Annotated in this window: 45 protein-coding genes (2 of these 45 only partly in view); 28 read left to right on the forward strand and 17 right to left on the reverse strand. The window is 62.3% G+C overall.

The genetic code is table 11. From position 1 onward, the window contains the following. Positions 1 to 628 carry the start of an aldehyde dehydrogenase gene (locus HELO_RS02380; RefSeq protein ID WP_109637296.1) on the reverse strand. 899 nt of this gene lie to the left of the window's left edge, so 628 of the gene's 1527 nt are visible here — the first part of the coding sequence; the start codon lies at positions 626 to 628; its stop codon lies beyond the left edge, outside the window. A gap of 179 nt (positions 629 to 807) precedes the next feature. Here HELO_RS02380 and HELO_RS02385 point away from each other — a divergent pair, with 179 nt between their 5' ends. Continuing rightward, positions 808 to 1704: a LysR substrate-binding domain-containing protein gene (locus HELO_RS02385; RefSeq protein ID WP_013331209.1), complete on the forward strand. Its 897-nt coding sequence runs from the start codon at positions 808 to 810 to the stop codon at positions 1702 to 1704. Between the two features lie 29 nt (positions 1705 to 1733). Here the strand turns inward: HELO_RS02385 and HELO_RS02390 are convergent, their stop codons facing one another. After that, entirely contained in the window at positions 1734 to 2636 is a 903-nt protein-coding gene (locus tag HELO_RS02390; protein WP_041601860.1) for a LysR substrate-binding domain-containing protein, read from the reverse strand. Between the two features lie 82 nt (positions 2637 to 2718). Here HELO_RS02390 and HELO_RS02395 point away from each other — a divergent pair, with 82 nt between their 5' ends. From HELO_RS02395 to HELO_RS02420, 5 genes are all read left to right on the forward strand, one after another. Then, the gene (locus HELO_RS02395; protein WP_013331211.1) at positions 2719 to 3612 is read left to right on the forward strand and encodes a HalD/BesD family halogenase; all 894 of its coding nucleotides are present in this window, start codon (positions 2719 to 2721) and stop codon (positions 3610 to 3612) included. Between the two features lie 52 nt (positions 3613 to 3664). After that, on the forward strand, positions 3665 to 4912 hold the full coding sequence (locus tag HELO_RS02400; RefSeq protein ID WP_013331212.1) for a M24 family metallopeptidase: 1248 nt from the start codon (positions 3665 to 3667) through the stop codon (positions 4910 to 4912). Positions 4913 to 5047: 135 nt separating this feature from the next. Then, on the forward strand, positions 5048 to 5917 hold the full coding sequence (locus HELO_RS02405; protein ID WP_013331213.1) for a glycine betaine ABC transporter substrate-binding protein: 870 nt from the start codon (positions 5048 to 5050) through the stop codon (positions 5915 to 5917). 379 nt (positions 5918 to 6296) lie between these two features. After that, the gene (locus HELO_RS19450; RefSeq protein ID WP_405513894.1) at positions 6297 to 6728 is read left to right on the forward strand and encodes a bifunctional diaminohydroxyphosphoribosylaminopyrimidine deaminase/5-amino-6-(5-phosphoribosylamino)uracil reductase RibD; all 432 of its coding nucleotides are present in this window, start codon (positions 6297 to 6299) and stop codon (positions 6726 to 6728) included. Positions 6729 to 7299: 571 nt separating this feature from the next. Next, positions 7300 to 7614: a hypothetical protein gene (locus tag HELO_RS02420; RefSeq protein ID WP_041601861.1), complete on the forward strand. Its 315-nt coding sequence runs from the start codon at positions 7300 to 7302 to the stop codon at positions 7612 to 7614. A 138-nt stretch (positions 7615 to 7752) separates the two neighbouring features. Here the strand turns inward: HELO_RS02420 and HELO_RS02425 are convergent, their stop codons facing one another. Further along, positions 7753 to 8388, reverse strand: coding sequence for an OmpW/AlkL family protein (locus HELO_RS02425; protein WP_013331214.1), 636 nt, complete (start codon positions 8386 to 8388; stop codon positions 7753 to 7755). Positions 8389 to 8805: 417 nt separating this feature from the next. Here HELO_RS02425 and nfsA point away from each other — a divergent pair, with 417 nt between their 5' ends. Next, positions 8806 to 9543 (forward strand): oxygen-insensitive NADPH nitroreductase, encoded by a 738-nt coding sequence (nfsA, locus tag HELO_RS02430; protein ID WP_013331215.1) that lies wholly within the window; start codon positions 8806 to 8808, stop codon positions 9541 to 9543. Positions 9544 to 9659: 116 nt separating this feature from the next. Here the strand turns inward: nfsA and HELO_RS02435 are convergent, their stop codons facing one another. Further along, on the reverse strand, positions 9660 to 10556 hold the full coding sequence (locus tag HELO_RS02435; RefSeq protein WP_013331216.1) for a LysR family transcriptional regulator: 897 nt from the start codon (positions 10554 to 10556) through the stop codon (positions 9660 to 9662). A 112-nt stretch (positions 10557 to 10668) separates the two neighbouring features. Here HELO_RS02435 and HELO_RS02440 point away from each other — a divergent pair, with 112 nt between their 5' ends. The 4 genes from HELO_RS02440 (at position 10669) to HELO_RS02455 (ending at position 13935) form a co-directional block, all read left to right on the forward strand. Then, positions 10669 to 11562, forward strand: coding sequence for an NmrA/HSCARG family protein (locus HELO_RS02440; RefSeq protein ID WP_013331217.1), 894 nt, complete (start codon positions 10669 to 10671; stop codon positions 11560 to 11562). Between the two features lie 75 nt (positions 11563 to 11637). Continuing rightward, on the forward strand, positions 11638 to 11904 hold the full coding sequence (locus tag HELO_RS02445) for a DUF2798 domain-containing protein (RefSeq protein ID WP_041601862.1): 267 nt from the start codon (positions 11638 to 11640) through the stop codon (positions 11902 to 11904). Positions 11905 to 12043: 139 nt separating this feature from the next. Beyond that, on the forward strand, positions 12044 to 12814 hold the full coding sequence (locus HELO_RS02450) for an SDR family oxidoreductase (protein WP_013331218.1): 771 nt from the start codon (positions 12044 to 12046) through the stop codon (positions 12812 to 12814). 95 nt (positions 12815 to 12909) lie between these two features. Then, on the forward strand, positions 12910 to 13935 hold the full coding sequence (locus tag HELO_RS02455; protein WP_013331219.1) for a MerR family transcriptional regulator: 1026 nt from the start codon (positions 12910 to 12912) through the stop codon (positions 13933 to 13935). Positions 13936 to 14046: 111 nt separating this feature from the next. Here HELO_RS02455 and HELO_RS02460 read toward each other — a convergent pair whose 3' ends face one another. Further along, a complete protein-coding gene (locus HELO_RS02460) occupies positions 14047 to 14601 on the reverse strand; it encodes a TetR/AcrR family transcriptional regulator (protein ID WP_013331220.1) in 555 nt (184 codons plus the stop codon). An 87-nt stretch (positions 14602 to 14688) separates the two neighbouring features. On the opposite strand from HELO_RS02460, the gene HELO_RS02465 reads away from it, so the two are divergent. Next, positions 14689 to 15885 (forward strand): MFS transporter, encoded by a 1197-nt coding sequence (locus HELO_RS02465; protein WP_013331221.1) that lies wholly within the window; start codon positions 14689 to 14691, stop codon positions 15883 to 15885. A 211-nt stretch (positions 15886 to 16096) separates the two neighbouring features. Beyond that, the gene (locus HELO_RS02470; protein WP_013331222.1) at positions 16097 to 16741 is read left to right on the forward strand and encodes a hypothetical protein; all 645 of its coding nucleotides are present in this window, start codon (positions 16097 to 16099) and stop codon (positions 16739 to 16741) included. On the opposite strand, the gene mapR is transcribed toward HELO_RS02470, so the two are convergent. After that, entirely contained in the window at positions 16715 to 18124 is a 1410-nt protein-coding gene (gene mapR, locus HELO_RS02475; protein ID WP_013331223.1) for a GntR family transcriptional regulator MpaR, read from the reverse strand. The two genes, HELO_RS02470 and mapR, sit on opposite strands and share 27 nt — an antisense overlap. A gap of 149 nt (positions 18125 to 18273) precedes the next feature. On the opposite strand from mapR, the gene HELO_RS19455 reads away from it, so the two are divergent. From HELO_RS19455 to HELO_RS02500, 5 genes are all read left to right on the forward strand, one after another. Continuing rightward, a complete protein-coding gene (locus HELO_RS19455) occupies positions 18274 to 18414 on the forward strand; it encodes a hypothetical protein (RefSeq protein ID WP_109637299.1) in 141 nt (46 codons plus the stop codon). A gap of 76 nt (positions 18415 to 18490) precedes the next feature. Then, entirely contained in the window at positions 18491 to 18841 is a 351-nt protein-coding gene (locus HELO_RS02485; RefSeq protein ID WP_013331224.1) for a VOC family protein, read from the forward strand. Positions 18842 to 19202: 361 nt separating this feature from the next. Beyond that, entirely contained in the window at positions 19203 to 20957 is a 1755-nt protein-coding gene (locus HELO_RS02490; protein WP_013331225.1) for a type I secretion system permease/ATPase, read from the forward strand. An 80-nt stretch (positions 20958 to 21037) separates the two neighbouring features. Further along, complete coding sequence (locus HELO_RS02495) at positions 21038 to 22387, forward strand: HlyD family type I secretion periplasmic adaptor subunit (RefSeq protein ID WP_013331226.1); 1350 nt, start codon at positions 21038 to 21040, stop codon at positions 22385 to 22387. Positions 22388 to 22390: 3 nt separating this feature from the next. Next, a complete protein-coding gene (locus HELO_RS02500) occupies positions 22391 to 24076 on the forward strand; it encodes a TolC family outer membrane protein (protein ID WP_013331227.1) in 1686 nt (561 codons plus the stop codon). Positions 24077 to 24117: 41 nt separating this feature from the next. Here the strand turns inward: HELO_RS02500 and HELO_RS02505 are convergent, their stop codons facing one another. From HELO_RS02505 to HELO_RS02520, 3 genes are all read right to left on the reverse strand, one after another. Then, positions 24118 to 26556, reverse strand: coding sequence for an esterase-like activity of phytase family protein (locus HELO_RS02505; protein ID WP_013331228.1), 2439 nt, complete (start codon positions 26554 to 26556; stop codon positions 24118 to 24120). Positions 26557 to 26640: 84 nt separating this feature from the next. Next, positions 26641 to 31467, reverse strand: coding sequence for an ExeM/NucH family extracellular endonuclease (locus HELO_RS02510; RefSeq protein WP_013331229.1), 4827 nt, complete (start codon positions 31465 to 31467; stop codon positions 26641 to 26643). 350 nt (positions 31468 to 31817) lie between these two features. Next, positions 31818 to 32840 (reverse strand): LacI family DNA-binding transcriptional regulator, encoded by a 1023-nt coding sequence (locus tag HELO_RS02520; protein WP_013331231.1) that lies wholly within the window; start codon positions 32838 to 32840, stop codon positions 31818 to 31820. Between the two features lie 127 nt (positions 32841 to 32967). On the opposite strand from HELO_RS02520, the gene HELO_RS02525 reads away from it, so the two are divergent. From HELO_RS02525 to HELO_RS02550, 6 genes are read left to right on the forward strand one after another with little or no spacing between them, the layout of a single operon-like run. After that, a complete protein-coding gene (locus HELO_RS02525) occupies positions 32968 to 33978 on the forward strand; it encodes a TRAP transporter substrate-binding protein (RefSeq protein ID WP_013331232.1) in 1011 nt (336 codons plus the stop codon). A gap of 20 nt (positions 33979 to 33998) precedes the next feature. Further along, the gene (locus HELO_RS02530; RefSeq protein WP_013331233.1) at positions 33999 to 34499 is read left to right on the forward strand and encodes a TRAP transporter small permease; all 501 of its coding nucleotides are present in this window, start codon (positions 33999 to 34001) and stop codon (positions 34497 to 34499) included. Continuing rightward, entirely contained in the window at positions 34496 to 35773 is a 1278-nt protein-coding gene (locus HELO_RS02535; RefSeq protein WP_013331234.1) for a TRAP transporter large permease, read from the forward strand. Before HELO_RS02530 ends, HELO_RS02535 begins: the two co-directional genes overlap by 4 nt. 7 nt (positions 35774 to 35780) lie before the next feature. Then, positions 35781 to 36326, forward strand: a complete 546-nt coding sequence (locus tag HELO_RS02540) for a VOC family protein (RefSeq protein WP_013331235.1) — start codon at positions 35781 to 35783, stop codon at positions 36324 to 36326. Beyond that, a complete protein-coding gene (locus tag HELO_RS02545; RefSeq protein ID WP_013331236.1) occupies positions 36323 to 37579 on the forward strand; it encodes a ribulose-bisphosphate carboxylase large subunit family protein in 1257 nt (418 codons plus the stop codon). Before HELO_RS02540 ends, HELO_RS02545 begins: the two co-directional genes overlap by 4 nt. A gap of 2 nt (positions 37580 to 37581) precedes the next feature. Continuing rightward, complete coding sequence (locus tag HELO_RS02550) at positions 37582 to 38811, forward strand: four-carbon acid sugar kinase family protein (protein WP_013331237.1); 1230 nt, start codon at positions 37582 to 37584, stop codon at positions 38809 to 38811. A gap of 109 nt (positions 38812 to 38920) precedes the next feature. Here HELO_RS02550 and HELO_RS02555 read toward each other — a convergent pair whose 3' ends face one another. Both HELO_RS02555 and HELO_RS02560 read right to left on the reverse strand, forming a co-directional pair. Continuing rightward, positions 38921 to 39916 carry an ion transporter gene (locus tag HELO_RS02555; RefSeq protein WP_013331238.1) on the reverse strand — a complete coding sequence of 332 codons (996 nt, stop codon included), beginning with the start codon at positions 39914 to 39916 and terminating at the stop codon, positions 38921 to 38923. Positions 39917 to 39961: 45 nt separating this feature from the next. Next, positions 39962 to 40618 (reverse strand): 5'-methylthioadenosine/S-adenosylhomocysteine nucleosidase, encoded by a 657-nt coding sequence (locus tag HELO_RS02560; RefSeq protein ID WP_013331239.1) that lies wholly within the window; start codon positions 40616 to 40618, stop codon positions 39962 to 39964. Positions 40619 to 40817: 199 nt separating this feature from the next. Here HELO_RS02560 and HELO_RS02565 point away from each other — a divergent pair, with 199 nt between their 5' ends. Both HELO_RS02565 and HELO_RS02570 read left to right on the forward strand, forming a co-directional pair. After that, complete coding sequence (locus HELO_RS02565; protein ID WP_041601864.1) at positions 40818 to 41159, forward strand: DUF427 domain-containing protein; 342 nt, start codon at positions 40818 to 40820, stop codon at positions 41157 to 41159. Between the two features lie 249 nt (positions 41160 to 41408). After that, positions 41409 to 43136 (forward strand): AIPR family protein, encoded by a 1728-nt coding sequence (locus HELO_RS02570; protein WP_109637303.1) that lies wholly within the window; start codon positions 41409 to 41411, stop codon positions 43134 to 43136. Positions 43137 to 43296: 160 nt separating this feature from the next. On the opposite strand, the gene recD is transcribed toward HELO_RS02570, so the two are convergent. From recD to HELO_RS02590, 4 genes are all read right to left on the reverse strand, one after another. Continuing rightward, entirely contained in the window at positions 43297 to 45483 is a 2187-nt protein-coding gene (gene recD / locus HELO_RS02575) for an exodeoxyribonuclease V subunit alpha (RefSeq protein ID WP_013331241.1), read from the reverse strand. Next, the gene (gene recB, locus HELO_RS02580; protein WP_013331242.1) at positions 45480 to 49535 is read right to left on the reverse strand and encodes an exodeoxyribonuclease V subunit beta; all 4056 of its coding nucleotides are present in this window, start codon (positions 49533 to 49535) and stop codon (positions 45480 to 45482) included. The genes recD and recB overlap by 4 nt, the downstream gene beginning before the upstream one ends. After that, the gene (gene recC, locus HELO_RS02585) at positions 49532 to 53248 is read right to left on the reverse strand and encodes an exodeoxyribonuclease V subunit gamma (RefSeq protein WP_013331243.1); all 3717 of its coding nucleotides are present in this window, start codon (positions 53246 to 53248) and stop codon (positions 49532 to 49534) included. The genes recB and recC overlap by 4 nt, the downstream gene beginning before the upstream one ends. Positions 53249 to 53328: 80 nt before the next feature. Beyond that, positions 53329 to 54198 (reverse strand): LysR family transcriptional regulator, encoded by an 870-nt coding sequence (locus tag HELO_RS02590; protein WP_013331244.1) that lies wholly within the window; start codon positions 54196 to 54198, stop codon positions 53329 to 53331. Positions 54199 to 54337: 139 nt separating this feature from the next. Between HELO_RS02590 and HELO_RS02595 the strand changes: the two genes are divergently transcribed. Next, positions 54338 to 55510, forward strand: a complete 1173-nt coding sequence (locus tag HELO_RS02595) for a multidrug effflux MFS transporter (RefSeq protein ID WP_013331245.1) — start codon at positions 54338 to 54340, stop codon at positions 55508 to 55510. A gap of 14 nt (positions 55511 to 55524) precedes the next feature. On the opposite strand, the gene HELO_RS02600 is transcribed toward HELO_RS02595, so the two are convergent. Both HELO_RS02600 and HELO_RS02605 read right to left on the reverse strand, forming a co-directional pair. After that, positions 55525 to 56388, reverse strand: coding sequence for an SMP-30/gluconolactonase/LRE family protein (locus HELO_RS02600; protein WP_109637305.1), 864 nt, complete (start codon positions 56386 to 56388; stop codon positions 55525 to 55527). Continuing rightward, on the reverse strand, positions 56385 to 57251 hold the full coding sequence (locus tag HELO_RS02605; protein WP_013331246.1) for an SDR family NAD(P)-dependent oxidoreductase: 867 nt from the start codon (positions 57249 to 57251) through the stop codon (positions 56385 to 56387). The genes HELO_RS02600 and HELO_RS02605 overlap by 4 nt, the downstream gene beginning before the upstream one ends. Before the next feature lie 177 nt (positions 57252 to 57428). Between HELO_RS02605 and HELO_RS02610 the strand changes: the two genes are divergently transcribed. Beyond that, positions 57429 to 57671, forward strand: partial view of a LysR family transcriptional regulator gene (locus HELO_RS02610; RefSeq protein WP_223248608.1) — the 5' end (the start) only. The gene runs 633 nt beyond the window's last position; only the first 243 of its 876 coding nucleotides appear in the window; it begins with the start codon at positions 57429 to 57431; its stop codon lies off the right edge, out of view.

Raw genomic sequence — 57671 nt, forward strand, 5'->3', positions numbered from 1 at the left:
GGGTGGCCAGTGTCGACTGCTCGGCGGGCTTGAGGATTACCGAGTTGCCGGCGCCCAGCGCCGGACCGAGCTTCCAGCCGGCAATGATCAGCGGGTAGTTCCAGGGCACCACCGCGGCGACCACGCCGACCGGCTCGCGCTCGATGAAACAGACACTGGAAGCGCCATTGGGCGCGGTCTCGCCGTACAGCTTGTCGAGCGCTTCGGCGTACCAGCGCAGCCCGCCCACCAGGCCGGGTACATCCACGCTGGTGGTCTGGCCGATCGGTTTGCCTGTCTCCAGGGTCTCGAGCAGGGCGATCTCGTCGGCGTGGGCGGTGATGGCGTCGGCCCAGGCGAGCATGCGTGCCTTGCGCTCGGCGGGTGGCTGGTTGCGCCACTCGCCGGCCTCGAAGGTGCGCCGTGCGATCGCCACTGCCCGGTCGACATCGGCGGTGTCGCAGGCGGCCACCTCGGTCAGCGGCTCGCCGGTGGCCGGGTTGCGGGCGGTGAAGGTGCGACCGGATTCGGCACTGTGCCAGTCGCCGCCCAGGTAGGCGCGGCAGGGCAGCGACAGTTGCGTGGCCAGCTCGCGCCAGCCGTCCAGGTCGCGTGTTCGAGGCGTCAGTATCGCGGTGTCGTCGGCCATGATGCAGCAGGTTTCCAGAGCTGAAGGATGGATGAGGATCTCGATGGCCAGTCTGGGCAGCGTCGGATGGGGCGACAAACGAGGATTTGGTACCCTGGGCATGAGTAAAACGCATGGTGTGCCGGAATAACCCGTGTTCCGGGGCACAACTTCCCGACAAAAACGCATGAGGGCCACCCATGAGTCGCTACCTGCCACCGCTCAACGCCCTCAAGGCTTTCGAGGCCGCCGCCCAGTGCCAGAACTTCACCCAGGCGGCACAGCGACTGCATGTGACGCAGAGCGCGATCAGCCGCCAGGTACGCCATCTGGAGGAGCAGCTGGGCGTCATCCTGTTCGAGCGACGGCCGGGGCAGTTGCGGCTGACCGAGGCGGGGCGGCGTCTGCTGCCGGCGTTGAGTACCTCCTTCGACCGCATTGCCCTGACGGTGCGCGATCTCGCCTCGCCGACGGATCTCACCCGCTTGCGCCTCAATGTGCCGCCGACACTGGCCAGCCGCTGGCTGGTGCCGCGCCTGGACGATCTACGACGGCGCTATCCGTCCCTGTCGCTGACCCTGACCACTCGCGAGGTCGATGACTTGGCCGCCGACAGCACCCTGGATGCCGCCATCCGCTTCGGTGACGGCGACTGGACCGATGTCGAACCGCACTTCCTGATGCAGGAGAGCCACATTGCCGTCTGCTCGCCGCGCCTGCTGCGCGACGGTCGGCCGTTGGATCTACGCGAGCAGACGCTGCTGCACGTGATGCGCACCACCGAGGATCGCTTTCCGACCTGGCGGCACTGGCTGGATGCGGCGGGCATCGAAGGTATCGATACCGAGGGCGGGCTGGAATTCGATCTGCTGGATCTGGCGATTCGTGCCGCCCTGGAAGGACTGGGCATCACCATCGCCGACCGTGCCATGGTCGCGCGGGAACTGGCCAAGGGGGAACTGGTGCAGCCGCTGGCAGCGGCAATGCCGGGGCATCAGTCCTATTGGTTCACCACGCGGCCGGGGCAGGGCGATGAACCGTCACTGACGCTACTGCGCGACTGGTTGCAGGGTGCCGTGGGCAACGACCATGCCTGACAACCGACAGGGGCAGTCGGAGGGAATGATCAGGACGAGGCCGGGACGGCGTCAGCGATCACCTCTTGCAGGCGTTGCACGAAGGCCTCGAAGGCGGGATGCGTCAGGCTGGGCGAGCGGTGGATCTCCAGTTCGGCGGCGGGCAGGGGCGGTAAACCCTCGGCCTCGCCGAGCACCCGCCAGTGCTCGGGAAGCGAGCGCAGGTCGCACAGCGTCAAAGCGCGGGCCTGATCGACGATGACGCGAAGACCACTGGGGCTCTGGCTGGTCGAGTCGACCTGCCAGGCCAGCCCCCGTTCGGTCAGCGCCTGCAGGGCGCGACGCCGATAAATGCACTGCTCGGGGAACAGGGCCAACGGCAGGGGGCGCTGCGGGTCGAGCTGGAAATCGCGATGGGCGGCCCATACCACGGCTTCCTTGCCGACCACCTCGCCGCCGCTGTCGGCGGCGTGACGCACCGCCAGCACCAGGTCCAGCGAGCCGTCATCGAGCCGGTCGAGCAGCTCGGTGGACATGCGGCAGTGGATGTGGACCCGTACTTCCGGATGAGCGGCCGAGAATCTCTCGAGCAAGGCGGGCAGCCAGGTATCGGCATGATCCTCGGGCAGGCCGAAACGCAGGGTGATCGGTTCGCTCGAGACGCTCAGCGCTCCCAGCGCCTCGCGCTGCAACTGCAGCAGGCGCCGCGCGTAGACGAGGAAGGTCTGGCCGTCCGGCGTCAGCGACAGGTGGCGGCTGGTACGGTTCAGCAGACGCGTGCCCAGGCGATCCTCCAGTGTGCTCACGCGCAGGCTGATGGTTGACTGCGTCTTGTGCAGATAGCGCGCGGCCGTGGTGAAGCCGCCGCTGTCGGCCACCGTGATGAAGGCCAGCAACAGGTCGCTGTCGAGGGCGGGCAGGCGCGATCGATCGGAATCGCCGATTGAATCCATCGGAATGACTCGTTTCTCGAATGGCTGTGGGGCGTCCAGCATAAGCTCAGGCAAGGGCAACCGACACCCCAGGAGGCTACCGATGAGCGCCACCGATCATGGCCTGGCCAACGCCGAGGCCCTGGATCTTTCCGATATCGTCGACACGCATCGATATCCCCTGCACCGGCCCGATGACCCCGGGCTGCTCGAAACCATCGAGACGGCCCGTGTCCATCTGGACCGCGAAGGATGCGCCGTGCTGCGCGGCTTCCTGCGCCAGGACCGCCTCGAGCTCGTCCGCGAGGAGAGCGCATGGATGGCCGAGAAGAGTTTCTATAACACTCGCGAGGTCAATGCCTACTTCACTGCCGACGACCCCGATCTGCCCGAGCGGGACCCTCGACGGCTGTTCATGACCCGCACCAGCGGCTTCGTGACTCGCGACATGATCACCGCCGACACCCTGATCCATCGGCTCTACGTCTCCCGCGCCATGAAGTCGCTGGTGCAGCGCTGTCTGGGCGAGCCGCGCATCTACGAGTACGCCGATCCCTATGCCGGATTGGTGCTCAATGTGCTGCCGGATGGCACCGAGCAGCCGTGGCATTACGACACCAACGAATTCATCGTCACCATGATGACTCAGCAGTCCGAGAACGGCGGAGTGTTCGAATACTGCCCCAACATCCGTACTCCCCGGGACGAGAACTATGACGGCGTCGGTGCGGTGATCCGCGGCGAGCGGACGGAGCGCGTCCAGCGGCTCGATCTGCGACCGGGCGATCTGCAGTTGTTCAAGGGACGTTTCAGCCTGCACCGGGTGACCCGCGTGGAAGGCGACACGCCGCGCCTGACGGCGATCTTCGCCTATTCCCGGGCGCCTGACATCGTGGGTCGCCTGGAGCGAACCCGGCAACTCTACGGTCGCGTCGCGGAGCAGCACATGCTGGCCGAGGAGCGCCGCGAAGAGCGCGCCGACGGCCTGATCGACTGAACCGGCCCGATAACACCGACGAAGACCGTGACCCTGAAACGAGGAGCCACCGATGCGAATGGACCTGGCGGCCATGGATATCCTGCCGCCCACCCATGATCCGGCCGAATGCGAGCCTTCCGCCGACGAGATTCCGCGCATCCTGCTGGATCGGCTCGGGCGGGTGCGCGCCGAGCTGGCCAAGCGCGACATCACCGCCGCGGTGCTGTTCGACCCAGCCCATGTGCGCTATGCCACCGGTTCGCGCAACATGCAGGTCTACAGTTCGCGCAATCCCGCGCGCTATGCCTTCGTGCCCGCCGAGGGCCCGGTGGTGCTGTTCGAATTCTCCGGCTGCGAGCACCTGGCCAGCCATCTGCCCACGGTGGACGAGATCCGGCCGGCCAAGGCGATTTCCTATTACTTCAACGAGAAGAACACCGAGGCGGTCACTCGTGCCTGGGCCGACGAGATCGTCGAATTGGCGCGCCAGTGTGGCGGCGGCGAACGCCTTGCCATCGAGAGCGCCACGCCGGAGGCGGCCTTCGAGTTGCAGCGTCGCGGCTATCGGGTGCTGGATGCCCAGGAGCCCCTGGAAATGGCGCGCGCCTACAAGGTGCCCAACGAGATCAAGATGGTCCGCTCATCGCTGCGCGCCGTGGAAGACGGCGTGCGCAAGCTGGAAGCCGCCATCGTGCCGGGCGTCAGCGAGAATGCCGTCTGGGCCAAACTGCACGAGCACATCATCGCCACCGACGCCGACTTCGTCGAGACGCGCCTGATGAACTCCGGGCCGCGTACCAACCCCTGGTTTCAGGAGTGCTCCGACCGCCTCATCCGCGACGGCGAGCTGGTCGCCCTGGATACCGACGTGGTGGGGCGATACGGCTACTATGCTGACTTCTCGCGCACCTTCCTGTGCGGCGATGGCGAGGCCAGCCCGGCGCAACGCGACCTCTACAAGCTGGCCTACGAACAGATCCGCACCAACATGGAAAACCTCAAGCCCGGGGTCAGCTTCAAGGAGTACGCCGAGCGCGCCTGGCGTATTCCGCCCGCCTACCGTGCACGACGCTATTTCGCCCTGGCGCACGGGGTGGGCATGAACGGTGAATACCCTTACATCGTTCATCGCGAGGACATCGACGACAAGGGCTACGACGGCATCATCGCCCCGGGCATGACGCTCTGCGTGGAAAGCTTCATCGGCCACGAGAATGGCGGCGAGGGCGTCAAGCTCGAGGAACAGCTCTACGTTCGCGACGACGGCCGTGTCGAACTGCTGTCGGATTACCCCTTCGATCCCAGGCTGATCGGCTAGGTAAAGCGCCAAGCCATTCCCTTTTCTCATGGCAGGCATTCTCAATCCAAGGGAGGGGAAGGGCGGAGAGCTTGTTACTATCTAGCTCCGATAGAATAACGTGATACCGGAGAGACGATTCATATGACATCGCAGATGAAGAAAATCTCATCCGCCCTATTGGCCCTTGCCCTCATTCCGGCAAGCCAGGGCCTCATGGCCCAGGACAAGAACCTGGTCATCGGCACCAACAACTGGGCCGAGAACATCGCCGTTGCCAACATGTGGAAGATCCTGCTGGAGGAAGAGTACGGCTACGATGTCGAGCTCTCCAATGTCAGCAAGAACGCGCTCTACGCGGCCATGTCCCAGGGCGACATCGACATCTCCATGGAGATCTGGCTGCCGATCACCGACAAGCCCTTCCTCGAGCCCTACAAGGACGAACTACAGGTACACGATGCCTGGTACGAGGGCACTGGGCTGGGACTGGTCGTTCCCGGCTACGTCGATATCGACAGCATTCCGGAACTCAAGGAACACGCGGACGAGTACGAATACCAGGGCAGCCCCTCGATCCTGGGCATCGACAGCGGCTCCGCGATCGCCGGCCTGACCGACGAGGCCATCGAGCAGTACGAACTGCCGATGTCGCAGGTCAACAGCTCCGGCCCCGCCATGATGGCGGCGCTCGACGGCGCCTACGCGAGCCAGGAACCCATCGTCGTGACCTTGTGGAGCCCGCACTGGGCCTTCGCCGAGTATGACCTCAAGTACCTCGAGGACCCCAAGGGCGTCTACGGCGAGAACGAAACCATCTACTGGTTCTCGCGCGGCGACTTCGCCAGCGATGACCCCTGGCTGACCGAGGTGTTGAATGCCTGGAAAATGGACGACGACACGCTGGGCGGCCTGATGGCGACCATCGAGGAAGTCGGGGACCCCGTCGAGGGTGCCCAGCAGTGGATCGACAACCACCGCGACACCATCGACCAGTGGTTGGCCGCGAGCGAGGCAGCCAACTGATCGATACCACCGAGCGAGCCTGACGGCTCGCCAATCCAGCGGGCATGACCGCCCGGTATGCATGAATCTCCATCTCGCAGGGCCGCGCCAGCACGCGGCCCTGTTTTTTGTGGAAATACTTCATCGAAGTTTACCCAGCTTTCTGGGTGACATACCGAACCGGCGTGCTAGGCTGGGCTAAGATATATAAGAAGCGGGTATAGGAAGGTCAGTTAATGGTGCTGTATATGCTGAGTTGTTCTTGATTTTTTTGTTGGTTTTAGCCCTGACGCTCGAATTGAGCGTGTCGAAGTTTGGCGTGAAAGGGTGTGGTTGTGTATTCAGTGAAATAATATGATGATGTTTTTCATTATTGGTGAATGTTGATTGTAGGGCGAATGTGGAATCTCACGAAATTTACATGAGGCTGGCGCTTAGGGAGTCAAGAAAGGCGCTGCCAGAGTGCTTGCCTAATCCCCCTGTTGGGTGTGTTCTGGCCAGAAGAGGTGTAGTGGTGTCCAGGGGGTATACGAAAGCCCCGGGAGGATACCATGCAGAGGCTGATGCCTTGGCTGGATATGAAGGGCCATCATCGGACCTGACTGCCTATGTGACATTGGAACCTTGCTCTTTCCACGGAAGAACGCCGTCATGTGCAGATGCACTTATTGACCAGGGAGTCAGTCTTGTAGTCGTTGCACTAGTCGATCCCGATCCCAGGAATGACGGTCGGGGTTTGACGAAGCTTCGCCGGGCTGGGGTTGATGTTATTGAGGGTGTCTGTGCCCGAGAGGTGAGCGAATTCTTGACGGCATATTTGAGTGACCACTGACCGATTTTTTAGCAGCCTCTTGGGTTGGAGGCTCCCCTTGTAAACCTTATATGCATCACTATACCAAGGATGGGGGCGGGATCTTCTTTATATTGAGTGTGGGATGGGGATATGGAACTTAGCTGTGATTGTGGAAGTATAGAGATTACCGTGACGAAGCCCGATCAGGTGACGGTATGCAACTGCGCTATTTGCAGCCGGTACCAAGCCCTGTGGGGTTACTATTCACCAGGCGCGGTGAAGGTAAGAATGGGAGGAATGGGGGGGGGGACGCATATCGTCGTGGGGATAGGGGAATTGAGTTTGTCCGCTGTGCAAACTGCGGATGCGTGACCCACTACCGAACGCTGCCTGGTGATGATGATCCTTTGGTGGCTGTTAACTTTCGCATGGCACACGAACGATTAGAAACTGTTTTAGTGAGATACAGTAATGGGAAAGATGCTTAGCCAGTTTTTTTGGAGGGATGTTTTTAGAGTTTCATGGTTCCTTATTGTCATGCTATGAAATTTAGGGGCTCGTCGTGTCATCGTGCTTTTAATGTCATTAAAGCTCACTAGGGAGCGGTTCAATGATCATTGCCATTACCAAATTTCAGTTGCCCAGTCCCATCACGCCGGACGAGGCAAAGCAAATATTTCTGAGTACAGCTCCAACATACCAAGGGGTGCAGGGTCTTTTTCGTAAGCACTACGTTCTATGGGAAGACAGAAAAACGGTCGGTGGAATTTATCTGTGGAATTCTAGAGCGGAAGCGGAAGCCACGTATACGGAATGTTGGAAAGCTTTCGTAAGAGATAAGTATGGATCTGAGCCGTCGGTCACATACTTCGATAGCCCCGTCTTGGTCGATAATATTGCCGGCGAAATCATTTCGGATGAATAGATTGACTGTTTTGGATCGTGGCTCATGGCCAGCATGCCGTCTATCAAATGGCAGAAAACATCTACTTCTACTCAAAAGCATGGATAAAAACCGAGCCATTTGGCTCGGTTTTTGATGCTTTTGATTCTAGCTTTACGCTTAGAAACGGTAGCTGATACCGCCCATGACCACCAAAGGATCGATATTGACGGTAGTGTCGTAACTGGAGCCGCCGATGGTGGCCGTGGCATCCGTATCGATATCCAGGTACCAGGCGGCAGCATTCAGTGCCCAGTGATCGTCAAGCAGGAGGTCGACGCCCAGTTGGGCAGCTACACCCCAGGAGTCATCCAGCTCCAGGCTTCCACCGTCGACCTTTTCGTCTGAAAAGCGGGTGTAGTTGACTCCCACGCCGGCATAGGGCTGAACCGAGGAATCCGTGCCCCCTAAGGGGTAGTACTGCAAGGTCAGCGTAGGCGGTAGGTGCTTGGTCGATGCGGAATTCACGCCGTCCAGCGCGATGTCATGTTCAAAGGGTTCGGCGGCCAGCAGCTCTACGCCCAGTTTATCCATGAAACGGTAGCCCAGCGTGAAACCAAATCCCCTGTCCTGGTCGACGTCAACGTCACTGACGCCAATGGCGTTGAAGTTTCCGTTGTCGCTCTTGGGGTCTACCTTGACGATACCGACCCGCGTATAGATATCACCCTTCCCATAATATGCCACTGCCGAAGAAGCATATATCCCGCTGGCCAGGGCCAGGAAGGCTGCGGACAGTGCAGTAACGTTTTTCATGAGCCTTGCTCCCTACGATGTGGTTACTTTTTTCCCTGAATAAAATCCATAAAGGCAGGATTTGGGCCTGGCCAATACCGATATTCATGACTTTATTATTTGTCGGTTCCTCTGTCCTGAGGCAGGTTGTCGCATCCCTTTTATTGAGTGCGAAACATTTTTATTAACTGTCTTTTTTAGTCACTTTTTGTTTACATTTTTTCATTATTAATTACTTTGAAGTTGGTGGTCTTTGGTGTGTCAGTGACATCTTTGGTGTGCTGTGAAGTAGGCTGGGAGCCGGATACAGAAAACCACGATGGGAGAGGCGGAAAGCGGGGTGAAGGCCAGGCGATGGGGCGTCGGGATGGAAGAACGTAAGCCGGTTAAGTATCTTGGTGGGCTCGTTCCATCCGATTCTGCATCCTGAGAGGTCGCATGAACCCTACCATCGAGCTGATGAAGTCCCACCGTTCGGTCCGCCAGTTCACCGATCAGCGGATTCCCCGCGAGACGCTGCTCGAGCTGATCCGCGCCGGCCAGGGCGCCGCCACGTCCAGCCATGTGCAGGCGTATAGCGTCATCCACGTAACGAACCCGACCAACCGCGAGCGTATCGCCGAGTTGGCCGGCGGTCAGGACTATATCGCCACCTGCTCCGACTTCCTGGTGTTCTGTGCCGACATGAAGCGTCCCACCGAGGCGTCCGAGCGTACCGGTGCCAGCGTCACGCGCGGCATGACCGAGCAACTACTGGTGGCCAGCGTCGATACCGCGCTGATGGCGCAGAACGTGGCACTGGCCGCCGAGTCCGAAGGGCTGGGAATTTGCTACATCGGTGGCATCCGCAACAATCCGGCAGCCATCAGCGACCTGCTGCGGCTGCCGGCACACGTTTATCCGGTGTTCGGCATGTGTCTGGGCTATCCGGATAAGGAGAATCTCCCGGAGGTCAAACCACGCCTGCCGGTAGAGGCGATCCTCAAGGAAGACGCCTACACCGATGATACGGAAGAGGTTGCCGCCTTCGATGAGTCCATGCGGCGCTATTACAGCCAGCGCAGTGGTGGACGCAAGAATTCCGACTGGTCCCACAACCTGACGCCGCTGTTCGATACCAAGCTGCGCCCGCACATGCGCGACTTTCTGGTCGAGCGAGGCTTCGAGATGAAGTGAGCGTGACGACCCTGGTTTTTCGGGCACCGCGCGTCGTGAGCCGAGCCGGCAGGTGAGCTGCGGCTCGGTGCAAGAACCAGGGTCGATGGGGAACAGTGCCCCTTCGGGCAAGGGGATTACTCCAATCCCATTTGTGGCCATTGCTCCAACAGGTACTCCTTGAAGAGTCGGGTTTTGGCGAGGGGAGACCTGCCCGATGGCCAGACGATATGCACAGGTACTGGTGGGAGTTCATACGAGGTCAGGACGAGTTCCACCTGCCCGGCATCGACCAGATGGCGGATTTGCCACAGCGGAGAGAAGCCCAGACCCAGTTCATGGGTAACGGCCGAATAGATCGCCGTCATGGTATCGGCCCGGAAGGAGCCCGATACCGGGACAGATCGTGTCCTGCCGTTTATCTGAAATGTCCATTGGTTCGGGTGGCGGTCTACTGTCCTGAGAATGCAGGCATGTCGTTGCAAGTCGTCCGGGTGCCGAGGGCGGCCGTGGCGCGCGAAATAGCCGGGAGCGCCGAATACCACGCGACGTAGCGAGCCCAGTCGCCGGGCTTTCAGGTCGGAGTCGGGCAATTCGCCGATGCGTACCGCTAGATCGAGTTCCTCTTCCTCGAAGTTCACGAACCGGTCGCTCAGCTTGAGCTCGACGTCAATTTCCGGATAGCGACGCATGAAATCTGCAATGACAGGCATCAAGTAGACAGGTGCGAACAGCACGGGAGCCCCGATACGCAGCAGTCCCGATGGTGCGATGCGGCTGTCGGTGGCTTCGAGCCTGGCTTCCTTTATCTCCTCGAGCGCCGGTTTGACGCGGCGGTAGAAAGCGAGTCCCGCTTCGCTGGGTGTCGAACGGCGTGTCGTGCGTTCGACCAGCTCGATCCCGAGGTTGTCTTCCAGGGTTGCCAGGGCGCGACTCACCGATTGCACGCTGCGATCAAGCCAGCGGGCCGCGGCCGTCAGCCCTCCTTGCTCCACCACTCCAACGAAAGCCTCCAAGTCTTCCAAGCGTTCCATTGATTTTACCGATTTCCGACAAGGTGATTCTCATTTTAGCGGGATTCTCTCGGGGGAAGAGGTGGATACCATCGTCGTCACGAACCTGGAAACCCATTGCAGGAGGTCGGGAATGAGTCAGGCAACCCCCACACGTCCCAGCCCCACGGTCCTCGTCGTTGGCGCGACGGGACGCTTTGCAGGCCTTGTCGTACCAGCGCTGGTCGAGCGAGGTGCCCGGGTCAGAGCACTGATCCGCAATCCGGAAAGGGCTTCCTCGGCACGCCATCGAGGTGCCAGCGAAATCGCGATCGGCGATCTTCGGGATCGCCCGAGCCTTGTTCGAGCCATGGAGGGTATCGACGGTGTCTTTCATATTGGACCCGCTTTCGTGCCCGACGAAGCGGAGTTGGGCGTTACGCTCGTTGAGGTGGCGAAACAGGCGGGCGTGCGCAAGTTCGTGTTTTCGTCGGTCATTCAGCCGACGAATACGCAGCTGCCGAATCACACGGCCAAGATTCCCGTCGAGACTGCACTGTTCCGGTCGGGAATGGAGTACACGATCCTCCAGCCAGCCAACTTTTTTCAGAACATCGAAGGAGCCTGGCGCACTGTCATGACGGACGGCACCTTTGGCGAACCTTTTCCCGTGACATCGCGCGTCACGCGCGTCGATTACCGGGACGTCGCCGAGGTGGCTGCCCTGGCCCTGACGGATGACCGACTGGCTTATGGCACCTTCGAGCTGTGTGCCACGGAAAAGCTGAACCGAAAGGAAATCGCCACCCTCATGAGCCAGGCACTTGGTCGACGTATCGAGGCAACGGCCCCGGACTTCGAGACCTGGGCCGAGAGAGCGGCATTACCCTATGACCGGGAGCAGCAACGCCTGCTCGCCAACGTTCATGCCCATTACGCCGATCATGGAAGCGGTGGAAATGATCTGGTGTTGCGTTCGATCCTGGGTCGACCACCACGCTCTCTGAAGGCCTATATCCAAGAGTTGGCCCAACGAGCCGATACATGAGGTTTGCCGTCTTGCTATCGCGTGAGAAGCGGCATTACCCGGGATTCATAAGCTCTGTATTCGAGGAGTGCGAGCATGGTCATATTCACGAATTCGTCGACCGGAAAGCTCAAGAAGCTTCCACCTCGCTATAATGCGATCATCATGCCGCTGGTGCTATCCATCCTGATGTCTTGCATCGTTTCGGGTATATCGACCCTGACCAGCATGGGATTCTCCATTCGCTTCTTCGCGTACTGGATGGATGCCTGGCTTATCTCCTGGCTGGTGGCGTTTCCTAGCCTCTTGCTGGTACTTCCCCTGGTACGTCGCATTGTTGCGGCACTCGTACGTCAAGCATGAAAGCTCGATTGCGATTCGATCACAAGAAACGGAGTGCTCGGATTAGCTCTCTCCACGAGAGTTGGCATGGGAACCGTAACTTGCATGGCGAGTTCTTGGCGTCATCGGTTCCTCATGCCATCGGAAAAAGGGGGAAATCATGCAGACACTTCAGCAAAAGGTCGCCATCGTCACGGGAGCCAGTTCCGGTATCGGTCGTGCCACGGCACTGTTGTTCGCCAGTGAAGGGGCGAAGGTCGTTCTTGGCGCGCGGCGTCAGTCAGAACTCGATGGGGTCGTGGAGGAAATCGAGGCGCTGGGTGGCGAAGCCATTGCCGTGGTCGGTGATGTCCGGGAAGAAGCGCACGCCAAGGCGCTGGTCAACACGGCCATCGGCCGATTCGGCGGTCTCGACATTGCATTCAACAATGCCGGCACGATCGGGAGAATGGCTCCCACCTCCGAGCTGACGCGCGACGACTGGACCCAGGTGATCGAAACGAACCTCACTGGGGCTTTTCTGGGCGCCAGGCATCAGGTACCGGCCCTGCTCGAGCGAGGCGGTGGCACGCTGATTTTTACCTCGAGCTTTGTCGGCTACACGGCCAGCATACCCGGTCTGTCGGCCTATGCGGCGAGCAAGGCCGGCCTCATCGGACTGGCGAAAACGCTGGCCGTCGAGCACGGTGCGCAGGGCCTGCGCGCCAACGCCATCCTCCCGGGTGGGGCGGATACGCCTGCTAATATGGTGAACGCACCAGACGCGACCCAGGAAGTGCGGGACTTCGTCGAAGGGCTGCATGCTCTCAAGCGGATCGCCAGCCCCGAGGAAATCGCCAGGGCCGTGCTATTCCTGGCCTCCGAGGCCTCGAGTTTCGTGAGTGGCAGCGCGATGCTCGTGGACGGCGGATTGTCCATCAACAGGACCTGAGTATGCGTGTTGCGAGATTTTATTACGGAGCATTTGACCCTCACGCGACGTGAGGCTCCAGACTTCAGCCACGCGTGGAGGAGAGGAGATAAAGCATGCTGTTACGTGTCGGTGAACTGGCCAAACGCACCGGGCTGACCGTCCGGACGTTGCACCATTACGACGACATCGGCCTGCTCAAACCCTCCACGCGTTCCGATGCCGGTTATCGGCTCTATCGACGCCAGGATGTCGCGCGCCTGCATCGTATACAGGCGCTGCGTTCCCTGGGCATGTCGCTGGCCGAGATCGGCACCTTGCTCGACCAGCCGTCTCCACCGCTGTCGACCGTCATCGAGCGACAGATGCGCCTGCTGGAACGACAGATCGCGCAGAAGAATCAGTTGCGCGATCGTCTGGCGAATCTGCACCGCCAGGTCGTGAACGGCGAGGAACCGGCAATGGACGATTGGCTGAAAACACTGGAGTTGATGACGATGTACGACCGCTATTTTTCCCCGGAAGAACTCGACCGGTTGCCTCTCTATCAGGCCGACAACGCACGCTGGGCGGAATGGCAAGACCTGGTCAAGGAAGCCGAAGAACTGCAGCAGCAGGGCACGTCTCCTGTCTCACCCGCGGCGCGGGACCTGTCGATGCGCTGGATGGAGAAACTCGAGCGTGACACCGCCGGCGATCCGGCCCTGCTCGAAAAGCTGAATACCATGCATGCCAACGAGCCTGATGCCCAGGAGCAGTTGGGAATTTCCAAGAAGGTGTCGGATTTCGTGATGCAGGCGTTCGCCGAGTACAAGCTGACCTTCTATCGGCGCTATCTCTCGGACGCGGAGTTCGATGTCATGCGGGAAAACTACCCGCAGTGCATGCACGAATGGCCTCCCTTGATGGCTCGGCTGCGCCAGTTGCTGGAGCAGGGCACCCGTCCCGAGGAACCGGCCGCGCAACAACTGGCCCGGGAATGGCTGGCACTGTTGCAGCGCTTTGCCGGCGACGACCCGGCCACGCACCAGAAGATCCGGCAGGCCAATGAGCAGGAACCGGCCCTGAAGGACAGTACCTGGATGGATGATCGCATGAAGGACTATCTGGGCCAGGCCGTCGCGAGTCTGACGGCAGGTTGAGATCGTTACCCATGCCTTTTACGGGGCCACGTTGCGGCGTGGCCCTGTTTTTTACGGCTAGGTGCGCTTTCTTCGACCGCTCAGGTCGTGGCGATGCAACGATGCCTGTGCTCAGCGTAGGGTGGCGGCGACCCATCGCTCCAGACATGCCTTGGATAGCGTCTGCGGTGCGTAGGAGAGGCGGTAGGTCAGCGGTGCCATGATGCCATCCAGCAAGGCTTCGACCGTGGGCAGGGGCGTCTCGCCCCGGGCCTCGGCGCGGGACAGGATCAGTCGCAGCTGGTCCTGCTGGGCCTGCAGGCAACGCTGGCGTTGTTCCGTGCTGGCGCTGCCCAGGGTATCTGCCAGCATCTGTTGACCAGGAGTGGAGCGCATTTCTTCCATGTATACCCCGGCCCAGGCCATCAGATCGCTCTCCAGCGAGCCGGTATCCGCGACAGGGGCATCGGGCTGGAGCCGCTCGGCGGCCACGTCGGCCAGCAACTCCTTCAGGTTGCCCCAGCGACGATAGATAGTGGAAGGCGTCACGCCCGCTCGTTCGGCTACCTGCGGGACGGTGAGCTTGTCCCGTGGCACTTCCTCGTCAAGTGCCTGCACCGCTTCGTGTACGGCTCGTTGCACCCGGGCGCTGCGCCCGCCCGGCCTGACCGCTGATTTTTCGCCCATAATTCCTCTAACGCAAAATATTTGCTTTAAGGATCTTTAGGTCCTAGTCTCCAGCATATCGCAAATTCTTTGCTTTAAGGAACGTCCATGGCCATGCCACTCGAGGCGACGGTGGAGAACGCCGGCCCGTCGCGCCAACTGCTCTTCTACACGCTGGTGCTGGTCGCCTTCCTGGCGGCTTCCGGCGTGCCCACGCCGCTGTATCCGCTCTACCAGTCCAGTTGGCATTTCTCCACGCCCATGCTGACCCTGGCATTCGCGCTCTACATGTTCACCTTGCTGCTGGCCCTGCTGACGACCGGCAAGCTCTCCGAATATATGGGCCGGCGGCCGGTGATTCTCATCGGGCTGGTGATCGAGATTGCCTCCATGCTCTGCTTTCTGGTGGCTCACGATCTCACCATCCTGCTGGTGGCTCGCGCGCTTCAGGGTTTGGCCACGGGGATCGCCACCAGCGCGCTGGGTGCCGCCATCATCGATACCGATCATCGACGCGGCCCCGTCCTGGCGAGTGTCGCGCCTCTCGTCGGCATGGGGCTCGGCGCGCTGTGCTCGGGCGTGCTGGTGGACCTGGCACCATATCCCATGCGCCTGGGCTTCATCCTGATGACGGCGATCTTCATCTGGCAACTGATCGGCCTGCGGGGAACCCGGGAAAGTGTCTCGCCACGCTCCGGGGCTCTGGCCTCACTGCGGCCGACCGCGCGTATCCCGGCGCCGGTACGGCCCACCTTTCTACGCGTGATTCCCGCCTGCATCGCCTCCTGGTCGCTCGGCGGGTTCAGCCTTTCGCTGGGGCCGGTATTGGCCAGGCAGGTCTCCGGCATCGAGACTTCCATGATCGGCGGTGCCATGGTCAGCCTGCTTTCGATGATGGGGGCCGTCGGCGTCTGGAATCTGCGTCGTCAGAAGACGCGCCGCATCCTGCTGTTATCCAGCATCCTGTTGCCGCTCGGGGTAAGCATCGTGCTGCTGGGTGTAGCGACCCATAGCATCCTGACCCTGCTGATAGGCTTCGCCATTGCTGGTCCAGGCTTCGGTGGCGGCTTCATGGGGGCCATGCGCGCCATCATGCCGCTGGCGCCTGACGGTGGACGCGCCTCCCTGATGGCCGTGCTCTACGTGGTCAGCTACCTCTCCGCCAGCCTGCCCGCAATGGTGGCCGGCAATGCCACTCAACATTTCGGGCTGGAGCCGACCGTCTACGGTTACGGCGCTTACGTCATCGCGCTGTCGCTGATGGCGCTGGTGGGAATGCTGAGTCAGAGGCAAGCGACAGCCTGATACAGGCCGATCATGTAACACCCGCTCCGTAGTGACTGATACGGTTTTTTCGCCATTTTCTGATCCTGTTATGGTTCTGGCTTTTCTGTCATCTTGGCCGCCTGGCAGGCACGCTTGCGGTGCCGTCTCGAGCGAGGCGGCGGGCCGATGGGAGGGGCGGGTGAATGCGCCCGTAATGATGGGCCGATATTCAGGGTGGTGAGTGGTTATCATGATGATATACGTTGCGTTTTTCCTGATCTTCGTGGGTGTGACGTTCGCGCTTTATCAGGTGTACAGCGTGCACTACGCGATCAACTTCGAGGACGAGGAGGAACGGCCGGAGCAGGTGAACCAGGCCCTGAAGACGCTGGCCGACGAGGCAGAAGGATGTGTCGACGGAGAGCCGTCATCGGGATTCGTGCAGTCGGTGCAGCGTATTTTTGGTGATGGCGTCGATGCACGACTGGTGCTGGCGGCAGTCGCGTCCGGCAGTCAGAAGGCCTTCGCGGAGCCGCTGTTGCGTCGTAGAGGAAGAGTCGAGACGAATGGCGAACTGACCATCGCCCACCTGCCATTCTGGAAGACGCGTCCGCCGGTTCGCTATCGGCGTGGGCCGGTGCTGGTGTTCATCATGGTCTGCAGCCTGCTGGCGCTGTTCTGGGGCGGGATGAGCATCATTACGCTGGCGTATCCGGTGGCCGTGCCGGCGCTTGCCTGGGCCAACAGCCTGCTCGTGCTGACGGTGCTGGTCTATGCCTCGGCACTGCTGGCCTATGGAGCCTCGAAGCTCGATTTCTACCTTCACGACATCCAGCAGATCGGTCGACTGAACCGGAGTTTGAACGGCTCAGAAAGCGTCGACCAACTCACCTAGCGTCTTCATCGCCGCTTCGCTACGCGGCGTCCAGGGATGGCCGTAGCTCAGGCGCAGGCAGTGGCGAAAGCCTCGGGTGGCGGAGAAGATCGGACCCGGCGCCACGCTGATGCCCTGTTCCAGCGCCATGCGGAACAGGCGTAGCGAATCCACTCGCTCGGGGAACTCGAACCACAGGAAGTAGCCGCCGGCCGGGCGAGTGGCCCGGGTCTCGTCCGGGAAGCATCGCGAGGCTGCGGCCAGCATCTGCCCCTGCTGGGTCTCCAGGGCATGACGCAATTGGCGGAGGTGGCGGTCATAGCCACCGTGCTGGAGGTAATCGGCAATGGCCGCCTGGGCCGGCACCGAGGGCGAGATGGTCGTCATCAACTTGAGGCGCGAGATGCGCTCCGCAAAGCGGCCGCCCGCCACCCAGCCGACCCGATAGCCCGGTGCCAGACTCTTCGAGAACGAACCGCAGTGAATGACCAGGCCTTCGTCGTCGAACTGCTTCACCGGCTTGGGCGGCGAGGTGCTGAAGTGCAGTTCCGCGTAGGCGTCATCCTCGATCAGCGGCACCTGGTGACGCTTGATCAAGGTGTAGAGCTCGCGCTTTTTCTCCTGGTCGAGACTGGCCCCCAGCGGGTTCTGCAGATGACTCATGAACCAGCAGGCCTTGATGGGCAGCCGAGCCAGGCTGTCCGCCAGCACCGCAAGATCGATGCCCTCGCGGGGATGCACGGGAATTTCCACCGCCCGGAGCTTCAGGCGTTCCAGGATCTGCAGGCTGGCATAGAAGGCGGGGGACTCGATGGCGACCAGATCCCCGGGCGAGGTGACGCATTGCAGCCCTAGGTTCAGCGCCTCCATGGCGCCGCTGGTGATCACCAGTTCGTCGGGCGGCAGCGGCATGCCCTTCAGCGTATAGCGCAGCACGATCTGGCGGCGCAGGTCGGCATCGCCCGCTGTCATGTCTTTGAGAACGTCGTCGCCGGACATCCCGCGCAGCCCCTTGGCCATGCTGCGGGCCAGGCGCGCGAGCGGGAAGAGATCCGGACTGGGGAAGGCCGAGCCGAACGGCACGGTCGCGGTGTCCTGGAGCGAGTCGAGCACCGAGAATGCCAGCTCGCTGACCGAGACGTCGGAGGCTTCCTGGCGACTCGGTGTCATCCTCGGCTCGTGCAGCACGCGCTGCGCCTGTTCGCGAACGTAATAGCCGGAACGGGATCTGGCCACGATCAGTCCGCGGTCTTCCAGCAGGTAATAAGCCTGAAAGACGGTGGAGGGGCTGATGCCGTACTGGCGGCTCGCCTGACGCACCGACGGAATCCGCCCGCCCGGTGCCAGCACCCCGTTGCGAATCAACTCGGCGATCTCGTCGGCGAAGCGTTCGTAGCGTTTCATCGGTGGCCCGGCTGCTTCAGAGAGGCAATTTCACCATGGCCAACACGGCAGTGAAACCCTTGGACCAGGAACATCCGCTCGATCACCGGCCATTACTGGCCTGCTAAAAAGGGGCGTGGAACAGTTTTGGAGACTTCTTAAGCAGCTACATCGCGCCAGACTACCAGGGAAGTTCGCCCGGCAAGACGCTGTTGCAGGCTGCCGAAGAGTGGGCGCCGAGCCTGGAAGTACGTCCCCTGGCCGGCTATGTTTCTGCCCACAAAGGGAGCGTCAGAGGGCACACGGCATAGCCGTACAGTGACCGCTACTGGTAGCAGCTCGGCGTCTCCATCGAACGCAATGGCAGAGCAACGCATGAGGTTAGGCATGAAGGTCAAACGCATCATGGCCAACACGGCAACGGAAGACCTCGACAAGGCGGAGGCCTTCTACGGCGGTATTCTGGGCCTGGAGCGGCTCATGGATCATGGCTGGTTTCGCACCTACGGCTCGGACGAACGGATGCGGGTCCAGGTGAGCTTCGGCGCCGAGGGCGGCTCGGGCACCGAGGTGCCTGACCTCTCCATCGAAGTCGATGATATCGAGACAGCGCTGATGCGTTTCGAGGAAGCGAGCGTGCCCATCGAATACGGCCCCGTCAGCGAACCCTGGGGCGTGCGGCGCTTTTACGTCCGCGACCCGTTCGGCAAGCTCGTCAATATCCTGCAGCACGAGTGAGGAGGGCCGGCTGCCGGGCAGCACATAGTCCCGCGCATCGGTTTTCCTCCACGACGGTTCCCACCAGCATCGGCTGGAGCGGAAAGGCTGTGGGACAGGTACCGCCCCTGATGCGGACCGCTTTGATACGCCAGGGACACAAGGCCGGTTTGCGGCACTTCGCCGTGATGGTATTGCGCCTGCAACCTAAATGACTTCTTTTACCGCTACAGTCAGGCGCGTCCGCTATCGCGCAGCGTAGAACGCTGTATTCGACGCGGATGCCCCTGGAGCCGCGACGCGATTCGGCTGCGGGCTCTTTGGCGTGGCCGTATTCATGCCGGGATAGTGCCGCCTGATTCGTACATTGTATGGAAGTCCCATGACCACAAGACCAGCGCCCACCATCCTGCAGCGGGCCCTGAAGGCATGTCGTCCCTTTTTTCTGTCCGCAGCGCTGTTCAGCCTGTTCATCAATCTGCTGATGCTGGTGCCGCCGCTTTACATGCTGCAGGTCTACGATCGCGTGATAACTTCGCGCAGCCTCGACACACTGTTCATGTTGACTCTGATCGTGGTCTTCCTGTTCATCGTGATGGGAGGCCTGGAAATCGTGCGCTCTCGGCTGCTGGTGCGGCTCGGTAATCGCCTCGACAGCATGGTCAATCATCGTCTGTTCGAGGCGATGTTCCAGAACGGCATACGCCAGCCCGGTCGTGCGAGTGCGCAGCCACTAAACGACCTCGCTACGCTGCGACAATTCCTTTCCGGCAACGGCCTCTTCGCATTCTTCGATGCGCCCTGGACCCCGATCTACATCGGTGTGCTCTTCCTGTTCGATGTATGGTTCGGCGTGTTCGCGCTGGCTGCCGGTATCCTCCTTTTCTTGCTGGCGCTCACCAACGAGTGGGCCACTCGTGGACTGCTCGCTGGTGCCGGTGAAGAGCAGATACAGGCACAGTCACTGGCGAACGCCAATCTGCGCAATGCCGAGGTGCTGCATGCCATGGGCATGATGCCGGGCATCCGAAAGCGCTGGGCGGAGCGTCATCAAGGCTTTCTGCTTCAGCAATCCAGGGCCAGCGATCGGGCCGGAACGTTGGCCAACCTCTCTAAGGTGCTGCGGCTGCTGGCGCAGTCGCTGATTCTGGGGCTCGGGGCGCTGCTGGTGCTGGAAGGAGACTTGACCCCGGGCATGATGATCGCCGCCTCCATCCTGATGGGGCGGGCGTTGGCACCGATCGATCAGGTGATTGGCGCCTGGAAGCAGTTCGTCGGTGCCCGAGGGGCCTACGGTCGACTTCAGACGCTGCTGCGCTCGGTGCCGCAAGAGGAGGAGCGCATGTCGTTGCCGGCACCGAAAGGCGAGGTGAGCTTCGAGCAGGTCGTCGCCGTGCCGCCAGGGGGCAAGATTGCCACCCTGCGTGGTCTCGACTTTCGGGTCGCCAAGGGCCAACACGTCGGCGTGATTGGTCCCAGCGGCTCGGGCAAGTCGACGCTGGCGCGAGTGTTGCTCGGTATCTGGCCGGCGCAGGGTGGCACCGTGCGTCTCGACGGCGCGGATATCGCCCAGTGGGCACGGGAAGAGCTGGGCCCTTATGTCGGCTATCTGCCACAGGATATCGAGCTTTTCGACGGCACCATCAGCGAGAACATCGCGCGTTTCGGGGAAATAGATGCCGAGCGGGTCGTCGAGGCGGCGCGTCGTGCTGGTGTGCACGAGATGATCCTGCGCCAGCCGGATGGCTACGACACCCGGCTTTCGTCTACGGAGGGCGTGCTCTCCGGTGGCCAGCGCCAGCGCCTCGGCCTGGCCCGAGCACTCTACGGTGACCCGGTACTGGTGGTGCTCGATGAGCCCAACGCGAACCTGGACGATGCTGGCGAACGTGCGCTCGGCGAGGCGCTCAACCGGCTGAAGGCGCAAGGCACGACGCTGTTCGTGATTTCTCATCGTGAGCGCGTGCTCAAGAGTGTCGACACCCTATTGGTACTGCAGGAAGGCCAGCCACGTTTCTATGGACCCAAGGCCGATGTCATTGCCCAGCTCAACAGCAGCAAGCGCCACCTGCAAGCCGCCAGGTCGGCCGGTGGAAGGCCTCGGGCATCCACGGACGGTCATGTCGTCTCCCAGTGAGTCGATGACGACGTTTTCCCCGTTCGTCGTGCACGCCTGGAAGCTGACTCATATTTGCGCAATCCCGGAGAGAGAAATCCATGAGTGTCGTGGCCTCGGCCTCTTCATCCACGTCGGCACTGCCGGCCTCCACCTCGCTACCGACCAGCGGTCGCGCGGCTCACTGGATCGGTATCGCCATTGTACTGATCGCTTTCGGCGGTTTCGGTTCCTGGGCGGTGCTCGCCAGCCTCTCGGTGACGGTGGTCGCCAGTGGCACGGTATCGGTCGAGTCGTTCAAGAAGACGGTGCAGCACTTCGAAGGCGGTATCGTCTCCCGCATTGACGTCGACGACGGAGATCGAGTCGAGCAAGGGCAGACGTTGATAGTGCTCGACAACACCCAGTCGCAGTCTCAGCTAGAGATCGCTCAGGCCAAGGCTTTCACGGCCGGAGCGCAGAAGGCACGCCTGATCGCCGAGCAGCAGGGTAAAGAGACACTGACATTTCCCCCGTCACTGGTCGAACAGGCCTCGGGCAACGCCGAACGCGAGCAGACGCTGGCGGTGCAGAGGAGTCTCTTCGTTTCTCGGCGAAGCTCTCAGGAAGGTGAGTTAGGTGCGTTGGCGGCCCAGAGCCGACAGTTCCGCGAACAGATCGAGGGACTCGAGCAGAACATGGCGATCAATAGGGAGCGCATCACGTCTCTCAATGCCGAGGCCGACGACTATCGCTCACTGTTTCGTGCCGGTCTTGGCAACAACCAGCGTATCCGCGAGCTGGAGCGACAGGTGATGCAATATCGTGCCGACAGCGCCGAGTCCAAGGCGCAAATCGCGCAGTTACGCTCCCGGATCAGTGAAAACACGTTGCGTGCCCAGGTGCAGCGACAGAACTATCACAAGGACGTCAACGAGCAACTGCGCGAGGCCCAGTCGCAGCTCGAAAGTTCCCGTGAAAAGGCGCAGGCCCTGAGTGATCGGGTGCGGCGCACGACCATCACCGCCCCGGTCGCCGGAACGGTGGTGGGCTTGACCACACACACCATCGGCGCGGTGATAGAGCCTGGCAAGCCGGTCATGCACATCGTCCCCAGTAGCGATGGCTTCATGATCGAAGCGCGCATCCCCGCTCAGGAAGTCGACAATGTCTACCCCGGCGCACATGCCAATATCCGTTTCAGTGCCTTCAATCAGCGTCGCGTTCCGGTGATGGATGGTGTCGTGCGTCACGTCTCTGCCGACAGCTTCGAGGACGAATCGACCGGTGTGAATTACTACAAGGCGCGTGTCGATGTCTCGCCCGATGACCGGGAAGAATTGGGCGACGATCTGCAGTTGCTCTCCGGCATGCCGGCCGAGGTGATGATTGAAACCGGCAAGAAGACGCTGGCCGAGTATCTGCTTCAACCGGTGACCGACATGCTGCGCCGTGCGCTGCGTCAGGATTGAGCGATGAGACGATTCCCCCTATCCCCGCTTGCCGCCGCCATGGTGTTGCTGTTCGCCGCCGATGTCACTCTGGCGGGTACCCAGGCGTCGCCGAGCTCCTTTCTTGGCCGGGTGGAGACGCGCGAGGCCGCTATTGCCGATATGCCGTCACAATCCACCGGAGGGGATGCGGCCATCTGGCAAGAGGCGAATACGGCGCTCTCCGGGCCTGCTGATGCGCAGATGACCGGCGGAGCTGGCTCGGCCGCGGCCGATACCATCTCGATCCCGTCGTTACCGGGGCTGTTCGAGCGTGCCCTGAACGCCGATGCCGACCTTCAGGCGCAGCGCCTGCGGGCCGAGGCTCGGGGGCAGGACGTGCCCAAGGCGCGGGCGGGGTTACTGCCGCGCCTGGATGCGAGCTATGTCTACCGCTATACCGACAGCGACAACATCTATACCGACGGTGGCGTCACCACCTGCGAGACCAATCCGGACACCGGTGAACCGGTCGGCGGTGACACCTATGAGCGGCGCTGTGCCGGAGAAAGCACGGATAGTATCCGTCAGCTGGAGTTGACGCAGCCGCTCTTCTCGATGAGCCGCATACGCCAGATGCAGCACGCCGAAGCCCAGCGCGACCAGGCCATGCTGCGGCTTGCTGTCGCCGAGCGCGATCTGGCGCTGAAAACGTCGCAGACCTATCTCGACGCCTTCTTCGCGTCACGCCGTGCGCGCCTGCTCGAGGGTAAGCGGGCGTCGCTGGAGCTGCAGCTGGCCCAGGCACGAAAGGCCTATGAGCTGGGCATCGGGGACCGGATCGACCTGCTGGCAGCGCGCTCGGCCCTCGACAGCACTCGCGCCGACATCGTGCTGGCGCGCAACGAGACCGATGATGCCCTGGCTACCCTGGAACGCCTGACCGGTGTGCGCTCGACCTTCGACGGTTTCTCGCTGGCCACACTCACCGGCGTCGAGTTTGCCGAGCCGGCACCGCTCGAGACGTTGGAGGGGAGCATCGATAGCAATGCCGGTGTCGAGGCGGCACGGGAGGGAGTGCGGGTCGCCGAGGCCGACGTTGCGCTGCGAAAAGCCGGCTATTATCCGGAAGTTTCGCTTAACCTCTCCTGGAGGGACCGCAACAGCAACGATCCTTATCTCGCCAGCGAGGAGGCCAGCGCCGCGATCCAGGCGCGACTCAACCTCTTCCGTGGTGGCTACACGCGAGCCGACATGCGCCAGGGGGAACTGATGGCGCGTGCCAGTCGCTCGGATGTCGACGGTGCTCGACGTCAGGCGCTGGAGCAACTGCGCCAGAGCCGCCGCGGCATCATCGGCGAGCAGGGGAGGTTGGCGGCGTTGGCGCAGTCGATTCGTTCCGGCGAGCTCTACCTCGAGGCGGCCGACAAGGGCGCTGCACTGGGGCTGCGGGATCTGGTCGACGTACTCGACGCACGTGCCAAGCTGTTCGACCAGCGCATCCAGTATGTCGATGCCTTTCGACGGCTTCTGCTCAACCGGTTGCAGATGCAGGCGGCCGTGGGCGATTTGTCGGGCGAGGACCTGGCCGATGTCATGTCGTCCATCCAGCAGATCATCGGGCCGCCCCGGCCGATCGATAAGATGCCCGATGCCTGGCGGCATGCGCAGGCAGAATCTCCCGAGAATGGCATACACGCTTCGCATGACAGCCTGGCCTCGCTGCACTGAAGCAGCGAGGCGCTCCGGGAGGCTGGCCGACTGAGAGCGGATCAGCCGATCAGGGAGTCCAGCTCCGGCTGCACATCCGCCAGGCCTGCGAGTGCAGGGGGCATCTTGGCGAAGGGCGGCTGTGGCCCTGCCTGCGATTCGTCGGTTGCCGATGAGAATGGCATCGGTCCCCATGGATTGGGGCCGCCGTCGAAGAGATCCTTGAGCTCGTGACCGAAGGCATGGCCGAACGGCGGGACGTCGCCATGAGCGCCTTTGCCAGGGTGATCGTCTTTTTCGTCATCTGCCGTCGAGAGATCGAATGTCAGGCCGATGAACTGTGTGGCCTGGCTGTCGCTGAAGTTGTCATCGGATACCAGCAGCAGGCTCTGTCGGTCATCCCCCAGCATTGGCCCCAACGTCATGCCCTCGACGTTATCCGGTTCGATACCGAAGTCCCCGAGGTCGGCGACCAGTGTCTTGTCGACCGGGCGTACCGTCTCATGGGTCTCCGACAGTGCGTCGATGCCACTGATGTCGGTGGCCTCCGAGGTATCAATCTCGTAAAGCCGGATGGTATTGCCGGCCCCTTCGGAGAAGGCACGCTCCATGGCGAGCAGGTGATCGTCGTCGAGTGCGAGCAGGTCCACCAGTCCGTTGGTGGCGAAGCCGTCATCCGTCGCGGCGCGTTCGGCAACCGGTTCGGTAGGGTAGAGGTACTCATGGCTGACGTCGCCATCGTCGAGATCGTATTCGATCAGTCGCGACGGGCTGCCGGTGTCGTAATCCGCGGCCGGGCCATCCTGAACCAGAGCGTTCTCGGTGGCTGTGAAAAGATGCTGATGATCCGGCGTGACGGTGAGGCTCTCCAGCGCCAGGTTGTTGCGGATTCCGCTCTCGCCGGAGTGCGTGGGAACGAGTGTGTCGGGAATCTCGAATGAGTCGAGTTGCTGTCCATCGCGCGCGAACTGGCCGATAGACGGCGCCAGTCCCTCGTTGGCATTCCCCTCCGAGGAGATGAAGAGAGTGCCATCCTCGGCATAATCGATCGCCTCGGCGTCGATGGTGCCTTCGGCAAAGGGAGTGCCGTCTTCCTGGCGTAGTGTGGTGACATCGGTGAAGCGTACGCTGCCGTCGTCCAGCTGGCCGTCGGCGATATCGATGCGCAGCGAATAGAAACGGGCGGCATCGATATCGCTGCGATCGTCGGAGATCGCCAGATAACTATCGCTGGCGGCATCATAGGTGAGTCCGGAGAGCCCGCCCAGCGTGGTGCCCTGAAACATCGAGCCGCTTTCGAACGAGGTTTCGCCGATGAACTCGACATCCTGAACGCGCGTCGTGTCCTCTGTGATCACGAGGTCGGCGTAGGTCAGGCGATGATCGGAGGCAGCGGTGGCGTCGCTGCCGGGAGTGCCTTCGGTCGGCCAGACGATGCCGCCGTCGAGCCGCGTCAGCCCGAACTGCGACGGCAACACGTAATCCACCCGCAGGTTGCCCGGACTGGGTTCGCTGAAATCGGCGGTGTCGAAGCGCGGGTCACCCTGTTGCCCTGCATTGTCGCCGCCTTGCGTGGCCGCGGCGACGGTGCCTCCGTCGCTGTCCGGTGCCAGCCCCGCGGCAATATGAGCATTGCCGAGTAGTTGCTGAGCGGCACCCGGCAGACTATCGCCGTCGACGGGGTCGACGTTCTGATCACCGGCGATGACGAAGCGTTGGCCACCGTCGAGACCGCCGCGCTGGCCGTCATCGTCGACGATATAGTCGCCTTTTTCAGGCGATATGTAATCGGCCCAGAAGCGAATCTCGTCGGCATTGCGCAGGCCGTTACGATCTTCAGCGCCGTCGAAGGTCGGCGGTGTCGGGTGCGACGCGAGCAGGTGGACGATTTCACCGTTGACGTCGATGGGCAGATCCCAGTGGCTTTTCGAAGACAGCGGCAGGGTGTCGAGCGCCTCGGCGTCGTAGTAGTCATGGGGTTGTGGCGTCGAGGGGTCGTCGGGCAGTCGCGCTCCCGGCATGTCGGCCCAGGGGAACTGCTGGAAGGTACGGATATCGTTCTCGATGATCGGGTAGCGCGACAGCACGAGCATCCCGTATTGCCCGGGAAATTGACCGAAGCCGAGCGCATCGTCGGCGTACCCATCGGTGCCCGGCTCGGTGACCACTTGTCCGTCGCCGTTCAGGTCCATGCCGGAGGCGATCCCGGTATTGACCGGAGCTGAGTAGACATAGGGATAGTCGATCGGTGTATCGCCCGCCTGGCTGACGTTCAGATAATTATCCAGGAACGCCTGCGCGGCTTCCGGCGAATAATCGAACTCGTTGAGCAGCAGGATGTCGGGGCGATTCTGTTGGATCACTGACGCGATCTGCTGGGCCTGCGGGTCGTCAGGCGTCGAGAGGTCGCTGAGTAGTTCGCCTTGCTGGCTACGATTGAGCGACGCGTTATAGGTAGCGATGCGTAGTGAGGTGTCCGTCAGGGAGTCATTGTCGAGCATGGTAAAGCCTCACAGGAAGAACAAAGAAAGAGAAAGCCTCGCGGTGATAAAAGGGCGGTGGCACATGCTCACCGCCCCGTTCGTTTATCCCGCCAGCGTGGTGCCATCGGCGCTGTTGCCGAGGTCCACGCCGACCACGATCGGATCATGGTCCGAGGCTCGGTACGGGCCATCGTCGTAGTAGGCATCGACCTGATCGTCGGATTTGTACTCGGTGTTGTAGTCGAACGATGTCGGTTCGTCGGCGTTGATGTGCCACGTGGTGGTGCCAGTGACCTGAGCGTTCATCGACTCGCTGGCCAGGGCATGATCCAGCGAACCCCACTGGCCGTCGTAGCTGTAGGAGTAGTCGTCGTCGAGCAGGGTATAGCCGTCGTCTTCCAGCGCAGTGATCGGGTCTTCATTGGCATAGCTGTTGAAGTCGCCGATCAGCAGGGTGTCGCTGTCACCGCTATCGGTGGGGTCGCTGGCGACCCAGTCGGCGAGCTGCTTGGCGGCCTCGACACGGATCGGGTTGTTATTGCCCTGGCCGTCGCCGATCGCCTCCTGACCATTGATCACGCTGCCCTTGGACTTGAAGTGGTTGACTGCAACCGAGAAGGTCTCGCCGCTGGCATCCTCGCGGAAGGTCTGCAGCATCGGCGGTCGGTTGCCGGTCTCGAACACGCCGCTTGCGTCTACCGCAGCGTGCCCTTCCGGCGTGACGCTGGTGCTCTTGTAGATCATGCCCACGGCGATGGCGTCGCTGCCCGGTGCGACGGTATTGCCCTCTGCATCGGTCGGCGTGACATAGGCCCAGCCGGCGTCGGCGTCATCGGCATTCAGCGCTTCGACCAGGTGGGCGATGGCGCTGTCGTCGCCGTAACCGTTATTCTCGATCTCCATCAGCCCGACGATGTCGGCGTCGCTGCCGTTGATGGCGCTGACGATCTTGTCCTGCTGGCGGGTCAGTTCGAGTGAACTGTTGGCGCCGCGCGGATCGTGTTCGGTGCCTGCCGGTGTGACGACGCTGTTGCCGTTCTCGTCCAGCGTGGTGAAGTAGTTGAGCACGTTGAACGAGGCGACCTTGAGCGAGGCATCGCCCAGGGCCTGGACATCCGGAGCATCGCTGCGTTCGTTGGTGGCCTGGAAGTCCTGCCCCTCCTGGCTCTGGATACGCCACTGCTGATAGTTGAAATCGAGCACGCCGGTGGCCTGATCGAGTGTGTCACCGCCACGCAGAGGGTTAGCCGCCGAAAGCGGTTCACCGTTGCGGCCGAAGATCACGTCCTGCGGATTCTGGGCGTTGCTGGCGTCGTCGAGCACGATGGAACGGCTCTCGCTCTCGTTCAGCCACTGCTGGTAGCCGGCCTGATCCGGTGCATGGTTCTCGGTGTACTGCTCGAGCCGCCCCCCGGAAGAGAGCGTTACCGTCCCGTAGCGGCCGAGTTCATAGGTATCGGTGACCGTCAGAGCGGAGTCGTTCTCGCCGCTGACCGCGACACGCATACCCTCGTAGGCGGAGAGCGTCGACTTGTCGGCGATCGGCAATTCGACCTCGGTCACCGAGGGCAGCGCCTGCCCCCGAGCCTCGACCTGCAACGCGCTGATGTCGGTGAGTTCGGTCTTGCCTTCGTACTGGGTAACGGTACCGGAGATACGGATCTGATCGCCGACCGCGACGTCGGTGGCATCCGGTGCATAGACGAAGAGCCCCTCCGACGTCTGGGCGTCGCCATCTTGATCGGCGTCCTCTTCCTGGATGAAGAACCCGCTCAGGCCGTCCTGGCTGGCCAGGGTGACGATGGCATCGAGCGTGACCTGTTCTCCCTCGAGCGGGCTGACCATGCCGGCCCCCTGTACCTGGGAGATCAGCGTGGTCTCGCTCGGCGGCGTCGGGGTGTCGCCACCATCGCCACTGCCATCATCGCCCCCCTCGGCGGCGCCGGTTTCGGCGCCGGGGAGCCCGAGACCGTCGAAGGTGTCCTGCGGCAGTTGTTGCCACTGGCTGGCATCGAAGGTGTCGCTGCCGGTTGTGATGCTCGCATCGCGGCGCAGGGTGACGTCCTGGGCGAAGCTGTCGTCGTTGCCCACCGTGCCGATGACATCGATCAGGGAGCCCTCGGCATCGGTCAGCGTCAGTGCGTCGTTGCCATTGAAGTTGATCACGTCGCTGGTGGCATCGCTGCGTGCGATCAGTTCGGGGTCTTCGGTCTGCGAAGAGGTCACTACCAGCGTTTCGCCGGCAGCCAGCTCGCCGTTTGCCGTGAGGTTGCCGAGGTCGGCGCTGCTGGTGGCACTCTGGTTGCCATTGGAGTAGAGCGAGAGCTGATACCCGTCGAGCGAGAGGGCATCGGCGCCGGTGTTGGTCAGTTCGATCGCCTTGTTGTAGCCGCTGCCCTCGACGTATTCGGAGATCAGCAGGCCACCCTGACCGACCTCGCCGCCCGCGTTGCCGGTCACCCGGCCCGGGGTGGCGACGGCAGGGGTGGCATCATCGTCGCCGCCGAGCGCTTCGCTCTCGACCCCACCGTCTTCCAGCGTGGTGAAGCGCTGTTGAGTCACGTCCCAGGAGGCGGCGTCATTGGCGTCGGTATCCGGATAGGCCGCCATCGCGGCCAGCGTGTCGCGGCCCGGCTCGCCGAGCCACAGCGTGACTTGATCACCGCCGCCGCTCAGACCCGCCGCATCGCCGGTATAACCGACCTCGACGCCGTCTAAGTCACTGTTCGCCCCCCACGCCTGGCGAAACGCCTCGACGGCTTGTGCATCGCCATCGACCATCACGATCGCGGTGGCACCGGGTGCCAGCGTCGTCAGGCCTTGCACCTGTGCCGCCTCTTCCGGATTGGCGCTGTCATCGTCGTAATAGAGCGGGGTCTGGCCGAAGTCGAGCGTCTCATCGCCGGTGTTGGTGATCTCGAACCAGTCCTCGGTGATATCGCTGTCGGACTGGCCGGGCCAGATCTCGCTGACGGCGATGCCGAGGTCCTGCGGCTCAGGATCGCCTAGCGGAGCGTGGCCGGTATCGACGACGAAATCGGCGGTGTTGCCGTTGCCGGGTTGCCAGGCATCGGTGTCGTTCAGGCTACCGCGCAGGGCTTCCGTGGAGCCGTGGGTGATGCCGGCGTATTGCCACGCCTCGGCATCGGCGGGCAGCGATAGATCGGCGTCGGAGCCGTTGCCCAGCCGGTAGAGCGTGTCGCCGTCGGCGTTGGCGATCGTCACGCCGTCGGCCAGCGAGAGGTTCAGGTCGCCGTCGAACTGGGCCGCGTTCGCCTCGGCATCGATCACGCTGCCGGCCGACAGGCCATCCTCCGGTGCGGTCCAGGTGACGCGGCTGTCGCCGCTCTGCAAGGTCAGGGGGGCACCCGGCGTGATCGCGGCGAGTGCGACGAAGCTGAAGGTGTCGGCAGCCTGGTCGATCATCGTCAGTGCGACGTCTCCGGCCTGCGGCGCGAGGTCGGGCAGCGCATCGAAGGTGACCGTGGAAGAGGTGAAGGTCTGGATATCGTCGTCCAGATCCTTGGATTCGGTCGCGCTCTCCGACCAGTCCGCGGTGCCGTTGTCATACGCGACGTCGACGCTGACGGAGCCGTTCGCGTCGACCTGGATGTTGCTCAGTGTCTCGGCGGTACCGTCGGTGGCCTCGGCATTGGTGTTGAGGTCGGCCCCCTCGACCGGCATTGCCTTGTGCGCGCCGTCCCAGCGGTAGAGCTGGAAGTCGTCGTTGCTGTCGTCGCCATCGTCGTCCCCGGCATTGGCTGGACCGGCGCTGATCAGATAGGTGCCGTCACCGATCGCCTTGATATCACGGATGGTACGACCGTCGAGGTCGAGCCCGATCGCTGTGCCGAACTGAGCCTCGTCCGCGTTGCCGGCGGCCATCAACTCGTCGACGTTGGTTACCGGCAGCACCAGTGCGCGGCCATCGCTGTCGATGGGGGCACGCAGGCCGAGGAAGAGCGTATCGTCGGCATATGTCGCCCCTTCGACCTCGAAGCTGCCGAAGTCGACGTCCGGGCGATGCTGCTCGGCCCATTCCATGATCGCTAGGTCGAGGCCATCGAATTGTCCGGTCACGTCGACCTGTAGTGAACGGGAGTTCTCCCCCGTGATGCGGGTTGCAAAGACTGTCGAGCGCTCGCTGCTGGCGAGCGAGCCGAGCCAGAAGTAGGTGCCGTTGCCGGCGTCGACGACCGACTCGATGTCGATCTCGTCGCCTGCCTCGAGCCCCAGCGACTCATTGAGGTCGAAACTCTTGAGTGGGGCGCCGGAACGGTCGTGGTCGTAGAGGCGCAGTGTCTGGCCCTCGTCGTCGCCGACCAGGACCAGCCCGTTGCCGATGGCGATTGCCGCGGAAGTGTCGGACGTGCCGGTATGGAAGCGGGCGGCGTTGTTGGTCTCGGTGCCATCGGCGGCGGCGTAGTCGAGTGTGTAGCGGCTTTCGCTCTCGCCATCGCTCACGGTCACCGTGATCGTGGCGTTGCCGGCGTTCACCGGGGCGATGCGCAGCACGTCGCCGTTGTCCAGCACGGCCCTTGCGATGCTTTCATCGCTGCTCTCGACGGTGACCGTCAGGTCGTCGCGTGGGGTGTCGGCGTCGGCAATATCGAGGGCTATGCCGTCGGTCAGCGCCGGGTCGGTGGGATCGCCGATCACGCCACGGATCATATCTCCGTCGCCATCGAGCGGTAGCCGCATCGTCGCGTCGTTACTGAGCCCGATGGTCGGTGCCGCGGGTTCTGTCGTTCCGCCGTCGTCCGGGTCGTGACCAATCCAATCGAACAGGTCATCCAGGAAGTCATCGATGCGATCAAAAAGACTGCCCAGCATGGACTGTGCATGCCAGGATGCGCCACCACCCAGGGCAGCCGTCGAGACATCGTCATGAAAGCGATAGGGCGTGGCAAAACGAGAGAACAGCGACATGAGCGGGCTTCTTCCTTGTTGTGTGTGGAAGACACAAATAGTGAATCAGAAGCCCGAACCTAGGCGGTAAATATTATATGCCTGTTGCAAATACATGATGTTTCAAAAGAAGCACGTCATCGAAGGCTCATGACGTGTGTTCAGAGGTCATCCCGCCGAGGGCATATCCGGGGCCCTCACTCATACTTGTGCTGCCAGCCCTTGACCGCGATCTGCTCCTTGAGCAGCTCCAGCATGTCCACCAGCACCTGCTCGGTGATCTGTTCGGTCTGCGGGTCGGTATGCAGCCAGGCATCGAAACCGCTCTCGGCCAGTCTGGGTGACCTCTCGGAGTAACGTGGGAAGTGTGATCACTCCTGTGGCAGGTTTTCCGCCACATAGAGTTCCATCGGGACCTGGGTACCCTCCTTTCCCATGGCGGCAGCTACCGCTGCTTCAAAAAGGCGGTCAGGGTTTTGTGTGATCACTGCGTCCATGGTGCCGTCGGCGAGCATCGCCCGAGTGTCATGCGTGAGTCCATGGCCGATGAAGGTCACCTCCTGGGCCCGCCCGCTTTCCTGTAGTGCTCGTCCGATGCCATCGGAGGATCCGCCGACGTTGTAAATACCGGTGATATCAGGATGTTTCTCGAGCAGCCGGCGGGTGTGTTCATAATTCTGCTTGCGATCATCGTGTCCTTCGCGGGTGGCACTGACCGCAATGTGAGGAAAACGCTCTTCAATCAGCCCGAGAAAACCCACTTCGCGTTCAAGATGAGCTCGGTAGATACGACTGGCGGCGATGAGTGCTACACGCCCCGGTACATGGCCAGTGAAACGGCCGAGCAGAAGTGCCGCCGTTCGCCCTGCGGCAAAGTTATCAATGCCGACATAGGCATGCCGTCGTGAAGTGGAAATGTCGGAAATAAAGGTAATGACTTTCTTGCCTGCTGCCACTAACTCGTTTGTTGCCATCCGCACCGAGGGATGGTCGATGGCCATGAAGATCACACCGTCTGCCGTCTTGCCGTGACGCCGGATGGAGTGGGACAGCTCATCAGGGTCGAACCCGTCAATGAAAAAGCTCTTCACGCGGGCATCGCGGTGATGGTGCTCGATGAAGGCACGTGCCTTCTCGTTGACCAGTGCAAGATAAGGATTGGTGCCACGTGGCAGGAGGAGTGCCAGCTTGATCGGTTCCGGCTCACGCAGCGCTTCTACCTGACCGGTATGGAGATATCCCAGCGCCAGTGCTGCGTCGAGGACTCGACGCATCGTGTTTTCGCGCACGGCGGCTCGACGGTTCAGCACCCGGTCTACCGTCGCGGTTGACGTTCCGGCCTTGCGCGCGACATCGGTGATCGTGGGCAATGGCCGACGCTTTTCAGAAGACATCAAAAACCATCATGAATTAATCCTGTACCTGCATACTGTAGAACCCTAGTCTTCGAAATATGCGGTTATGAAGCGACTCTGTAAAGAGTGGCAATCAAAACCCATCATGGGAGAGGAGAAAACAACGATGAAGACTCTCGGTAAAAGACTCACGCTACGCCACACATTAGCCGGCGTCGTCATGGCCGCCGGTCTCGTAAGTGGGGCGCAGGCACAGGACATCACGCTGCGCTATGGGCATATGAATGCGCCCAATTCTATTGCCGGCAAGCAGGCCGAATGGCTGGCCGATGCAATCAAGGAGAAAACCGACGGCGATATCGCAGTCCAGGTTTTCCCTTCCTCACAGCTTGGCAAGTTGCAGGAGCTTGCCGAGGGCGTTTCGACCGGCACTATTGCCCTGTCGCACAATACTGCAGGTGCCATCGGGTCGCTTCACCCGCCTTTTGCTGCCTTTGATACCCCCTATTTATACCGCGATGTGGACCACCTCATGAGCGTGGTGGATACCTCGTCACCGCTCATGACTCGGCTCAATGAAGAGCTGGTGGACGCCGCCGGCGTTCGTGTCCTTTATGGCTTCTATTTCGGCTCGCGCAACCTGACTGCGGATCGCCCCGTGACGCACCCCGATGACCTGGATGGAGTGAAGATCCGTTCGATTCCATTCCCCATTTACATGGCGGCGGTCGAGGGGCTCGGTGCGGTGCCGGTCCCTGTTGACTGGTCGGAAGTTCCCACGGCCCTGGCGACCGGAGTGGTATCGGGCCAGGAAAATCCGGTGAACGTGGCGGTATCTCACAAACTGCATGAGGTGCAGAGCCACATGATGGAGACGGGCCACATCATTGCCGCCGAAATGGTACTGATCAACGAAGGGGTCTGGCAGGGGCTTTCCGACGAGCACCAGTCTGCCCTTCAGACTGCCGCCGATGACGTGCGTGAGCGAGCCACTCAATACGTACTCGAGTCCGAACGGGAAGATACCGAGACGCTGCGAGAGCAGGGCATGACCATCATCGGCCCTGATGAGGGACTGGACATCGAGGCCTTCCGTACCTCGGTCGAGGCTCGGGTGATGGAAGAGTTCGCTGACCAGTATGGCGAGTTCTATTCGCAGGTAGAAGCGATCGAGTAAGGCGACACGTCGGGGGCATCATGTCAGAGATCGGTTGGCTGGTTTCAGCGCGTGCGGCACTCAGCAGAATGGCGCGAGCGGGACTATGGCTCTCGGTCATGTTGTTGATTGCCATTGCGGTATTGGTGGCGGGCCAGGTCGTGATGCGTAATGCGTTTTCCATTGGCCTGCACTGGGCGGATGAACTGGCACGATGGTTCGGCATCGCGCTGGTTTACCTGACCATTCCGTACCTGCTCGATCGCAGTGCGCATATCGCCGTCGAAATATTGCCCAACCGGCTCAAGGGGCGTTGGCGTATGGCGGTACTGGCTTTCTCCGAGCTGGCCGTGGCGACATTCGCCGGGCTCAGTCTGGTGGCCTTTTCCGCTTTCCTCGAGCGTGCGGCGCGTTTCCGCACTCCGGCCCTGGAACTGCCCAACTTGATCTTCTATATGCCCGCCGTTATCGGCATAGCCCTGCTCGGGGCTATCGCCGTGACGCGGGCCCTGATACTGCTAGGGGGGAAAGAGCCATCATGACGCTTACCCTCCTGGTGCTGTTCGCTGCTGGACTGATCCTTGGCATACCGATAGCCGTCTGCCTTGGCGTATCGTCGGTTATCACCATTCTGCTTCACGACCTGCCGTTTGCTGTCGTGGCGCAGCGCAGCGTGAACGCGCTCGACTCCACGCCGCTGTTGGCGGTTCCGCTTTTCATCTTCGCCGCGTCTTTGCTGAGCGCTACGGGCGTGACGAGTCACCTATTCGAGCTGACACGCCTGTTCGTCGGACGCCTCCGAGGCGGCGTTGCACAGGTCAACGTACTGGTCAGCCTGATCTTTTCCGGTATGTCCGGCGCGGCGCTGGCCGATATCGGGGCGCTTGGCGGGATCCAGATCAAGATGATGGAAGCGCAGGGCTATATGCGGCGCTTCGCTGCGGGCACCACGATTGCGGCCGCGACCATCGGGCCAATCTTCCCACCCTCGATCCCACTCATCATCTTCGCCAGTGCCGCCGAAGTATCGGCCGTGCGTGCGCTGCTGGCAGGGGTGGTGCCCGCGCTGATCGTGACGGCTGCCCTCATGGTGCAGATCGCCATCATGGCGCGTCGGGGCAACCTGCCGCGCGATACCCATCGTCCCTCCGCGTCGGAGATCGGCCGCAAGTTCACGATCTCCCTGCCCGCACTCCTGGCTCCCGTACTGATGATTGCGGGGCTGCTGAGTGGGGTATTCGGCCCGACCGAAGTGGCGGGTGTGATCGTGGCCTATTCCGTCGTCATTGGCATCCTCTTCTACCGGAGCTTGACGGTGCAGCGGTTCTTCACCGCCGCACGTGAAAGCGTGGAAGCCAGCGCGAACATTCTCTTTATCGTGGCTACCGCCGCGCTTTTCGCCTGGGTATTGACCATCGGAGGCGTACCCGCCATGGCGGGGCAGTGGTTGTTGAGCATATCGACCGACCCGTTGGTACTGCTGTTGATCCTCAATGTGCTGCTGCTGGTGGCCGGGATGTTTCTCGAATCCATCGCCGCCATCCTGATCATCGCGCCCATCGTTGCTCCGACCCTGATGATGGCAGGTGTCCCGGCAGAGCAGTTGGGGGTGATCTTTGTGCTCAATCTGATGATCGGGCTACTGACGCCGCCTATCGGCATGAGTCTCTACATGGTTTCGATCATCACGCGGATGGAGTTCGGCGAGGTCGTGCGTGGTGTCCTGCCTTTTTACCTTCCGCTTTTCGTGGCGCTGGTTGTGGTGACCCTGTTCCCGGGTTTTTCCACCTGGCTGCCCAACCTAATCATGCAGTGAGGTCGCAATGAGTAGATTCTTGGGGGAAATCCGGCAGCTAGGGTATGTCGTACCCGATATCGAGGCCGCCATGGACCACTGGTCGCGGGTGATGGGCGTCGGTCCCTTTTTCTACAACCCGCGTGTACCGATCGAGGGCTACCATTATGGCGGCGAGCCCTTCGAGGTCGAGAATTCTGTGGCGTTGGCCAATTCCGGTTTCATTCAGGTCGAGCTGATTCAGACCCGTAATGATGCACCCTCGATGTATCGCGATTTCATGCGGGCGGGAAATATGGGTCTCCAGCACGTGGCTTACTGGACCGAGGACTTCGATACCGACCTGGCCCGAATGCTCGAGCTTGGCTTCAAGGTACAGATGGAAGGCCAGGTTGGCGCCAATGGCCGCTTTGCCTACTTTGATCGCGAGGCACATCCGGGCACGGTGATCGAGCTCTCCGAGGTCAAGGGGCCGAAGGGGCGCATGTTCGAGATGATTCGTCAGGCCAGCATCGATTGGGATGGGCGCGACCCGGTACGCCCCTTCCCCTCGCTGACGGAGACCACGCCGTGATTCATGCCCGCTACCTGCTTGAGACACCGCTGGATCCCGAGTCAGTTGCGGCGATGATGGCCGGTGAGCAGAGCGCCGGCACCTTCGTGCGTGTGCCTGGCGAGACCGACGAGCTGCGCGAGCGGCATGGAGCCCGGGTACAACGCCTGACCGTGCTGGGGGAGTCTGATTGCCCGACACTGGCCAGTGCCTATCTGGAGCGCAAGGGAGTCACGGGACCCTGGCGACGTGCCGAGGTCGAGATTGCTTATCCCGAAGACAATGTGGGCGTGAATCTGCCCACGCTTGCTGCCGTGGTGGCGGGGAATTTGTTCGACCTGGGCGAAGTCACCGCACTCAAGCTTCTCGACGTGACACTGCGCCCCGAGTATCGCGCGCGTTACCCCCTTCCGGCCATGGGTATCGAAGGGACGCGACGTTGCCTTGACGTTCATGAGCGGCCGCTCTTCGGCACGATCATCAAGCCAAATATTGGTATGAGTCCGGCGGATATCGCGCGCCTGGTGCAATCTCTTTGCGAGGCTGGCGTCGATTTTATCAAGGATGACGAGATCGTCGGCAATCCAGCCTGCGCGCCGGTAAAAGAGCGGGTCGACTCCGTGATGAAGGTGGTACGTGATCATCGTGAGCGGACGGGCAAGGAGGTCATGGTTGCCTTCAACATCACTGATGAACTCGATGCGATGCGTCGCCACGCCGACCACGTGCTGGCGCAGGGGGGCAACTGCGTCATGGCTTCCCTCAACTGGTGCGGTCTGTCCGCTATCCAGGCGCTGCGGCAGCACACGCCACTTTGCCTCCATGGGCATCGCAATGGCTCGGGCGCCTTCGGCCGGCATCCCGCACACGGGATCGCGTTTCCAGCGTGGCAGACGCTCTACCGGCTCGCCGGGGCAGATCATCTTCACGTGCATGGAATGGGTGGCAAGTTCGCCGATGCCACAGACGAAGTCGCCTTGGCCGCGCGTCGTTGCCTGACGCCGCTCGGTAGCGAGGACGATCGAGTACTGCCGGTATTTTCCTCGGGCCAGTGGGCCGGCACGCTGCCCTCGACTCACGCACGAATCGGCGGAAGCCAGGACTTCCTGTTCCTCGCCGGTGGCGGTATCCTCGCACACCCCGAAGGCCCCCGAGCCGGGGTGGAAAGCCTGCGGGCCGCATGGGAGGCGGTGACGGCGGGGGAAGACTTGCGCCAACACGCCAAACGTTCCCCGGCGCTTGCTCGCGCGCTCGATAGCTTCGGGAGCCGCTGACCGTGACACCCTCTACACGCTACGTATTCGTTGCCGATGATTTCACTGGCGCGACGGACACCTTGGCAACGCTGGCTCGAGCGGGACTCGCGGTGCGACTCTTTCTGGACGTGCCCGGGCCCAGCGATACCGAGGGCCTCGATGCCTTCGGCATTGCCACCGAGGCCCGCGCCCTGAGTAAGGCGGAAATGACGTCGCTAATGCAGTCGATAGGCCACAGGCTGTTGCCGCATCGGCCAGAGGTCGTGCACCTCAAGATTTGCTCGACCTTCGACAGCGCGCCGCAGACGGGTAACTTCGCTCTCGCCATGCAGCTCCTGGGCGATGCTCTCGAGATTCGAACCCGGGCCATCCTCGGTGGCCAGCCCAGCCTCGGTCGTTACTGTGTCTTCGGTCATCTATTCGCCCGCGCAGCGGATGGGCGGGTATATCGGATCGACCGGCACCCGGTCATGAAGTCCCATCCGGTGACCCCCATGACCGAGAGCGACCTGTTGCAGCACATCGCTTCACTCGACGGAACGCCGCCGGTCCTCGTCGATCGCGTCACTCTGCAACGTCACGATGATCTGCGCCTGCCTGATCCGGAAGGCAGCACGCTTTTCGACGCCGTCGACGGGCAGGATATCGATCGCGTGGGAGCCTACCTGCGGGCCAGCACCCCGGTGCTCTGCGCTGGAGCCAGCAGCGTCGCCGAGGCCGTGGTCGGCGCGGGGCCTCGCCGTGCTCCAGGACGCGTCGAGTCGTCCGGTCCCGTTCTGGCCTTTGTTGGCAGCCGCTCTTCAGTCAGTGCCGAACAGGTCCACCGGGCCACCGCTTATCGAGGTGTTGCCCTGGCTCCGGCTCGGCTTACCGATTCCTGCGACCTCGAAGACCTCATCGCGGCTATCGATACGGCGCTGCAGAGCGGGGAAAACGTGATGATCCATCTCGATGACAGTACCTCCCCCGGAACGCCTCGCGATCTTGCGCAGCGCTCGGCCGCACTCGTCCGGACCATCGCTCAACACTCCCGGCTTGGTGCCCTGGTCGTTGCCGGTGGTGACACCTCCAGTGCCATCATCCGAGCTCTTGGCCCTCTTTCGATGGCGTTCAGTGGCGATATCGACCCGGGCGTTTCACTTTGCATGGCCGATTTTGGAGAAGGTCGGCGGCTGCCGGTTGTCTTGAAAGGCGGGCAGGTAGGGCGGCCGGATTTATTCGACTACCTGGTGAGCGATGTCTTTGGTTAGCGTGGTGTTTCACAAGCTGAGGCCATGATTAACCCGGCATGAGTTCTTGCCGGGTTAATCATCCATAGGGGGCGCTGCAACGGTCGAGCCGCTCGGTGTCGGCCGTCTCTCACTCATACTTGTGCTGCCAGCCCTTGACCGCGATCTGCTCCTTGAGCAGCTCCAGCATGTCCACCAGCACCTGCTCGGTGATCTGTTCGGTCTGCGGGTCGGTGTGCAGCCAGGCATCGAAACCGCTCTCGGCCAGTTGCTCCACCAGGGTGGAGAATTCCGTCGATTTCAGGCCTGCCAGGGCCTCGTCGACCAGATGGCAGGCCAGGTCGGAGAGCGAGGCTTCAAGCCCCCGGGCCAGTTGGCCACCCAACGGCAGGCGCGTAATCCGCTTGAACTCCGGGCTCTCCGACAGGGTGCGGCCGACCAGCCCGCGTACATAGCGCAGGATGTCGTCGCGGTTGTGTGTGTAGGTGTCTCCCGCCATGCCCTCCAGCCGCTGGCTGATCTCGCGGATCAGCGCCTGCTTGCGAGGCTCCACCACGCGCTCGATCACCGGTGCCGAGAGCCCGTCGCCGGCGCGCAGCTCCTGTTGCACGTTGTCGAGCATACGGATGGCGATACGGTCGGTAAGCTCCTCCAGCAGGATGTCGTAGTACTTGGCGACCACGCTATAGAGGTACCAGCGGCGCACGTCGATCAGGCCCATGCGTTGCAGGCGGTGCAGCAGCGAGATGACGCGCAGGATACGCAGCAGCCGGAAGCCGCCGAGCGGGATGCAGCCGAGCACGTCGTACCAGTGCACGAAGGGATAGAAGAACCAGCGGTGGTAATGCCGCTCGGCGATGGCCACTGCCCAGCCCAGCAGCACGTCGAGCAGGAAGATGGCCACGAATGCCAGGTCGATAGTGAGGAAATTGGCATGGATGTGCTCGTCGTAGGCGCCGTGCAGACCGGGTGCCACGGTCTCGAAGGCGGCGTTCAGCGGCGGCAGCAGGAAGAGGCTGTCGAACAGCAGCAGCGCCAGGTTGGCGATCACCAGCACGATGATGAACAGATCCCACACCAGGTGGGCCCGTTCCAGGGCGGGCGAGGTCGTGCGGGTGGCGGGCATCTTTCCTCTCCTTATGCGGTGGCGGAACGTCCTTCCCCTCCCAGCCTAGCGCGTCAGTAGCTCCTGGCCGATCGCCTCGCCCAACCGATCCACGGCATCGGCCAGCTTCTCGTCGATGACGTGGAGATACTCTGTCCAGTCGTCGACGTGGTGCAGCTCCGCCTTGCCGTCCGAGATGCCGCGCAGCACAACCAGCGGCACGCCGAAACGCGTGCAGGCGCGCAGGCAGGCGTAGCTCTCCATGTCCACCATGTCGGCGTCGATGGCATCGTAGGCCGCGCCCGAAACGATATCGGCGCCGGTCGACAGCGTCGCCTCGCGAATCCCGGGAATGCGCAGCGGCAAGGGGAGGGTGGCTGGCAGGTCGAGAAAGGGCGTGACGCCCGGTTCGAAGCCCAGCGGTGAAGCGTCCATATCGCGGTAGGCAACCGACGTCGCCTGATAGACCTCGGTCTGCTCCAGCTCCCGGCTGCCCGCCGAGCCCAGCGACACCACCAGATCCGGCAGCCGCCCGCGTGCCTGCAGATCGGCCAACGCGGCGGTGAGCTCCACCGCCGCCTCGACCGGCCCCACGCCGGTCATGAAGGGAACGAAACGCTCCCTGAGATGCGGGCCATATTCAGCATCCGCTGCCATCACGAAGAGAACGGAGCGACCGCCCAGGTTCGTCAGCGGTGCCGGTGTGCGTGGTGTATTGCTCATCCCGAGAGTCTCCCGCAGTCCATGAACGACACCATCATGGCGGGCGGGGGCGTTGGCGCCAAGCGCTGAAATAGCCTGGCTGGTATTGGTTCGGGTGTCCTGCGTAGATCAATGGTTGAATCGAAAGTGTCGCCAAACGGTGACATTCTGTATCCCACCTTCTAGGCTGATGAAGAAGCCAACCAGCAAGAGACTGCCGATGGCCAATTACACCACCCCCCGCATCAATTTACACCCGCATACACGCAGGGTGCAGATATACCATCGCGATACCCTGCTCGCCGATACCAGCGACGTCATTGAGCTGCGCGAGAAAGACTATCCACAGCGGCAATATCTGCCGCGATCCGATGTGGATATGTCGAAGCCCACCACCTCCACCGCCGTGACCCACTGCCCCGACAAGGGCGACAGCACCTACTACTCATTACCCGACCTCCTGGATATCGCCTGGAGCTATGACCACCCCATCGATGAGATGAGCGCCATCGCCGGCCGGCTGGCTTTTGACTCGAATAAAATGACGGAGCTTGTGGAGTGACGTCCGCTATCGACCCAAAGCGGCCATACTGGAAAAGGCAATATGTGTGCTCATTGGTGATATATAGCAGTCTCGATGAAAATGTTCATTAAAGCCAGCGGATTAAGGGTGAAGTATGAGAACATTGTACTCGCACACTCGTTAAAGTGAAAAACGTGCGTGCTATCTAATTCCTATTATACAAGCTGGCAATTCGCTACCTAGCTGGTAAGATTTTATTTCGAGTAAAAGAGAGGATGAATTTTGGCTATGAACCCCATTATTAAGGCGCAGCTCCAGAACTTCAAGGAGATGAACCCTAATGAACATTTGAACGATTCCGATTTTTTTGAAGTAATGTCAATTTTTTCATTGGAAAATGGGATCCTTGGTGAAAATATTGACCCCTTTAAAGCTCATTTGCGAGGGGATGAGTTTGGTGTTGATGGCGTTGCAATCTCAGTTCAAGGAACTTTGTGCTCAGATATTGATGAAGCAATTGAAATTCTTTCTCATGGAAAAAATCATAACTCTGAGTTCCATTTTTATCAGTCAAAAATATCAAGCAGCTTGGACTATGGGGATGTTTCGAAATTTCTGGATGCTGTGTATGACTTCTTCTCTGATCAAAAATTAATTGAGGGAGAGCAGTTGGTAAGTTTGGCAGAAGTGAAAGATGCAATATATGAAAGCGCAGCCAAAACGAGTCCCTCGCTGAGGTGCTATTACTGTACGACAGGAACCGGTCAAGCGTCTGATGTCATTAGGAGGTTAATTGAAACAAACAAAGCAAGGTTGCTTGAATTGAACATATTTGATGACGTACATATCGAATGTGTCGGTGCAAAAACTATTCAAACTGGATTTCGTTCAGCCACTAACTCATCATCTGCAAAATTAAATTTCCAAAAATCTATAACCATGCCGGCTCATGATAAAGTTGATGAGGCTCACATTGGATATGTGTCTGCATCAGAGATATTAGAAATAGCACTTGGAGAGGAGGACCAAGAGGGCACCCGCCATGTAAACAGAGCGCTATTTTACGATAATGTAAGGGATTTCAACCCCAACTCAGAAATAAATAAGTCAATAATTTACGAGTTGGAGCATGGAGACAATGCTTCTTTTGTGTTTAAAAATAATGGAGTTACGATTGTCGCAAAAAGTATAGACCGAAAGGGCGACACCTTTAGCCTAGAAGATTATCAAATTGTTAACGGCTGTCAAACTGCAAATATTTTAGCCCACATTAGAGATAAGGCGGAGAATATTTCTGTTCCATTACGCTTAATCGGCTGCAGAGACCCTGATTTTGTTTCTAATATTATAGTTGGAACTAACCGTCAGAACGAAGTCAGGGAGGACCAGTTCTGGGCGATGCTGCCATTTATGAAGGACCTTGAGGAATACTGCGCTTCTCAGAATATGTCCTCTCGGATATATATTGAGCGAAGGGATAATCAATATCGAGATACTTCAATAGAGCGAACTCGGATTTTTCGACCCTCGGACTTGATGAAGGCAGCTGCGGCGATGTTTTTCTATCAGCCTCACCGAGCCGCTCGAGACCATAGAGGAATTCGAAAAGAGTTCTCAAGGAAAATTTTTTCCGAAAGTCATAATGTTGAGCTTTATCACTTGGCTGCATTTGCGTTATATAAATTTGACTATTTAATCCGCTCTGGAAAAGTTGATAGGTCTCGAGTTATTTTTAAATTTTATGCCTTATATGCATTAATAAAGAGTTATTGGAGAACTCCAGATATTTTGGACGCGCCGTCAAGATCACAAAAAAAGGTTAGGAATTCTGTTATTTCGATATTAGATAATAACGAAAGGTTTGTAGGTCACATTGAGGAAGCTGTAGGTCATCTTGAAAACCTGACGGCTGAAGCAGGCGCAACATCTCGGGAAAAGATTCGTGATTATATTAGAAGTGAAAGTGTAGTGGACGAGTTTAATAAGAGGCTCTTTCCTAGCAAGCAGGAAGGTTGAAAGCATTGTGCGGCACAGGTCATGGGGTATAACAAGGCCAGGCACGGCGACGCCTTCACGACAAAGCCGCGCATGCTTGCAGCGTTATATCTGCTCTGGCTTAACGTCCGCTCATGGCCGAAAGCAGTCTTCTATTGCAACCTGCTATAGGTTGTGTCCATCAACTCCCCAACCCACTCACCCGCATCACTCTCCGCTGCGCGGCGTCCAGTAGCTGCCCTCGGCCGGTTTCCACGAGCGTGAGCCAGTGGCGGGCGCGGGTGATGCCGGTGTAGACGAGTTCTCTTGTGAGAATCGGGTTGGGGGCGTCGGGGAGTACCAGGGCGGCGTGGGTGAATTCCGAGCCCTGGGATTTGTGTACGGTCATGGCGAACACGGTTTCCACGGCTTGCAGGCGTGAGGGCAGTACCCATTTGATGCGGTCGCTGCCGTCGCCGGCGGGGAAGGCGACGCGCAGCAGGCGCGGGTTGTTGTCGCTTGAGTTGGCGTCGGGGCGGGGCATGGCGAGGGTGATGCCGATGTCGCCGTTCATCAGCCCGAGGCCGTAGTCGTTCTTGGTCACCAGGACAGGGCGGCCGGGGTACCAGAGCTGGCGGCCGTCCTGGCTGTCGATCAGTCCTTCCTTTTCCAGTGCCTGGCGCACGCGTTCGTTCAGGCCTTCCACGCCCCAGGGGCCACGCCGCAGGGCGCACAGCAGTTGGAAGTGGCCGTGGGCTTCGAGCACTTTTCTGGCCCAGTCGTCGAAGGCCGTGTGATCGGCGTCGTCCGCTGGACGTTGCTCGGCCATGATCGAGAGGAAGTGCTGGTAACCGACCGGCGGCGTTCTGCTGGCGGCTGCGTCGCTTGTCTCGGCCTTGGGAAAGCCTTCGGGATAGCCGGTCACCGCGAGGCGGGCCAGGCGGCGTTCGTCGTCCTTGGGCAGCTTCAGGTGCGAGAGATCGGCGAAGCCGGCGCTGAGTGCCTGCTGAATCGCCCGGCGCTGCTCGGCGGGCTCGTTCTCTCGATCGAGCGGGGCGTTGATGGCGGCGGCCAGTTGGCCGATGCCGCTGTCGGCGGTGAAGCGGTGGCTGACGCGCAGCATGGCGATGCTCTGGTCGAGCGGTTGGCCGTCGGCGTCGAGATAGTCGCCGGGCAGCGTCTGGCCGGTGGCATCATTCAGCCAGTCGGCGGTGGCCGGGGTGTAGTGGCCGCCATCGGCGCGGGCGCAGAGGTCGCCGAGGATCGAGCCGGCTTCCACCGAGGCAAGCTGGTCCTTGTCGCCGAGCAGGACCAGCCGGGCGTGGGGCGGCAGGGCTTCGAGCAGGGCGGCCATCATGCCCACGTCGACCATCGAGGCTTCGTCGACCACCAGTACGTCGAGCGGCAGCGGGTTATGGCGGTCGTGGCGGAAGCGGCGGGTGTCCGGGCGTGAGCCGAGCAGTCGGTGCAGCGTGGAAACGTCCTGCGGCACGGCTTTGTGGAGCCGTGCGGCGGGGCTTGTCTCGCCATCGCTCGGTGTCGTCTCGATTCCGGCCTGACTGGCCAGGGAGTCGAAGGGCAACTGGCCGACCTGGCCGGAGATGGATTCGTTGAGCCGGGCGGCGGCCTTGCCGGTGGGCGCGGCGAGGCGGATGCGCAGGGCGGGCTCGCCGGCGCCCAGGGTGAGGGCCTGGAGCAGGGCGAGCAGGCGTACCACGGTGGTGGTCTTGCCGGTGCCGGGGCCGCCAGTGATCACCGCGAAGCGCGAACGCGTGGCCAGGGCGCAGGCGGTCTTCTGCCAGTCGAGCGGCGGGGCGGGTTGCGCGTCACGAGGCACAAAGAGGGTGTCGAGCAGCGGCCGCAGGCTGGCGGCTTCCACGGTCGTTTCATCGATCGTGAGCCGTGTTGAGATCCGGCTGTGGATATCCTGCTCGTGTTGCCAGTAGCGGCGCATATACAGCCGGGGCCGTTCGGCGTCGCCGTCGAGCACCAGGGGCGTGGCGCCGGGGCCGTCGCCGACCAGCTCGGGCTGGTGCAGGGCGGCGCGCCAGGTGGCGACATCGAGCCCGGCCATCACCTGGCTGGGCAGCGGCGGCGGTTCCTCCAGGCTGTCGCCCTCGGGGGGTAGCGAGAGGGCGAGGTCCGGTGTTTCCAGGGTGAGGGCGAGGTCGAGGCAGACATGCCCGCGCCCGAGCTGGTGGCTGGCGAGTGCCGCGGCCAGCAGCAGCGCGGGTGAGGCCTCACTTACCTCGCGACGCAGGAAATCGGCGAAGGCGCGGTCGAGCGAGCGCAGCCAGCCGCGCGCCACCCAGCGCTCGAGCAGGGCGAACAGCGCTTCGTGATCGTCGAGGGCGCGCTCGGGGGAAACAGTCGTGATATCCGGCGTCATGCGGCGGTCTCCTCGGCGTCGCGGAACAGGGCGTCGAGCCCTTCGATCAGTTCGCGGGATGGGCGCTCGGCATGCACGCCGCGCGAGGGCGAGCGGGTGCCGCGCAGGAAGACGTAGAGCGCGCCGCCCAGGTGGCGGTCGATGTCGTAGTCCGGCAGGCGGGAACTGAGCAGCCGGTGCAGGGCCAGCAGGTACAGGCAGTACTGCACGTCGTAGCGTTTCTCGAGCACCGCATCAATCATGGCCTCGGGCGAGTAGGCGGCGTCGTCCGCCCCCAGGTGGTTGGACTTCCAGTCGAGCACGTAATAGCGCCCCTGGTGTTCCGCCACCAGGTCGATGAAACCCTTGAGCATGCCGTTGAGCCGGTCGGGGTCGAGCGCCGGCCGGGGCCTTCCGCCGAGTGTGTGAGTGCTTACGAGGGCGTCCAGTCGGCGGGTGTCGACCCGGTGGGCGGCCAGCCAGAATTCCATCTCGATCTTGTAGCTCTCGAGCCGGTCGAGGCGCAGCGGGGTGTCGTCCGTCGTCGTTTCCGCTGGGCTGTTCGGAACCGGCAGTTCGGCGCTCAACAGGCTGGGCAGCCATTCGGCGAGGGCGGGAATCTGGTTCTCCCAGCCGCGTCGGTTGGCGCGACGGGCCAGGGTTTCGTCGCGTAGTGGGGCGTCCTCGGCGACCCGGGAGAAGCCGTGCTGGCCGGCCCATTCCAGCAGGCCGTGCAAAAATGTGCCCGCCGAGGGGCCGCGTGGAAAGGCATGGAGTGAGCCCTCGCTCGCCGGCTCTTTGTTGACAGGCATGGCGCCGCTGTCGCGGGGCTCGTCGTGGACCTCGCGGGCGCTTTCCTCGCTGGGCGTGGTGGGCTCGCTGCGCGATGCGGGTGCCGAGTCGTCGCTGCCCATGGCTGAATCACTATGGCTTGAATAACCCAGCGCCGAGTAGCTGGCGATCCACCAGTGTTCGCGGATGGTGCGTTGCGGGCGGCGTGCCGGGGCCAGCGGTGCCTCGTCGTTGTCCGGCGGCACGGGCGTGGTGTCCGCTTCGGGAGCGTCACTGACGACGACCGTGCCACCCGTGGTGCCGCTCGGAGTACTATCATGAGCCGCGTCGCCGAGGGCTTCCAGCGCGGGGCGCAGGGCCTCGGGAGGCAGCGGTTGGCCGCTGGCGACGAGCCGGCCGATGGCCGAGTGCTCGAGGCCTTCCAGCGGGGCGAGGCCGAGCCAGGTGGCATGCCGTGCCCGGGTCAGGGCGACGTAGAGCTTGCGCATGTCTTCGCTGAGTCGTTCGTGATCGGCGCGCTCGCGTATTGCCTCGTCGGCTTCCAGGGAGAGGTGCAGCCGGCCCTCGTCATCGTGCCAGCGCAGCGGCAGGTCGGTTTTCTTTGTCGGCCGGGCGGCGGCGATGAAGGGCAGGAAGACCAGCGGGTACTCGAGCCCCTTGGACTTGTGGATAGTGACGACCTGGACGAGATCGGCGTCGCTTTCCAGACGCAGGCGATGGGCCTCGCCCTGCTCCTGCGGTCGGGCGATGGCTTCGCGCAGGTGGCGCAGCAGGGCGTGTTCGCCGTCGAGTTCGCTGCTGGCTTGCTGGAGCAGTTCGCCGAGGTGCAGCAAGTCAGTGAGTCTTCGCTCGCCTTCCGGCACCGTCAGCAGCCGGCCGGGCACGCTGAAGTCGGCCAGCAGCCGGTGCAGCATCGGCAGTACGCCGCGCTGTCGCCATTGGCGATGGTAGTCGCGGAACTGCATCACCCGCGCTTCCCAGGCCAGCTCGTCCTGCTGGTTGCCGCCGCTCATGGCGTCCAGCTCGGCCAGCGTCAGGCCGAGGCTGGGGCTGGCCAGGGCGGCGCGCAGGGCGCGATCGTCGTCGGGCGCGGCACAGGCGGCCAGCCACAATTCCAGCTCGGCGGCGGCTTCGGTCTCGTACACGCCTTCCTTGTCGGAGAGGTAGACGCTGCGCACGCCGCGCTCGAGCAGTGCGCGACGGATGGCGCGCGCCTCGCCGGCGTTGTTGACCAGCACGGCGAGATCCGATGGCGCCAGCGGGCGGAAATCCTCGCCCTCGGTGAAGCCGGTTCGGCCGGCCTGGCCTTCACGGAGCAGCGCGGCCATCTGGCTGGCGCAGCGCGAGGCCAGCTCCCGCAGGTAAGCGGATTTCGACAGCGGCGTCTCGGAATCGAGGTGCCAGAGGGTCAGGGCCGCCTGGGGCGCGCCGTCGCGGGTCAGTGAGTCCTTGCGTCCCTTGGCGCTGACGGGCTGAAAGGGAACAGGGTTGCTGAATCCCTGGCTGAATGGCTGCGCAGATGGATCACTTCGTTGCGCGGTGCTCGAAAGCTCGCCTAACCGCTCGTTATGTCTCGCTTCCTGTGCGCCGTGCGCCTCGTGCTCCATTCCGCTCGCCGATTGATCCAGTGATTCAGATTGCTTTTTACGGAACAGGAAAGCGCCGGCTTCGTTGTTTGCCTCGGCGTGTTCGAAGACGCGGTTGACCGCGGCGACCATGTTGGCGGCGGAGCGGAAGTTGGTGCCGAGGGTGACGTGGCGACCGGCGGTGTCGCGCCGGGCCTCGAGATAGGTGTGGATATCGGCGCCGCGGAAGGCGTAGATGGCCTGCTTGGGGTCGCCGATCAGCAGCACGGCGCTCTTTTCACTGTCATCAACGACGCCACGGTTCTCGGCCAGTCGATAGACGTGGTCGAACAGCCGGTACTGCACCGGGTCGGTGTCCTGGAACTCGTCGACCAGCGCCACCGGGAACTGGGCGCGGATGCGCGAGGCGAGGGTGTCGCCGGCTTCGCCCTGGAAGGCTGCATCGAGCCGGTGCAGCAGGTCGTCGGGGCCAAGCTCGGCGCGGCGGCGCTGGACCGTCTCGCGGCGCCGGGCCATCCAGTGCACGGCGTGGGAGAGCAGGTCGGCGAAGGGCTCGGGCAGCTCGGCCAGACGGTCGCGCAGTTCGGCCAGGGCGTCCAGGGCGGGATGCGTCGGCGGCGGGCCTTCCTTCCAGATCTCGGCCAGGCCCTCCGGCGTCAGGCGTTTCCAGGCGGCATCGGTGAGGTCGGGCGTCACGGCCTCGGGGTCGTTGGCCCAGTCGCGCAGCTTGTTGAGCCAGTTGGCGCGGTTCTTGGCGTTGAGCTTCTGGCCATGGAATGCCTTGCGGTCGGCGGCGTCCTCGAGCAGCGCTTCCAGTTCGTCGACCCAGGTTGGCCAGGGGGCCTTGAGTTCGCCGAGGATGCGTTCGCGCTCGGCCCGGGCGTTGGCCAGCGTCTCGGCCGGCGGTGGCGCCTCGGGCAGGGCGGCGGCGTGGACCCGCAGGCGGCCGACGGCCTCGTTGAGGGCGTCCGGCGAGGCCCAGTGCTTGGTGATCACGCCCAGGGCCTCGGGGTCGAGGGCGTAGTAGAAGGTTCGCCAGTAGTCCCGGGCAATTTCCTGATCCATCGCCGACTGGTCGAGTTCCATGGTCAGGGCGAACAGGCTGCCGCTGTCGAAGGCGTGCTCGCGCAGCATGCGGTGGCACCAAGCGTGGATGGTGGAGACGGCGGCTTCGTCCATCCATTCGGCGGCCAGGCGCAGGCGGCGGGCGCAGGCCGGCCAGCTTTCCCGGGGGTAGCTGTCGCGCAGGGCGAGCAGCGGGTCCGCGGGGCGCTCGGCGGTGGAGGCGCTGTCGGGCACTGGCTCTGCCGAACCCTGTGGCTCGGCGAAGAGATCGCCGGTTTCGGGGGGCGCTTTGTCGGCGCCTGTTCCAGACGCCTCTTCGGCGTCTCCGCTACCTTTGCCCGCCGCGCTGGTGTCGGCCTGAAAGGCGTCGGCGGCTTCGACGAGCCGGGCGCGGATGCGTTCGCGCAGTTCCTGGGTGGCGGCGTTGGTGAAGGTCACCACCAGGATTTCCGGTGGCGTCAGTGGTCGGGGAAAGGCCGCGGTGTCGTCGGCGTCGCGCGGTCCCAGCACCAGTCGCAGGTAGAGCAGGGCGATGGTGAAGGTCTTGCCGGTGCCGGCACTGGCCTCGATCAGGCGGCTGCCGGGCAGCGGCAGGTGAATCGGGTCCAGGTTGGGGGCGTGTTCGCTCATGACTTGTCTCCCCTCGGCTGGCGCTTCGTGGTGCCCGATTTCTGCTTCTGGGTGACCTTCACCGCATAGTGCAGCGGCCCGTAGAGGCGTTCGGCCAGTTCGCCGAAGCGTCGGCCGGCGGCCTGGTGGCGGGCCAGTTCGTCGAAGTCGCGCCACTGGCGGGCCAGATAGGCGTCGCGGCTGAGTTCGCCACCCTGGTGGTCATTGCCTTCCAGGGTCTGGGCGGCGGCCTTGCCGGCCTTGAGGTCGGTTTCTTCGGCCTTCTCTACGTCGCCCAGGTAGCGCTCGATCCCGCTGGCGTCGCCGCCTTTCTCGATCCAGGCGAAGGCGGTGTCGCGGGCCAGCGGCAGTGGTGCGGTCATGCCGGCCTGCCAGGCCGAGGCGATGGCGGTCAGCCGGGCGCGGGCCTCGTCTGCCGGCAGTGGATACAGCGTGCCTTTGCCGGCCCGGGAGCGCAGTTCGGTGATCACCGGGCCGACGGCGATCTGGGCGGCCAGATGCTCGACCCAGGGCGTCAGCCAGTGCTTCCAGTTGTATTTGCTCTGATTGATGATCAGGCTGCTGGTGAGCAGCAGCAGTCGGCAGGTTTCGCCCTGGTCGTTCTCGCGCAGCTCGCCGAGCCAGTCCTCCACGGCCAGTTCGCCGCCGTCGGCGTCCAGCGAGAGCGAGACCGGTGCCGGCATCGGCCGGGCGTGGGGCCAGGCGTCGAGCAGCTCGGCGTATTTGGCGAACAGATCGTCCAGGGGCGCGACGAGGTCCTCGCGCATGCGCTGGGCGAAGCCGCCCATGGCCAGCCGGCCTTCGCGTTCGAGCCGCGCCAGGGTCTCGTCGACGACGGGCATGGGCGGTTCGCTGGCTTCCACGGCGCGCCGTCCGGCGCTGATCAGTTCGTTCTGGAGCTGCCAGTGGGCCAGGCCGTCGAGGTCGAAGGGCTCGTGGTCGGGGCTTTCGGCAGCCTCGCGCTCGAGGTACACACCGAGGCGGGTGTTGAAGAAGGCCTTGACCGGGTCCTTGAGGAAGGCGCCGAGTTGCTTGAGCGTCAGTGGGGTTTCCTGGGTCATTGCCGGCAAGGGCGGCACGGATTGCAAGCTGGCTGTGCTCGGCGATACGGCGTTAAAACCAGGCTCAAGATGCTCATTCGCGTCTGGCTGGTCGGTGTGGATGGCCCGCCATTCATGGGCGTAGGTGAACAGCCCCTTGTCGGCAGCCTGTGTGGCGGTGGCGTCAGCGCGGTTGGGTTGGCGGAAGTAGTCGCGGCTGAAGGGCTGCAGCGGGTGCTCGGTGGTCAGGGCGTCGAGCAGCGCCTGGCCGCCGTCATCCTGCTCATCCGCTGCGTGCCCGGCCAGGCGCCAGCCGCCGGCGAGGTGGTCGCGCAACTGGCCGAGCAGTACCGAGGGCGGCTGGAGGGCGTTGTCGTGAATGCTGCGGCCGACCCAACTGATCATCAGCCGCTCGCGTGCCGAGAGCAGCGCCTCGAGGAACAGGTAGCGGTCGTCCTCGCGGCGCGAGCGGTCGCCGGGGCGGTAGTCGTGGCCCATCAGGTCGATGTCCAGCGGGCGCTGGGTGCGCGGGTAGTCGCCGTCGTTCATACCCAGCAGGCAGACGTGGCGGAAGGGAATGGCGCGCATCGGCATCAGGGTGGCGATGTTCACCGCGCCGGCCAGGAAGCGCTGCGAGAGGTTGTTGCCGTCGATCTGGCCGAGCCAGTGTTCGCGTACCACCGAGAGCGGCAGGGGCTCCTCGAGGCCGGCATCCTCGGTGGTGTCGCGCCATTCGTCGAGCAGTTCCTCGAGCCGGGTCAGGGTGCTGAGGTCGGCTTCGTCGGCGGCGCTGAAGCAGTCGGCGAGCAGCTCGCGGAGTCGCTGGCACCAGGTGGCCACGTCGGCGGGCTCGCTCAGGCGCCGCCAGAGGGTGTCCAGGGTGTCGAGCAGATCCACCAGCGGGCCGGCCAGTGCGGCTTCCAGGCCGCCGATGTCGCCGAACGGTTCGATGCCATGCCAGGGGCCGTCGGCGTTGTCGCCCACCGCGTAGCCGAGCAGCAGGCGGCGCAGGCCGAAGGCCCAGGTGTTGGCGGTGAGCCCGTCGGGCAGGTCGAGGCGGGCGCGCTGGTCGGCGCTGAGCCCCCAGCGGATGCCGGCGCCTTCGATCCAGCGGCGCAGTACCGGCAGGGCCTCGGCGTCGAGCCCGAAGCGCTGGCGCAGGGCGGGCACTTCGAGCAGGTCGAGCAGCTCGCCGACGCTGAGCCGCGATTCGGGCAGGTGCAGCAGCGCCTCCAGGGCGATCAGCAGCGGTTGGCGGTGGCGGCTGGTCTGGTCGGAGAGCGTGAAGGGAATATGGCGCGGATCGTCCGGTGCCAATCGCCCGAACACCGCCTGGACGGCGGCGGTGTAGGTGTCGATGTCGGGCACCATGACCAGGATGTCGCGGGGCTTGAGGCTGGGGTCGGCGTCGAAGGCAGCCAGCAACTGATCATGGAGGATCTCGACCTCGCGCAGGGCGCTATGGGCGACATGGAAGCGCAGGCTGGTGTCGCGCTCCGGGTCGACCGCCGGCCAGGTGTCGCGGCTCTCGCTCGGGGGGCGCAGTTCGAGGATGTCGTCCTGCAACTGCTGGAGCAGGCCGGGCGCGTCGCAGCGTTCCAACGGCGACTCGAACAGGTCGATGCGCAGCGACTCGGCCTCGAAGCGGGCCCGGTAGCTTTCCTGGTCGTCGAACTCGTCGAGCAGGCGCAGGTAGTCGCGGCCCTGCTTGCCCCAGGCGGCCAGCAGCGGCTGGGCGTGGAGATGCAACTGGGTGTCGTCCAGTTCGATGGGCATGCCGGGGCGACGTTGCTGGCGCTTTCGGGCGGCACGCAGCAGGTCCTTGTGCTCGATGATATCGGCCCAGTAGTGGCGACAGGGATTGTGCACGCAGAGGATCACCTGGCTGACCCGGGCGATGGCGGCCAGGGCCTCGAGGGTCTGGCGGGGCAGCGAGGAGATGCCGAACACCATGACGCGGCGCGGCAGGCCGGGAGGACGCGTCTCGGGGGTAAGTTCCTTGCAGGCCTCGAGAAAGCGGCTGTGCACCAGGGCGCGGCTGGTGGCCAGCCCCGCCGCGCCGATGTCGTCGCGCAGGTAGCGCCACAGGGCGGGCTGCCAGCGTTGATCCTCGTCGAGCGGCCGGGCCTGGCCGCGGGCGTCGATGAGCTCGTCGCGGCCCTCTGCCCAGGCGGCCAGCCAGTCGGCGCGGTAGACCTGGTACTGGTCGAACAGGTCGGCCAGGCGCTCGGCGAGCTGATGGCGCTTGCGCAGGTCGTCGTCATCGGCCAGAAAGCGCGACAGCGGCGCGAACAGCGGGTCGTCGAGCAGGGCGGGCAGCAGGCGCATCAGCCGCCAGATCAGCCGGGGCTTGTCGAGCGGCGACTCCGGCGGCACGGCACCCTCGCCATCGCGATGCACCAGCACGCTGCGGTAGGCCTGCCACAGAAAGCGCGCCGGCAGGGTGACGTCGAGTGCCGCCGCCACGCCGCTGCCCTGAGGAGCATCGGCGGCCAGGGCGAGCTTGAGCCACTGACTGATGCCGTTGCTCTGCACCAGGATGGTCTCGTCTTCCAGCGGCGTCAGCGGATGGCTGCGCATCCAGGTCACCGCCAGGTCGCGCAGGTCCTCCAGGCGATTGCCATGCACCACCATGAAGCCGGGTTGCAGGGTGGTGTCGGATGTGGCGAGCATGGCGGTTCCTTCGCGGCGGCGAGCGTGCCTTCATGGTGCCGCAAATCGGTGGCGTCATGAAGCCGGCTCACTAACATTGCTCAACGGGCAAAAGCGTCCGAGATTGCCTCCACGACAACCCGCACCCGCGCGGTGTGTGCCAGATCCTGGTGTAGCACCAGCCATGCTTCGTATGGCGTGGCCCGATGGCGATCGGGCCATACACGCACCAGTCGGCGATCACGCTGGGCCAGATAGTCCGGCAACTCGCCCAAGGCCAGGCCTGCTCGCACGAAGGTTGCCAGCATCAAGCTGGAATCCAGTTCGGCGACCACCCGTCCCTGGCCTCTGGGGACACCGGCCAGGGTGTCGTCCTGCCGTCCCGTTACTCCTTCCTGGTAAAGCGCTATGTCGTGACCCGCGAAGCCCTCGTCGGGGTGCGGTTCGCCATGCCGTTCCAGATAGCCCTGGGTCGCGTACAGCCCGACCTCCCAGCGACCAAGCTGTCGCACGATCAAGTCCGGCTGCTCCGGTCGCAGCGTGCGCACGGCAACATCCGCTTCGCGTCGCGCCAGGTCGAGCAGCCGTGTCGTGGTACTCAGGATGACGCGTATGTCGGGATGAGTGGTGCGCAGGCGTTCGATCGCTGGTACCACGAAGTCCACCGCCAGGGCGTCGGTGGTGGTCACGCGAACCTCGCCGGCGACACGCTCGTCGGCACCTTCGCTGAGTCGCTCGAAGGAAACGGCCAACCGCTCCATATTCTCGGCCGTGGGCAGCACTTGCCGGCCGCTATCGGTGAGGGTCAGCCCACCTTTGGTACGCAGGAACAGCCGACTGCCCAACGTCCGTTCCAGGCCGGTCAAACGCCGGCCCACCGTGGTCTGGTCGAGGGCTAATCGCTGTGCCGCCCCGCGCAGTGTGCCGGCTCGATACACCGCCAGGAAAAACCGCACGTCGTCCCAGTTCATCCGGTGCCTCTTTGATGCAAATATGCAGGAATGGTCTGCATTTTAATGCATTTTTGCATCAAGGGTGCCTTCGTACAATGGCACTCCCTTCCTATGAACCCTTGATGAGCAGCCGAGTTATCGGCTGCGGGGAGCTGCCATGCCTCGCTTATCTTTCGTCCTGACCGTCGCCATGCTCAGTGCCTTCGGCCTGATCGCCTCGGACGTTTATCTGCCCGCCATGCCGAGCATGACGATCGAGTTCGGCGTCGCCGACTGGCAGATGCCGCAGACCGTCTCTATCTACCTGCTGGCACTGGCAATTGCACAACTGTCTTATGGGCCATTATCGGACCGCTATGGTCGAAAGCCCCTTCTGCTGGCCGGCATCGCCCTTTACATGGTCGGTTCGCTGGGGTGTGCCGCCTCAAGCGGTTACACCGGGTTTCTGATCTGGCGCATACTCGAAGCGGTCGGCGCAGCGGCGGGTTTGGTCATTGGCCGCGCCTTGATCGCCGATATCTGCGATAAGCGCACCTCGGCCAAGGTCTATGCGGTGGTCTATCCCCTGGTGTCGTTGTCGCCGGCCCTGGCGCCGGCCATCGGCGGACACCTGGCCGCGGTATTCGGATGGCGGGCTGACTTCCTGTTCGTGGCCGCTTTTGGTGCCGCGGCGCTGTTGATGGTGCTGACGCTACTTCCGGAAACGCTTCCCGTCGCGGCCCGTACCCGGACTTCGCCATTCGCCGGGTTTGGCCATGTCGTCCGCGATCGGAATTTTCGCCGCTACACCCTGGTGGTCTGCGCCATCTACTGCGCCTGGTTCGTCTATCTGACCCAATCGCCATTCCTTTTCGCGCGCCAGGGCTTGAGCGAAGAGCAAAGTGGCTGGCTGTACCTGCCGCTGACAGCCGGCATCATCGGCGCCAATCTTCTGGCCAAGCGGCTGCTCGATCGTTGGCCCTATGACCGCATCGTCGCCGCAGGTATCGCCTGCTTTGTGCTCGGCGGCATAGCCTTCCTGGGCATGGCTGCCCTGGAGAGGCAAGGTGCGGTTACCGTGGTGCTTCCGATGTGCCTGGTCAGCCTGGCCAACGGCTCATCATTGTCGCTGGCCGTATCCGGAGCCATCGCCAGCGAACACGGGTATGCAGCCACGGCATCGGGGCTGGTAGGGTTCTGCCAGATCGGTAGTGCCGCGCTCTTGGCGATGGGGATAAGCGCAACGTTTGGCACCGGACTTAACGTGCTAGGGGGCGCTGTGCTGACACTTGGACTGCTCGCACTATCCACGTGCTTGCCTTGGTCGGGACGTCCGGCGGAACAGGCCTGATATCCGGATATCGATCAAGCTGCGCTTCCTTGCCTCATAATGCGCTCATAGTCGATTCGTAGCACAGACCCTGATGCCGGCATATTGGCCAGCGTTGTTGGCGATAAGCCCAGTCGAGCCGAAGTCACGAAAAGATATTTGTGACTGCTGTCGAAGGCACAGCTCGTGGGCCGAAGGACAGGAAGCGTGATTCTTCGCACGATATCTCCGTCTGTCGATATGCGTGCAATGCCGGCACCATCGAAGAGAACGCTGAGCAAGTATCCTTCCTGGTCAATCAGCAGTCCATCCGGCTTCCCTTCGTCCGGGGCAATGTCGATGAGCCGATGTCGATGACCGACCTCACCAGAAAGTTCGTCGTGTTCATAAGCGTAGATGGTTCCATGCCGTGAATCCGTGACATAAAGCGTTCCCCCATCAAGGCTTCGGGCGATGCCATTGATGAGTGTGAAACCTGAATCGATCGTTTCCCACACCCCGTTGGGGGCGAGGCGATAGAGATAGCCGGAGCCTTCGCTCAGACCTTCGTCCATCAGACCAACCCAAAGATGACCTGTGGGATCGAGGTAAGCATCGTTAAGCCGATAGCCTTTCTGAGCGTGAGGAGCTGTCGCTATTCGCTGCCTCTTTCCCGTGGTCTCATCGACTCTCTCTATATGGCAACCGATACCAACGAGCAACTGGCCCTCATGTGCTTCAGTGACAAAGCCGAGTGGTGAGGGCATGGTATGAACAATATTCTGCCCCGTGGCGGGGTCGAAAGCATTGAGAGAGGCTGCGAGGGTGTCGACCCATAGAAGACGGCCTCTGGATTGACTCCATACAGGGGACTCGCCGAGCGTTGCTTGGCTCGAAAATGCTATTGATATGTTATTCACGAGCGAGGCTCCACGTCATGAGTGGCGATAAGGGCCCAGTTTTTCGCAACCTCATGAGCCGTTGATGCCTGAATGGCTTGCAGATTGCGAGGATAGTCAACGCCCTTGGCCTCCATTGCTTTGGTGGCATGAAACTGGCCATTTGCGGCACGAAGAATCCATCCACCTTCGGAACATGCTGAAGACGCAAGAAACGCCATGCCTGGGGCCACCTCGGCAGGATGTAGTTCGTCAGGCTCTCCCTCGATTCCCCACATACGTGTCTTGGCGACAGGGGAAATTGCATTGACGATGATATTGTCCTCTCTCCCTTCGACCGCCAGGACGTTCATGATGCCTATCACAGCACTTTTGGCTGCAGAATAAGAGGCTAGTCCTCGATGAACATATTGGGGGTAAAGCGCGCGACAGGAGGTCGTCATGACGATACGGCCATACCTCGCTGATTTCATCGTGGGCCATGCCGCCTGTGTGAGCCACAGAGGTGCCTTGGCGGCGATAGCCATCATACGATCAAAGGAAGTTTCCTCTATTGCCTCGATATGTTCATAGGCAACCCAACCTGCATTATGGATGAGAGCATCGAGCTTTCCTGCGATGGCTAATGCTTGTCTGACGAGTCTATGACAGCCCTCGCGGGAGCTAATGTCTCCGGCAATGGCTAGTGCATCCAACCCTTCTTCCTGCAGTTGCTGGGCTGCAATTTCCGCCACCTCTGGAGAGTCTCCGCTGCCTTCGGTATCTGCACCGATATCCTGGATGAGGACCGTGGCACCGAGTTGTCCAATATAGCGTGCATATGAGAAACCAAGCCCGCGACCAGCCCCGGTGATGAGTACTATCTGGCCTTCGAAACTTATCATTCCATACTCCGGTAGATGCATTCAGGAGAAGCATGGAGCCGTCATTGTGATATATAAAATATTATCTATAATGTTTCATGATATATTTTTAGTATCGATGGGTGTTGGCGTTATTCACATACGCCCGAGGGAATGGATATGGCGGTAGATGCTAGAGGGCGAATCACGTTACGCACCATGGAGCAATTCGTTGCTGTAGCTGAAGAGCTACATTTTCATCGGGCTGCGGAAAGGCTGAATATGTCGCAACCTCCTCTCACCAGTGCGATTCGCAAGCTGGAGGAGGATATCAATGTTACCCTGATCGAGCGTGGCAACCGTGTGCTTGGCTTGACCCCCGCGGGAGAAAAATTCCTTGAAGAAGCGCGTGAGACCCTTCGCCGGGCAGAGCAGGCCATAACGAGTACGCAAGACGTGGCA

Source organism: Halomonas elongata DSM 2581, from assembly GCF_000196875.2.
GTDB classification, from domain to species: domain Bacteria; phylum Pseudomonadota; class Gammaproteobacteria; order Pseudomonadales; family Halomonadaceae; genus Halomonas; species Halomonas elongata.

Coding starts and splice junctions, on each gene's coding strand:
- recC (WP_013331243.1), bottom strand. CDS start 53,248: ATGCTCGCCACATCCGACACCACCCTGCAACCCGGCTTCATGGTGGTG.
- HELO_RS02495 (WP_013331226.1), top strand. CDS start 21,038: ATGAGTGTCGTGGCCTCGGCCTCTTCATCCACGTCGGCACTGCCGGCC.
- HELO_RS02510 (WP_013331229.1), bottom strand. CDS start 31,467: ATGTCGCTGTTCTCTCGTTTTGCCACGCCCTATCGCTTTCATGACGAT.
- recD (WP_013331241.1), bottom strand. CDS start 45,483: ATGACGCCGGATATCACGACTGTTTCCCCCGAGCGCGCCCTCGACGAT.
- HELO_RS02445 (WP_041601862.1), top strand. CDS start 11,638: ATGGTCATATTCACGAATTCGTCGACCGGAAAGCTCAAGAAGCTTCCA.
- HELO_RS02570 (WP_109637303.1), top strand. CDS start 41,409: ATGAACCCCATTATTAAGGCGCAGCTCCAGAACTTCAAGGAGATGAAC.
- HELO_RS02420 (WP_041601861.1), top strand. CDS start 7,300: ATGATCATTGCCATTACCAAATTTCAGTTGCCCAGTCCCATCACGCCG.
- HELO_RS02465 (WP_013331221.1), top strand. CDS start 14,689: ATGGCCATGCCACTCGAGGCGACGGTGGAGAACGCCGGCCCGTCGCGC.
- HELO_RS02390 (WP_041601860.1), bottom strand. CDS start 2,636: ATGGATTCAATCGGCGATTCCGATCGATCGCGCCTGCCCGCCCTCGAC.
- recB (WP_013331242.1), bottom strand. CDS start 49,535: ATGAGCGAACACGCCCCCAACCTGGACCCGATTCACCTGCCGCTGCCC.
- HELO_RS02440 (WP_013331217.1), top strand. CDS start 10,669: ATGAGTCAGGCAACCCCCACACGTCCCAGCCCCACGGTCCTCGTCGTT.
- HELO_RS02435 (WP_013331216.1), bottom strand. CDS start 10,556: ATGGAACGCTTGGAAGACTTGGAGGCTTTCGTTGGAGTGGTGGAGCAA.
- HELO_RS02530 (WP_013331233.1), top strand. CDS start 33,999: ATGTCAGAGATCGGTTGGCTGGTTTCAGCGCGTGCGGCACTCAGCAGA.
- nfsA (WP_013331215.1), top strand. CDS start 8,806: ATGAACCCTACCATCGAGCTGATGAAGTCCCACCGTTCGGTCCGCCAG.
- HELO_RS02460 (WP_013331220.1), bottom strand. CDS start 14,601: ATGGGCGAAAAATCAGCGGTCAGGCCGGGCGGGCGCAGCGCCCGGGTG.
- HELO_RS02535 (WP_013331234.1), top strand. CDS start 34,496: ATGACGCTTACCCTCCTGGTGCTGTTCGCTGCTGGACTGATCCTTGGC.
- HELO_RS02450 (WP_013331218.1), top strand. CDS start 12,044: ATGCAGACACTTCAGCAAAAGGTCGCCATCGTCACGGGAGCCAGTTCC.
- HELO_RS02555 (WP_013331238.1), bottom strand. CDS start 39,916: ATGCCCGCCACCCGCACGACCTCGCCCGCCCTGGAACGGGCCCACCTG.
- HELO_RS02395 (WP_013331211.1), top strand. CDS start 2,719: ATGAGCGCCACCGATCATGGCCTGGCCAACGCCGAGGCCCTGGATCTT.
- HELO_RS02595 (WP_013331245.1), top strand. CDS start 54,338: ATGCCTCGCTTATCTTTCGTCCTGACCGTCGCCATGCTCAGTGCCTTC.
- HELO_RS02385 (WP_013331209.1), top strand. CDS start 808: ATGAGTCGCTACCTGCCACCGCTCAACGCCCTCAAGGCTTTCGAGGCC.
- HELO_RS02590 (WP_013331244.1), bottom strand. CDS start 54,198: ATGAACTGGGACGACGTGCGGTTTTTCCTGGCGGTGTATCGAGCCGGC.
- HELO_RS02455 (WP_013331219.1), top strand. CDS start 12,910: ATGCTGTTACGTGTCGGTGAACTGGCCAAACGCACCGGGCTGACCGTC.
- HELO_RS02485 (WP_013331224.1), top strand. CDS start 18,491: ATGAAGGTCAAACGCATCATGGCCAACACGGCAACGGAAGACCTCGAC.
- HELO_RS02520 (WP_013331231.1), bottom strand. CDS start 32,840: ATGTCTTCTGAAAAGCGTCGGCCATTGCCCACGATCACCGATGTCGCG.
- HELO_RS02565 (WP_041601864.1), top strand. CDS start 40,818: ATGGCCAATTACACCACCCCCCGCATCAATTTACACCCGCATACACGC.
- HELO_RS02425 (WP_013331214.1), bottom strand. CDS start 8,388: ATGAAAAACGTTACTGCACTGTCCGCAGCCTTCCTGGCCCTGGCCAGC.
- HELO_RS02560 (WP_013331239.1), bottom strand. CDS start 40,618: ATGAGCAATACACCACGCACACCGGCACCGCTGACGAACCTGGGCGGT.
- HELO_RS02525 (WP_013331232.1), top strand. CDS start 32,968: ATGAAGACTCTCGGTAAAAGACTCACGCTACGCCACACATTAGCCGGC.
- HELO_RS02605 (WP_013331246.1), bottom strand. CDS start 57,251: ATGATAAGTTTCGAAGGCCAGATAGTACTCATCACCGGGGCTGGTCGC.
- HELO_RS02405 (WP_013331213.1), top strand. CDS start 5,048: ATGAAGAAAATCTCATCCGCCCTATTGGCCCTTGCCCTCATTCCGGCA.
- HELO_RS02470 (WP_013331222.1), top strand. CDS start 16,097: ATGATGATATACGTTGCGTTTTTCCTGATCTTCGTGGGTGTGACGTTC.
- HELO_RS02540 (WP_013331235.1), top strand. CDS start 35,781: ATGAGTAGATTCTTGGGGGAAATCCGGCAGCTAGGGTATGTCGTACCC.
- mapR (WP_013331223.1), bottom strand. CDS start 18,124: ATGAAACGCTACGAACGCTTCGCCGACGAGATCGCCGAGTTGATTCGC.
- HELO_RS02505 (WP_013331228.1), bottom strand. CDS start 26,556: ATGCTCGACAATGACTCCCTGACGGACACCTCACTACGCATCGCTACC.
- HELO_RS02400 (WP_013331212.1), top strand. CDS start 3,665: ATGCGAATGGACCTGGCGGCCATGGATATCCTGCCGCCCACCCATGAT.
- HELO_RS02500 (WP_013331227.1), top strand. CDS start 22,391: ATGAGACGATTCCCCCTATCCCCGCTTGCCGCCGCCATGGTGTTGCTG.
- HELO_RS02490 (WP_013331225.1), top strand. CDS start 19,203: ATGACCACAAGACCAGCGCCCACCATCCTGCAGCGGGCCCTGAAGGCA.